The organism is Mesorhizobium sp. BH1-1-4 (assembly GCF_020165665.1).
Lineage (GTDB): Bacteria > Pseudomonadota > Alphaproteobacteria > Rhizobiales > Rhizobiaceae > Mesorhizobium.
The window spans coordinates 1-56,746 of sequence record NZ_JAIUIN010000016.1 but is presented as its reverse complement, the minus strand read 5'-3'; the positions used below and the strand labels follow the sequence as shown (position 1 = coordinate 56,746).

At 63.6% G+C, this 56,746-nt stretch carries 54 protein-coding genes (1 of these 54 cut by a window edge); 26 read left to right on the top strand and 28 right to left on the bottom strand.

Annotated features, from left to right (window positions below; translation table 11 throughout):
• The 8 genes from LB569_RS22915 to LB569_RS22880 form a co-directional block, all read left to right on the top strand.
• Positions 1–584: the 3' portion of a formyl transferase gene (locus LB569_RS22915; protein ID WP_224694202.1), read on the top strand. Its footprint begins 199 nt before the window's first position; only the last 584 of its 783 coding nucleotides appear in the window; its start codon lies off the left edge, out of view; its stop codon occupies positions 582–584.
• A gap of 203 nt (positions 585–787) precedes the next feature.
• Positions 788–1,090, top strand: a complete 303-nt coding sequence (locus LB569_RS22910) for a virulence factor (RefSeq protein ID WP_224694201.1) — start codon at positions 788–790, stop codon at positions 1,088–1,090.
• Positions 1,083–1,679, top strand: a complete 597-nt coding sequence (locus LB569_RS22905) for a methylenetetrahydrofolate reductase C-terminal domain-containing protein (RefSeq protein WP_140701711.1) — start codon at positions 1,083–1,085, stop codon at positions 1,677–1,679. Before LB569_RS22910 ends, LB569_RS22905 begins: the two co-directional genes overlap by 8 nt.
• Complete coding sequence (locus LB569_RS22900; protein ID WP_140701712.1) at positions 1,676–2,767, top strand: methylenetetrahydrofolate reductase; 1,092 nt, start codon at positions 1,676–1,678, stop codon at positions 2,765–2,767. The genes LB569_RS22905 and LB569_RS22900 overlap by 4 nt, the downstream gene beginning before the upstream one ends.
• An 80-nt stretch (positions 2,768–2,847) precedes the next feature.
• The gene (locus LB569_RS22895; protein ID WP_224694200.1) at positions 2,848–3,819 is read left to right on the top strand and encodes a methyltetrahydrofolate cobalamin methyltransferase; all 972 of its coding nucleotides are present in this window, start codon (positions 2,848–2,850) and stop codon (positions 3,817–3,819) included.
• Positions 3,770–5,920, top strand: coding sequence for an ASKHA domain-containing protein (locus LB569_RS22890; protein ID WP_224694199.1), 2,151 nt, complete (start codon positions 3,770–3,772; stop codon positions 5,918–5,920). The genes LB569_RS22895 and LB569_RS22890 overlap by 50 nt, the downstream gene beginning before the upstream one ends.
• 178 nt (positions 5,921–6,098) lie before the next feature.
• Positions 6,099–6,284 (top strand): hypothetical protein, encoded by a 186-nt coding sequence (locus tag LB569_RS22885; protein ID WP_224694198.1) that lies wholly within the window; start codon positions 6,099–6,101, stop codon positions 6,282–6,284.
• A 232-nt stretch (positions 6,285–6,516) separates the two neighbouring features.
• Complete coding sequence (locus tag LB569_RS22880; RefSeq protein WP_224694197.1) at positions 6,517–7,497, top strand: alpha/beta hydrolase fold domain-containing protein; 981 nt, start codon at positions 6,517–6,519, stop codon at positions 7,495–7,497.
• Here the strand turns inward: LB569_RS22880 and LB569_RS22875 are convergent, their stop codons facing one another.
• Complete coding sequence (locus LB569_RS22875) at positions 7,498–8,397, bottom strand: LysR substrate-binding domain-containing protein (RefSeq protein ID WP_224694196.1); 900 nt, start codon at positions 8,395–8,397, stop codon at positions 7,498–7,500.
• 218 nt (positions 8,398–8,615) lie between these two features.
• Here LB569_RS22875 and LB569_RS22870 point away from each other — a divergent pair, with 218 nt between their 5' ends.
• The 3 genes from LB569_RS22870 to LB569_RS22865 all read left to right on the top strand — a co-directional run bounded on the left by LB569_RS22870 (position 8,616) and on the right by LB569_RS22865 (position 10,559).
• Positions 8,616–8,801, top strand: a complete 186-nt coding sequence (locus LB569_RS22870) for a hypothetical protein (protein ID WP_224694195.1) — start codon at positions 8,616–8,618, stop codon at positions 8,799–8,801.
• 350 nt (positions 8,802–9,151) lie between these two features.
• On the top strand, positions 9,152–9,286 hold the full coding sequence (locus LB569_RS31860) for a hypothetical protein (protein WP_013894968.1): 135 nt from the start codon (positions 9,152–9,154) through the stop codon (positions 9,284–9,286).
• Positions 9,287–9,620: 334 nt separating this feature from the next.
• Positions 9,621–10,559: a GlxA family transcriptional regulator gene (locus LB569_RS22865; protein WP_411970246.1), complete on the top strand. Its 939-nt coding sequence runs from the start codon at positions 9,621–9,623 to the stop codon at positions 10,557–10,559.
• A 16-nt stretch (positions 10,560–10,575) separates the two neighbouring features.
• Here LB569_RS22865 and LB569_RS22860 read toward each other — a convergent pair whose 3' ends face one another.
• From LB569_RS22860 to LB569_RS22795, 14 genes are all read right to left on the bottom strand, one after another.
• A complete protein-coding gene (locus LB569_RS22860) occupies positions 10,576–11,373 on the bottom strand; it encodes an ABC transporter ATP-binding protein (RefSeq protein ID WP_224694194.1) in 798 nt (265 codons plus the stop codon).
• Positions 11,370–12,143 (bottom strand): ABC transporter permease, encoded by a 774-nt coding sequence (locus LB569_RS22855; RefSeq protein ID WP_140701718.1) that lies wholly within the window; start codon positions 12,141–12,143, stop codon positions 11,370–11,372. The genes LB569_RS22860 and LB569_RS22855 overlap by 4 nt, the downstream gene beginning before the upstream one ends.
• Before the next feature lie 68 nt (positions 12,144–12,211).
• On the bottom strand, positions 12,212–13,162 hold the full coding sequence (locus LB569_RS22850) for an ABC transporter substrate-binding protein (protein ID WP_224694193.1): 951 nt from the start codon (positions 13,160–13,162) through the stop codon (positions 12,212–12,214).
• 118 nt (positions 13,163–13,280) lie between these two features.
• On the bottom strand, positions 13,281–14,129 hold the full coding sequence (locus tag LB569_RS22845) for a DUF1194 domain-containing protein (protein ID WP_224694192.1): 849 nt from the start codon (positions 14,127–14,129) through the stop codon (positions 13,281–13,283).
• A gap of 93 nt (positions 14,130–14,222) precedes the next feature.
• Positions 14,223–16,784, bottom strand: a complete 2,562-nt coding sequence (locus LB569_RS22840) for an FAD-dependent oxidoreductase (RefSeq protein ID WP_224694191.1) — start codon at positions 16,782–16,784, stop codon at positions 14,223–14,225.
• Positions 16,785–16,934: 150 nt separating this feature from the next.
• Positions 16,935–17,693, bottom strand: coding sequence for an FkbM family methyltransferase (locus tag LB569_RS22835; protein ID WP_224535340.1), 759 nt, complete (start codon positions 17,691–17,693; stop codon positions 16,935–16,937).
• Positions 17,690–18,922, bottom strand: coding sequence for a hypothetical protein (locus LB569_RS22830; RefSeq protein ID WP_224694190.1), 1,233 nt, complete (start codon positions 18,920–18,922; stop codon positions 17,690–17,692). The genes LB569_RS22835 and LB569_RS22830 overlap by 4 nt, the downstream gene beginning before the upstream one ends.
• A 21-nt stretch (positions 18,923–18,943) precedes the next feature.
• Positions 18,944–20,416, bottom strand: a complete 1,473-nt coding sequence (locus tag LB569_RS22825; protein ID WP_411970245.1) for an aspartate aminotransferase family protein — start codon at positions 20,414–20,416, stop codon at positions 18,944–18,946.
• Between the two features lie 58 nt (positions 20,417–20,474).
• Positions 20,475–21,482: an NAD-dependent epimerase/dehydratase family protein gene (locus LB569_RS22820; RefSeq protein ID WP_224694189.1), complete on the bottom strand. Its 1,008-nt coding sequence runs from the start codon at positions 21,480–21,482 to the stop codon at positions 20,475–20,477.
• Positions 21,479–21,913, bottom strand: coding sequence for an EamA family transporter (locus LB569_RS22815; RefSeq protein ID WP_224694188.1), 435 nt, complete (start codon positions 21,911–21,913; stop codon positions 21,479–21,481). Before LB569_RS22815 ends, LB569_RS22820 begins: the two co-directional genes overlap by 4 nt.
• A gap of 125 nt (positions 21,914–22,038) precedes the next feature.
• Positions 22,039–23,388, bottom strand: coding sequence for an FAD-dependent oxidoreductase (locus tag LB569_RS22810; protein ID WP_411970244.1), 1,350 nt, complete (start codon positions 23,386–23,388; stop codon positions 22,039–22,041).
• Between the two features lie 2 nt (positions 23,389–23,390).
• Entirely contained in the window at positions 23,391–24,824 is a 1,434-nt protein-coding gene (locus tag LB569_RS22805) for a UbiA family prenyltransferase (RefSeq protein ID WP_140701728.1), read from the bottom strand.
• Positions 24,825–25,049: 225 nt separating this feature from the next.
• Positions 25,050–25,313, bottom strand: a complete 264-nt coding sequence (locus LB569_RS22800; RefSeq protein ID WP_140701729.1) for a hypothetical protein — start codon at positions 25,311–25,313, stop codon at positions 25,050–25,052.
• A gap of 152 nt (positions 25,314–25,465) precedes the next feature.
• Complete coding sequence (locus tag LB569_RS22795) at positions 25,466–27,955, bottom strand: mechanosensitive ion channel family protein (RefSeq protein WP_224694243.1); 2,490 nt, start codon at positions 27,953–27,955, stop codon at positions 25,466–25,468.
• A gap of 198 nt (positions 27,956–28,153) precedes the next feature.
• Here LB569_RS22795 and LB569_RS22790 point away from each other — a divergent pair, with 198 nt between their 5' ends.
• From LB569_RS22790 to LB569_RS22770, 5 genes are all read left to right on the top strand, one after another.
• A complete protein-coding gene (locus tag LB569_RS22790) occupies positions 28,154–29,413 on the top strand; it encodes a sarcosine oxidase subunit beta (RefSeq protein ID WP_224694187.1) in 1,260 nt (419 codons plus the stop codon).
• 24 nt (positions 29,414–29,437) lie between these two features.
• Complete coding sequence (locus LB569_RS22785) at positions 29,438–29,734, top strand: sarcosine oxidase subunit delta (protein WP_095199768.1); 297 nt, start codon at positions 29,438–29,440, stop codon at positions 29,732–29,734.
• Positions 29,731–32,724, top strand: coding sequence for a sarcosine oxidase subunit alpha (locus tag LB569_RS22780; RefSeq protein WP_224694186.1), 2,994 nt, complete (start codon positions 29,731–29,733; stop codon positions 32,722–32,724). Before LB569_RS22785 ends, LB569_RS22780 begins: the two co-directional genes overlap by 4 nt.
• Positions 32,717–33,304 (top strand): sarcosine oxidase subunit gamma family protein, encoded by a 588-nt coding sequence (gene soxG, locus LB569_RS22775; protein WP_224694185.1) that lies wholly within the window; start codon positions 32,717–32,719, stop codon positions 33,302–33,304. The genes LB569_RS22780 and soxG overlap by 8 nt, the downstream gene beginning before the upstream one ends.
• A gap of 172 nt (positions 33,305–33,476) precedes the next feature.
• Entirely contained in the window at positions 33,477–34,919 is a 1,443-nt protein-coding gene (locus tag LB569_RS22770) for an MFS transporter (protein WP_224694184.1), read from the top strand.
• Between the two features lie 25 nt (positions 34,920–34,944).
• Here the strand turns inward: LB569_RS22770 and LB569_RS22765 are convergent, their stop codons facing one another.
• Entirely contained in the window at positions 34,945–35,649 is a 705-nt protein-coding gene (locus tag LB569_RS22765; protein ID WP_224694183.1) for a nitroreductase, read from the bottom strand.
• Between the two features lie 225 nt (positions 35,650–35,874).
• Between LB569_RS22765 and LB569_RS22760 the strand changes: the two genes are divergently transcribed.
• From LB569_RS22760 to LB569_RS22740, 5 genes are all read left to right on the top strand, one after another.
• Positions 35,875–36,417 carry a helix-turn-helix domain-containing protein gene (locus LB569_RS22760; protein ID WP_224694182.1) on the top strand — a complete coding sequence of 181 codons (543 nt, stop codon included), beginning with the start codon at positions 35,875–35,877 and terminating at the stop codon, positions 36,415–36,417.
• 72 nt (positions 36,418–36,489) lie between these two features.
• Positions 36,490–38,943 carry an FAD-dependent oxidoreductase gene (locus tag LB569_RS22755; protein ID WP_224694181.1) on the top strand — a complete coding sequence of 818 codons (2,454 nt, stop codon included), beginning with the start codon at positions 36,490–36,492 and terminating at the stop codon, positions 38,941–38,943.
• Positions 38,940–39,845, top strand: coding sequence for a homocysteine S-methyltransferase family protein (locus tag LB569_RS22750; RefSeq protein WP_224694180.1), 906 nt, complete (start codon positions 38,940–38,942; stop codon positions 39,843–39,845). The genes LB569_RS22755 and LB569_RS22750 overlap by 4 nt, the downstream gene beginning before the upstream one ends.
• Positions 39,838–41,019, top strand: a complete 1,182-nt coding sequence (locus tag LB569_RS22745) for a pyridoxal phosphate-dependent aminotransferase (protein WP_224694179.1) — start codon at positions 39,838–39,840, stop codon at positions 41,017–41,019. Before LB569_RS22750 ends, LB569_RS22745 begins: the two co-directional genes overlap by 8 nt.
• Positions 41,016–43,481, top strand: coding sequence for an FAD-dependent oxidoreductase (locus tag LB569_RS22740; protein WP_224694178.1), 2,466 nt, complete (start codon positions 41,016–41,018; stop codon positions 43,479–43,481). The genes LB569_RS22745 and LB569_RS22740 overlap by 4 nt, the downstream gene beginning before the upstream one ends.
• A gap of 151 nt (positions 43,482–43,632) precedes the next feature.
• Here the strand turns inward: LB569_RS22740 and LB569_RS22735 are convergent, their stop codons facing one another.
• The 7 genes from LB569_RS22735 to LB569_RS22705 all read right to left on the bottom strand — a co-directional run bounded on the left by LB569_RS22735 (position 43,633) and on the right by LB569_RS22705 (position 50,409).
• Positions 43,633–44,220 (bottom strand): NAD(P)H-dependent oxidoreductase, encoded by a 588-nt coding sequence (locus tag LB569_RS22735; RefSeq protein WP_224694177.1) that lies wholly within the window; start codon positions 44,218–44,220, stop codon positions 43,633–43,635.
• Complete coding sequence (locus LB569_RS22730; RefSeq protein WP_140701740.1) at positions 44,220–44,801, bottom strand: NAD(P)H-dependent oxidoreductase; 582 nt, start codon at positions 44,799–44,801, stop codon at positions 44,220–44,222. Before LB569_RS22730 ends, LB569_RS22735 begins: the two co-directional genes overlap by 1 nt.
• Before the next feature lie 205 nt (positions 44,802–45,006).
• Positions 45,007–46,410 (bottom strand): FAD-binding oxidoreductase, encoded by a 1,404-nt coding sequence (locus tag LB569_RS22725; protein WP_224694242.1) that lies wholly within the window; start codon positions 46,408–46,410, stop codon positions 45,007–45,009.
• Between the two features lie 10 nt (positions 46,411–46,420).
• Positions 46,421–47,725 (bottom strand): cytosine deaminase, encoded by a 1,305-nt coding sequence (locus LB569_RS22720; RefSeq protein ID WP_224694176.1) that lies wholly within the window; start codon positions 47,723–47,725, stop codon positions 46,421–46,423.
• A 4-nt stretch (positions 47,726–47,729) separates the two neighbouring features.
• Entirely contained in the window at positions 47,730–48,581 is an 852-nt protein-coding gene (locus LB569_RS22715) for an ABC transporter permease (protein ID WP_224694175.1), read from the bottom strand.
• Positions 48,568–49,392 carry an ABC transporter ATP-binding protein gene (locus tag LB569_RS22710; protein WP_224694174.1) on the bottom strand — a complete coding sequence of 275 codons (825 nt, stop codon included), beginning with the start codon at positions 49,390–49,392 and terminating at the stop codon, positions 48,568–48,570. The genes LB569_RS22715 and LB569_RS22710 overlap by 14 nt, the downstream gene beginning before the upstream one ends.
• Positions 49,393–49,404: 12 nt before the next feature.
• Positions 49,405–50,409, bottom strand: a complete 1,005-nt coding sequence (locus LB569_RS22705; RefSeq protein ID WP_224694173.1) for an ABC transporter substrate-binding protein — start codon at positions 50,407–50,409, stop codon at positions 49,405–49,407.
• Between the two features lie 263 nt (positions 50,410–50,672).
• Between LB569_RS22705 and LB569_RS22700 the strand changes: the two genes are divergently transcribed.
• The 4 genes from LB569_RS22700 to LB569_RS22685 all read left to right on the top strand — a co-directional run bounded on the left by LB569_RS22700 (position 50,673) and on the right by LB569_RS22685 (position 52,719).
• On the top strand, positions 50,673–51,056 hold the full coding sequence (locus LB569_RS22700) for a RidA family protein (protein WP_224694172.1): 384 nt from the start codon (positions 50,673–50,675) through the stop codon (positions 51,054–51,056).
• A 221-nt stretch (positions 51,057–51,277) separates the two neighbouring features.
• Positions 51,278–52,081: a creatininase family protein gene (locus LB569_RS22695; protein ID WP_224694171.1), complete on the top strand. Its 804-nt coding sequence runs from the start codon at positions 51,278–51,280 to the stop codon at positions 52,079–52,081.
• A gap of 102 nt (positions 52,082–52,183) precedes the next feature.
• The gene (locus LB569_RS22690) at positions 52,184–52,438 is read left to right on the top strand and encodes a type II toxin-antitoxin system ParD family antitoxin (protein ID WP_224694170.1); all 255 of its coding nucleotides are present in this window, start codon (positions 52,184–52,186) and stop codon (positions 52,436–52,438) included.
• Positions 52,438–52,719, top strand: a complete 282-nt coding sequence (locus tag LB569_RS22685; RefSeq protein WP_224694169.1) for a type II toxin-antitoxin system RelE/ParE family toxin — start codon at positions 52,438–52,440, stop codon at positions 52,717–52,719. Before LB569_RS22690 ends, LB569_RS22685 begins: the two co-directional genes overlap by 1 nt.
• Positions 52,720–52,756: 37 nt before the next feature.
• Here the strand turns inward: LB569_RS22685 and LB569_RS22680 are convergent, their stop codons facing one another.
• Positions 52,757–53,266: a tyrosine phosphatase family protein gene (locus LB569_RS22680; protein ID WP_224694168.1), complete on the bottom strand. Its 510-nt coding sequence runs from the start codon at positions 53,264–53,266 to the stop codon at positions 52,757–52,759.
• Positions 53,263–54,309 (bottom strand): threonine-phosphate decarboxylase CobD, encoded by a 1,047-nt coding sequence (cobD, locus tag LB569_RS22675; RefSeq protein ID WP_224694167.1) that lies wholly within the window; start codon positions 54,307–54,309, stop codon positions 53,263–53,265. Before cobD ends, LB569_RS22680 begins: the two co-directional genes overlap by 4 nt.
• On the opposite strand from cobD, the gene cbiB reads away from it, so the two are divergent.
• Positions 54,308–55,279, top strand: a complete 972-nt coding sequence (gene cbiB, locus LB569_RS22670) for an adenosylcobinamide-phosphate synthase CbiB (protein ID WP_224694166.1) — start codon at positions 54,308–54,310, stop codon at positions 55,277–55,279. The genes cobD and cbiB overlap by 2 nt on opposite strands.
• Positions 55,280–55,297: 18 nt before the next feature.
• Here the strand turns inward: cbiB and LB569_RS22665 are convergent, their stop codons facing one another.
• The 3 genes from LB569_RS22665 to cobU are packed head-to-tail and all read right to left on the bottom strand — an operon-like array spanning position 55,298 to position 56,712.
• A complete protein-coding gene (locus LB569_RS22665; RefSeq protein WP_224694165.1) occupies positions 55,298–55,612 on the bottom strand; it encodes a hypothetical protein in 315 nt (104 codons plus the stop codon).
• A 25-nt stretch (positions 55,613–55,637) separates the two neighbouring features.
• Entirely contained in the window at positions 55,638–56,267 is a 630-nt protein-coding gene (cobO, locus tag LB569_RS22660) for a cob(I)yrinic acid a,c-diamide adenosyltransferase (protein WP_224694164.1), read from the bottom strand.
• A 1-nt stretch (position 56,268) separates the two neighbouring features.
• On the bottom strand, positions 56,269–56,712 hold the full coding sequence (gene cobU / locus LB569_RS22655; protein ID WP_224694241.1) for a bifunctional adenosylcobinamide kinase/adenosylcobinamide-phosphate guanylyltransferase: 444 nt from the start codon (positions 56,710–56,712) through the stop codon (positions 56,269–56,271).
• Positions 56,713–56,746 lie beyond the last annotated feature (34 nt).

The window sequence follows — 56,746 nt, the reverse complement described above, 5'->3', positions numbered from 1 at the left end:
CGATGGTGCTGAGCAGGCTTGGCAAACGGCTTAATGTCAAACATGCCGCCCGGTTGATTGCCGAGGAGAAGCTTGAAACGGAGCCACGGCAAGGCCAGGTCATCGTCCATGTGGCGTCCGCCGACGGGCCGGAATGTTTGCGGGCGATCGAGACGATCAAGCCCGGCGTCGTGCTGTTGAATGGCTGCCGGCTGATTTCCAGGGAGATGCTGGCCAAAATGCCATGTCCGGTGCTCAACTATCATGCGGGCATCACGCCGAAATATCGCGGCATGAATGGCGGCTATTGGGCGTTGACGTCGGGCGATCCCGAAAATTTCGGCACCACCGTCCATCTGGTCGATGCGGGCGTCGACACCGGCGGCGTGCTGAAGCAGGTGCGCGGCGAGCCGAAACAAGGCGACACCATCTCTAGCTATGCGCTGCGCCAGGCGGCGTTTTCGCGCGACATCTGCGTCGAGGCGGTCAGCGATGTGCTGGCCGGAAAACTCGCAACGTTCGATCCAGGGCTGCCAACGAAACAATGGTACCACCCAACGATCTGGTTCTATGTCTGGACAGGGCTGAGAACCGGCATCTGGTAGCGCATCCAGCGTCGGAAGCAGCGCAAACTCCGCCGCCATTACCGCTGCATTGACCCCGTCGCGACATCGGTCGCAAACGAATAAACCCACCTTTCATTTTACGACATCCAAATGCGTCGCTTTTGAATGCGCGCGCGTCGTCCCATAACAAGCAGCCTTACGACGCTTGCGGCAATGCTCGGAATATCGAGGAGCGAGAATTCATGGCCGATCTTATCGTCGTCTACTGGCGCGACATTCCTGCCCAGGTCATCGTCAGGAAAGGCCGGCAAAACGCCAAGCGCGAACTGCCGTTGCGCTTCACCGAGGCGATCGACATGTGCGCCATGCGCACCGGCGCCGGCGGCACCGACGACTATCTCGCCGAATGGCGCAAGGCCGATCCGGTTCCGGTCGGTGACGATCTCGAAGCCGAGGTCGAAAAGGCCTTCAACGAGCTCGACGCGAAGTACGACCGCGAGCGGCTGGCCGCTCTGGTCAAGGCGGGCGGAAAAGAAAATGTCTGACGAGAACCCGGCGGTTACACAGGCCACGTTGGTCAAGAAGGCAGCGCCGAAATCCGATTACAAGCCGGCCGACGTGTCGCCGCAGCGGCGCGTGCAGCGCTCGTTTGCCGTGCGGCTGTGGTCGATCCGGCACTCGCGCCTGCTCGAATGGTTCTATGCCCGCTTCGCCGACACGTTCCTGCTGCTGCATCCCTTGTGGAAGGGCATCGGCTATGGCCGCGTCGAGGCCCCGGTCAAATTCGTCGAGAAGCGCGTAAAAGGCTTCATGTTCGACTGCCGCATGTGCGGCCAGTGCATCCTGTCCTCGACCGGCATGTCGTGCCCGATGAACTGCCCCAAGCAATTGCGCAACGGCCCTTGCGGCGGCGTGCGCGCCAACGGCAATTGCGAGGTCGAGCCCAATATGCCCTGTGTCTGGGTCAAGGCCTGGGAAGGCTCGCAGAACATGGTCAATTCCGACAGGATCCTCACCGTGCAGAAGCCGGTCGACCAGTCGCTGCGCGAAACCTCGGCCTGGCTGCGCGTCACCGCGCAGGCGGCGGCAGCCCGCGAGGCCGCTGACGCGCCAAAATCCGGAGCCGCCGCGTGACCGGCCCTCAGCGTGACGAGAATCCGGCCGGCATTCACCTGCCGCTCGATCCCCTGCCCGGCCATTCTTCGCGCGGCCGGCTGGAGCGCGTGCTGCGGCGCGGCGAATTCGCCGTCACCACCGAACTCAACCCGCCCGACAGCGCCGATCCGGAAGACGTCTACAACAGGGCCAAGATTTTCGACGGCTGGGTCGACGCGATCAACGCGGTCGATGCGTCCGGCGCCAATTGCCATATGTCTTCGGTCGGTATCTGCGCCCTTCTGACCCGCATGGGCTATGCGCCGATCATGCAGATCGCCTGCCGCGACAAGAACCGCATCGCCATCCAGGGCGATGTGCTGGGGGGTGCCGCCATGGGCGTCGCCAACATGCTGTGCCTGACGGGCGACGGCGTGCAGGCCGGCGACCAGCCCGGTGCCAAGCCGGTATTCGATCTCGATTCCATGTCGCTGCTCGAAACCGTCCGCATCATGCGCGACAACGGCAAGTTCCTGTCCGGACGCAAGCTGACGACGCCGCCGCAGGTTTTCCTGGGTGCGGCCGTCAATCCATTCGCGCCGCCTTTCGACTTCCGCCCGATCCATCTCGGCAAGAAGATCGCCGCCGGCGCGCAGTTCGTGCAGACGCAGTATTGCTTCGACGTGCCGATGTTCAGGACCTTCATGCAGAAGGCCCGTGATCTCGGTCACACCGAAAAGGTGTTCATCCTGTGCGGCGTCGGCCCCCTGGCGTCGGCCAAGACGGCAAAATGGATCCGCTCCAACGTGCCGGGCATTCACATCCCCGACGCGGTGATCAAGCGGCTGGAAGGCGCTCAGGACCAGAAGAAGGAAGGCAAGCAGCTCTGCACCGACATCATCAACGAGGTGAAGGAAATCCCCGGTGTTTCGGGCATCCATGTGATGGCCTACCGCCAGGAGGAATATGTCGCCGAGATCGTCGATGAATCGGGCGTGCTGAAGGGCCGCCAGCCATGGAAGCGGGAAATCCGCCGCGACGACCAGATGGTCGCCGACCGGCTCGACCGCATCCTGCACGACGAGATTACCGAAACCCAGGTGGACATGGTGAAGACCGCGCATTGAAGGCGCCGACGGTCACCATTCGCTTGATCGACAAGAGATAACGATATAAAGAACTCTTTATATCACGACGGAGAGATTTCATGACCCGGACCATCGTCGCCTCGGCGACACGAGAAATCATCATCGGCTTCGACCAGCCCTTCTGCGTGATCGGCGAACGCATCAACCCGACGGGGCGCAAGAAGCTCGCCGCCGAGATGGTGGTCGGCAATTTCGAGACCGTCATCAAGGACGCGCTGGAACAGGCCGCCTGCGGCGCGACCATGCTCGACGTCAATGCCGGCGTCACTTCGGTCAACCCGAACGAAACCGAACCTGGCCTTTTGGTGCAGACGCTGGAGATCGTGCAGGGCCTGGTCGACCTGCCGCTGTCGATCGACTCGTCCGTCACCGCCGCGATCGAGGCCGCGCTGAAGGTTGCCAAGGGCCGCCCGCTGGTCAACTCCGTCACCGGCGAGGAGGAAAAACTCGAGGCCATCCTGCCGCTGGTCAAGAAATACAACGTGCCTGTCGTCGCCATCTCCAACGACGAGACCGGCATCTCGATGGACCCGGACGTGCGCTTCGCCGTCGCCAAGAAGATCGTCCAGCGCTGCGCCGATTTCGGCATTCCGGCGCACGACGTCGTCGTCGACCCGCTGGTCATGCCGATCGGTGCGCTCGGCGATGCCGGCCGCCAGGTGTTCGCGCTGTTGCGGCGGCTCCGCGAAGAACTCAAGGTCAACACCACGTGCGGCCTGTCCAACATCTCCTTCGGCCTGCCGCACCGCCACGGCATCAACGCCGCCTTCATCCCGATGGTGATCGGCGCCGGCATGACCTCGGCGATCATGAACCCCGTGCGCCCACAGGAAATGGAAGCCGTGCGCGGCGCCAACGTTCTGAACGGCACCGACGAGAATTGCACCAACTGGATTCGCACCTATAAGGATTACAAGCCGGCCGAAGGCGGCCAGGCGGTCGCCGCACCGACGGCGGTCAATGCACCAGGCGAAGGCGGCAATGGCGGTCGCCGTCGTGGCGGCCGTGAAGCCCGCATGGCAAGGGGATAAGCGCGCAATCGTGAATTCGCATACCAACATCACCGATCCGCTCGTGCTGTTCATGCCGTCGGGCAAGCGCGGGCGGTTTCCTGTCGGCACGCCGGTGCTCGACGCCGCGCGCCAGCTCGGCGTCTATGTCGAAAGCGTGTGCGGCGGGCGTGCCACGTGCGGGCGCTGCCAGATCGAGGTGCAGGAAGGCAATTTCGCCAAGCACAAGATCACCTCCTCAAACGACCACATCTCGCCCAAGGGGCCCAAGGAAGAGCGCTACGAGCGCGTGCGCGGCTTGCCCGAACGGCGCCGCCTCTCCTGCTCGGCGCAGATCCTCGGCGATCTCGTCATCGACGTGCCGCAGGATACGGTCATCAACGCGCAGACCATCCGCAAGGATGCCGACACCAGGGTGATCGCCCGCGATACGGCGATCCGCATGTGCTATGTCGAGATCGAAGAGCCCGACATGCACAAACCGCTCGGCGACCTCGATCGGCTCAAGATCGCGCTGATGAAGGATTGGGGCTTTAAAAACCTCGAATTCGACTTCTACCTGCTGCCGCAGGTGCAGGGCATATTGCGCAAGGGCAACTGGACCGCGACCGCCGCCATCCACAAGGATGCCGACAGCGACATAGCGCGCGTCATCGCGCTGTGGCCGGGTCTCAAGAACGAGGCCTATGGTCTGGCTTGCGACATCGGCTCGACCACCATCGCCATGCATCTGGTTTCGCTGCTGTCGGGCCGTGTCGCGGCTTCGTCCGGCACGTCGAACCCGCAGATCCGCTTCGGCGAGGATCTGATGAGCCGCGTCTCCTATGTGATGATGAACCCGGACGGCCGCGAAGGCATGACGGTTGCCGTGCGCGAGGCGATCTCCAGCCTGGTCGACAAGGTCTGCGCCGAAGGCAACGTCCAGCGCAATGACATCCTGGACAGCGTCTTCGTCGGCAATCCGATCATGCATCACCTGTTCCTCGGTATCGATCCGACCGAGCTCGGCGGAGCCCCCTTCGCGCTTGCCGTCTCGGGCGCCGTTCGCATCAAGGCCTCCGACATCGGCCTCAAGCTCAACCAGGGCGCGCGCCTCTACATGCTGCCTTGCATCGCCGGCCATGTCGGCGCGGACGCGGCGGCGGTCACGCTGTCGGAAGGCCCGCACCGCCAGGACGAGATGATGTTGATCGTCGACGTCGGCACCAATGCCGAAATCGTGCTCGGCAATCGTACACGGGTCGTCGCGGCCTCCTCGCCCACAGGCCCGGCCTTCGAGGGCGCCGAAATCTCCGGCGGCCAGCGCGCCGCGCCCGGCGCCATCGAGCGCGTGCGCATCGATCCCGAGACGCTGGAGCCGAAATACCGCGTCATCGGCTCGGAACTGTGGTCAGACGAACCCGGTTTCCTCGACAGCGTGCGGGCGACCGGCGTCACCGGCATTTGCGGTTCCGGCATCATCGAGATCGTCGCTGAAATGTATCTCGCCGGCATCATCTCCGAGGATGGTGTCGTCGACGGTTCGCTCGCCCTGCGCTCGCCGCGCGTCGTCGCCAACGGCCGCACCTTCTCCTATGTGCTGAAGGAAGGCTCCGACTCACTGCAGGAAGATGGGCCCAAGATCACCATCACCCAGACCGACGTGCGCGCCATCCAGCTCGCCAAGGCGGCGCTCTACGCCGGTACCAAGCTGTTGATGGAAAAGCAGAACACCGAGCATGTCGACCGCATCCATTTCGCCGGCGCCTTCGGCTCCTTCATCGATCCGAAATACGCCATGGTGCTGGGCCTGATCCCCGATTGCGACCTCGACAAGGTCTCGGCCGTCGGCAACGCTGCCGGCGCCGGTGCCCGCATGGCGCTGCTCAACCGCGGCTATCGGCGTGAGATCGAGGAGACGGTGAGCCAGATCGAAAAGATCGAGACCGCGCTGGAGCCGAAATTCCAGGAGCATTTCGTCTACGCCATGGCGCTGCCCAACAAGGTCGATCCGTTCCCGAAACTGTCGGCGGCGGTGAAGCTGCCGCCACGCAAGACGGTCAGCGAGGATGGCGTCGCCGGAGACGCCACCCCACGCCGGCGCTCGCGCGAAGGCCACGCGGCAAGACGCGGGCGGGAATAGGCCCGCCGGCCCCTCCCTCGATTTCATTTGTATGCAAATGTTTCCGGATCGAACCGATCAGGAAACCGAAACGCTGTTTTCGCGAAATCCATCCGATACATGGCAGGCGCATTTACCCCGCATCGAACGGCGACCGAGGATAGTCCTTGGCCACCGCCGTTCTTCAAGGGAGATGAAAATGTCGATGTTCGAAAATCTCGGCCGCTTCGGTGTGACCATCAGGCAGGCCCATGCCAGGAACAAGGCGATCAGCGCGCTGAACAGCTTGCCGGCGCATGTCCAGAAGGATATCGGCTGGCCGGCATCGCCGCCGAACGATCCGCAGGTGACGCTCGCCTCGCTGCTTCTGGGTACGACGCGCTGATGACGTTCGCCGACAAATGCAAATTGCTCGGCATCCGCCGGGGATCGCGCACATCCCCGGTGGCCACCAGCAACCGATTGCGCGCGGCACTTTTGCCGCGGCGCCGACGACAGCGCGCGGATCACACCAGCGTGTGGGCACAGCGTAAATCTTGACATTTTCGGCCAAGGCACGATCTTCGCTTGGAGGGGGAATTCTCTTAGTCGGCTGCCGCCGAAGTTCGTGTATCCGCATGCCAAGTTTGAAAAGCCACGTCGTATCCTTCGTGCTCAGGCACAGCCGCAAGCAGGCCTTTTCCAGCCCGGAAAACCTGCGGCGCTGGATCGCGGCCGCGCGCAAGACGGAAGATCACCATCCACCGGCCGCGCTGCAGCAGCGTTACGACATCCAGACGCGCAGCGTGGACGGTTTTCCGGTCTACGAAATCGCTCCCAAGGCCGGAGAGCACAAGCGGATTCTCTATCTGCATGGCGGCGCCTATGTCTTCGAGATCACGCCCTATCATTGGTATCTGATCGCCGATATGGCCGACCGGCTGGGCTACGGCATCACCGTGCCGATCTATCCCATCGCCCCGGAACACGATTTCCACGCCATGTTCGGCATGGTCGGCAATGTCTATCGCCAGATGATCGAGGAGACGGAGGCGGAAGAGATCATCTTCATGGGCGATTCCGCGGGTGGCAACATGGCCGTGGTACTGACCATGATGGCGGCGGAAGAGGGCCTGCCCCTACCGTCGCGCCATGTGCTGATTTCACCCGGACTCGACGTCTCGCTCGCAAACCCCGAAGTGTTCGAGGCGGAGCGAAACGATCCATGGTTGGGCATCGCCGGCGGGCGGGAGGCTATCCGGCTCTATAGTGCCGGCATGGATCCGACAGATTGGCGCATCAGCCCGGTCTATGGCGATCTGTCGGTGTTGCCGAAGACATTGCTCCTGACGGGCTCCCGCGAGCTTCTCACGCCCGACAATCTGATCTTCGCGCAAAAAGCCCGCGCCGCCGGTGTCGAGGTGGAGCTGGTTTACGAGGAAGGCATGTTCCACGTCTGGCCGCTGATCGACATGCCTGAAGCGCGGCGCGCGCGCCAACACATCGTTGCTTTCCTTAGCGAGAGCCCTTCGCCGATCGTCCAAGGCACGGCGGCAAGGTTCAAGGCGCCCTCCGCGGAGGCCGCGGAGCAGCGCCTCCAGTCCGGGTATCCCGGATAATCAGAACTTGCCGGTTTCTCGGAACACTTCGAAGGTCGCGCGGATATGGTCGGCGACGGCCTTGACCGGCGCGCTGGCGTCCGGCGCCACCACCATGGCCAGATTGTAGGTACCGATATCGGGCATACCGTCCTTCGGGCAGAGTTCGACCATTTCGTTGCCGAGGAACGATCGCGGCAGCGGCGCCACCGCGAGGTCGGCCATGATGGCGGCGCGCTGGCCGGCCGTATGCGCGCTCATATAGGCGACGCGGTAGTTGCGGCCCTCGCGGCCCAATGCCTCGAGCGCACCGGCCCGCCAGGCGCAGCCCTCTTCCCACAATGACACCGGCAGCGGTTCGCGCAGATGCGCGCAGCCGCCCTTGGCGCCGGCCCACACGATCGGTTCGGTCAAAAGCACCTCGGCGCCGAGCGCGCTGGTCTTGTAGGAGTTCGTCAATAGCGTGATGTCGAGCGCGCGGTCATCCATGCGGCGGCGCAGATTGCTGCTCTGGTCGATGGTGACGTCGACGGCGATCGAGGGATGCGACTGCGCGAAGCGCTTCAGCACATGCGGCAGCACACGCTCGCCATAGTCGTCCGGCGACCCCAGCCGCACCACGCCGACAATGTCGGGAATGATGAACTTCGACACCACCTCGCGGTTGATCGACAAAAGCCGGCGGGCATAGCCGAGCAGCATTTCGCCGTCCGTGGTCAGCGTCACCGAACGCGCGTCGCGCGCGAACACCGAGCGGCCGAGAATGTCCTCCAACTTCTTGATCTGCATGGAGACAGCCGACGGCGTGCGGAACACCGCATTGGCCGCCGTGGTGAAACTGCCGGTCTCGGCAATCGCCACGAAGGTGCGCAAAACGTCGAGGTCGAGCAGCGGCAGCGGATGATTAAGCGGGGCGTTCATGGCGATTAGCCTTCAATTTTTCTGATACAAAGCATCATTCCATTTCGTTTGATTGAACATCAGATCAGGAGCATAGTCAACTCCATCGAAGCAGCATGCTGCCAAAGCGGTCACCAAACGACCATGACGCGGACCTGCATTCGACGTGAAATGAAGCTGTAACAGACCTGACGTAACGCATTGCCGGCGCCTCCCGCGCCGCAGCAAAGGAGATCGATATGTCTATCCTCTCGTCCCTCGGCCGCATCGCGACCGAATTCAACGCGGCCCGCGCCCGCTACCAGACCGAACGCGCCATCCGTTCCCTGCCGATCGAGCTGCAGAAGGATATCGGCTGGCCGGAAGCTTCCGACACCAAGGCCGGCATTCGCAATGGCGTCGGATCCTGGGCTGGAGCAAAGTAGATCGTGTGTACCCCGTGCTGAAGGCCTGCCGCGCAAACCGCCCGGCAGGCCTTCTCTACTTTATTTGTATTCAAACGAATTCAGGAGCCATGCTGCCGCTGCATGGCGCATATGAGCAAGCCGCATAGCAGCTCGTTTTTGAAGCTAACTAGCTGAAAATATTCGTAAATACTGGGCACAACAGCTATACCCTGCCCAAATTTGTCGCATTCGGTGTCGCTTTTCATATCAAGCACTTCGCTTTTGCGATTTAGTTTCCGCTCACACAAGCCTATATCACCGTCAGCAAACGAGCTGCCCCACTCCATCAAGCGAAGGCGACCCGTCTGAGCAACCGATTGGAGATGATCATGAAGCTTTTTGCCCGCCTCTTCGCCCGCCGCGAAATGAACCTGACGACCGCTCTCGAGCGCCAGCGCCTCGCCAACACCATGCCCGGCCAGACCGGCGCGATGGCAGCGGCCCGTCTTGGCTTCGTCGCCTGACCATTTTTCGAGGCAGCGCGTCCCTGCCGCTGCTTAAGACTGTAGCGCCGCCTGGCTCCGGCCAAGGCGGCGTTTTTGTTGCCTTTTGCCCGCCGCCTGAACAGTTGGCGCTGCTTCCCGGGGCATCGCGCACAGCAATTGCCCATTTGCGACCCATGTCGCAAATATAATCCCGCTCAGCCAGCGTAGCCAATTGACAAGCATGGTTTTTCCTGATGTCGCTATGCTATTCGCGACATCCTGTTCGCGTCATGGCCAGATGAGGTTCCCCGTGAACGCCGTCAAGCATCCGATCAAGCGATCGTTTGTGTTCTTCCTTGTTCCCGACTTTACCATGATCGCTTTTGCGACCGCGCTCGACCCGCTACGCTCCGCCAATCGGATGCTCGGCTATGAGGCCTATCGCTGGCGCCTTGCCAGCATTGACGGCAAGCCGGTGCGCGCCTCCAACGGCGTCGAATGCGCCGTCAACACCTCGCTGGAGGAGGAACGCAAGAAGATGGCGGGGCCGGATCGCCCCAACATGGCCATCGTCTGCAGCGGCATCAATGTCGAGCGCTACCAGAACAAGTCGGCCTTTGCCTGGCTGCGTGAGGAATACAATCGCGGCGTCGCGGTCGGTGGCCTGTGCACGGGTGCGCATATCCTCGCCGCTGCCGGGCTGTTGTCGAACAAGCGCTGCGCCATCCATTGGGAAAACCTGCCGGGCTTTTCCGAGGCCTTCCCGAAAGCCAATGTCTTTGCCGACCTGTTCGAGATCGACCAGAACATCTACACCTGCGCCGGCGGCACCGCCGCGCTCGACATGATGCTGAAGCTGATTGGCGACGATTTCGACGAGAGCCTCGTCAACCGGGTCTGCGAGCAGGTGCTGACCGACCGCGTGCGCAGCCCGACCGACCGCCAGCGCCTGCCGCTGCGCGCCCGGCTCGGCGTGCAAAACTCCAAAGTGCTGACCATCATCGAGCTGATGGAGGCCAATCTCTCCGAGCCGCTGTCGCTGATCGAGATCGCCGACCATGTCGACCTGTCGCGCCGCCAGATCGAGCGCCTGTTCCGCACCGAGATGGGACGCTCGCCGGCCCGCTACTATCTGGAAATCCGCCTCGACCGCGCACGGCATCTCTTGATCCAGTCGTCGATGCCGGTGGTCGAGGTAGCGGTCGCCTGCGGCTTCGTCTCGGCCTCGCATTTCTCCAAATGCTACCGCGAGCTCTATGCCCGCTCGCCGCAGCAGGAACGCGTCGACCGCAAGCAGCTGCTGGCGGCCTGATCGGACAGGGTCCTGATCAACCCTCGGCCGGCTGCACTTGCGCCGTCCGCATCGCCTCGACACGGATGTCCTCGGTCAGCCGCGCCTTCAGCGCCGAGAATTCGGGACTGGTCTTCAACGTGTAATGGCGCGGATGCGGCAGGTGGATGGCGACATCCGACTTGATGCGGCCGGGCCTCGCCGTCATCACGATCACGCGCGAGGCCATGAAGATCGCTTCCTCAATGTCGTGGGTGACGAACAGCACCGTCTTCTTGCGCCTTTCCCAGATGCCGAGCAGCAACTCCTGCATCAGTCCGCGCGTCTGGTTGTCCAGCGCCCCGAACGGCTCATCCAGCAACAGGATCTCCGGATCGTTGGCCAAGGCGCGGGCGATCGCGGTGCGCTGCTGCATGCCGCCGGAAAGCTGCTTCGGCCAATGGTTCTCGAACCCTTTCAGCCCGACGAGGTCGACATAGGACGCGACGATGCCGTCCCGCTCCTTCTCGGCCGTGCCGCGTTCGCGCAGGCCGAAGGCGATGTTTTCCGCCACTGTCAGCCAGGGAAACAGCGTGTAGGACTGGAAGACCATGCCGCGGTCCGGCCCGGGCCTCGTCACCGCCTTGCCGTCGAGCAGCACGCGGCCTTCGCTTGGCGCCTCCAGACCGGCGACGATCCTCAGCAGCGTCGACTTTCCGCAACCCGACGGCCCCAGGATGGTGATGAAGTCGTTGGCGGCGACCGCCAGGTCGATCGGCATCAGCGCCCTGACGGGCTCTCCGCCCCGCACGCCGGCGAAGGTTCGCGAGACGCCCTCGATGAGGAGCTTGCTCACGCCAGGCTCCACGGAAAGAGCCAGCGGTTGAAGGCCTTGAAAGCGAAGTCGGAGAGCAGCCCGATCAGACCGATGACGATGATGCCGAAGATGATCTGCCCGGTCGCCAGCCGCGATTGGCTGTTGATGATCATGTAGCCGATGCCCGACGACGAGCCGATCAGTTCGGCGACGATGACGTAGGTCCAGGCCCAGCCGAGCACCAGCCGCAGCGTCTCGGCGATCTCGGGCGCGTTGGCCGGCATGATCACCCGTCTGACGATGCCATTGTTGGTCGAGCCCAGCGTATAGGCGGCCTCGACAAGGTCACGCCGCGTCGACCCGACCTTGACCGCGACGATCAGGATGATCTGGAACACCGAGCCGACGAAAATGACCAGCAGCTTCTCCAGTTCGCCGATACCCGCCCACAGGATGAGCAGCGGAATGAAGGCCGACGCCGGGAGATAGCGGGCAAAGGAGACGAACGGCTCCAGAAAGGCTTCCACCGGCTTCCAGGCGCCCATGGCGATGCCGAGCGGCACCGCGACGACCGAGGCCAGCACGAAGCCGCCGAAGACCCGCCAGATGGTGATCAGTATGTCGAGCCAGAAACGATCCTCGACCAGCAGCCGCCAGCCATCCCGCAGCATCGACAGCGGATCGGCGAGGAAGATGCGGTTGACGTGGCCGCCAAGCGTGATCCAGGCCCAGAAGGCCACGAACAGCACGAAGAAGGAAATGCCGAGCACGGTTCGCAGGCCCGGGGAGACAGGATGCAAGGGGCGCATCTTCGTCCTTTGTCAGCGGCAAGGCGGCGGCGCTCGGCGCCACCGCAAAGTGTCCAAGGGTTGAACCGTCAATTCGCCACGGCGCTGATGTCGGCCAGCGTGGCGACGTCGGGCGCCTCCTTGATCAGACCCATCTGCAGCAGCAACTCGCCGGCGGTCTTGGAAAAGTCCTGGAACTCCTTGGTGAAGAACGTCTTGTTCTCGGCCTTGTCGGCCCATTTCAGATACTTCGCCGAATCCTCGAATTCCTTGGCCGACTGCTTCACGTCGGCGCCCATGATCTCGTAGGATTTCTGCGGATCCTTCTTGATCAGGTCGAGCGCGTCGAAATAGCTGTCGGCCAGCGCCTTGGCGGCGTCGGGATTGGCCTTGAGGAATTCGGGCGTGCAGCCGACCGTGTCGAGAACCATGGGATAGTCGAGCGTGGTCGCCAGGATATGGCCCTGGTCGGCCTTGTCGCGCACGGCCGAGATGAAGGGCTCGTAGGTGACCGCCGCATCGTTCTGGCCGGCGAGGAAGGCTTGCGCCGCCGCGTCGGGCTCGAGATTGACGACCGTCACGTCCTTGGTCGACATGCCGTTCTTGTTCAGCACCCAGGCCAGCATGAAATAGGGCGACGTTCCCGGGGCGGAGGACGCCACGTTCTTGCCCTTGAGATCGGCGACGGTCTTGATGTCGTTGCGCACCACGATGCCGTCGGCGCCATAGGATTTGTCGAGCTGGAAAATCTGCTTGGTGGTCACCCCGCTGGCGTTCCAGACCAGCCATGTCTCGACCGTGGTGGCGGCGCATTGCAAGTCGCCGCTGGCTATGGCGAGCGGACGACTGGCCTGCGGCACCTTCTTCAAGGTTACGTCGAGGCCATGCTTCTCGAACAGCCCCGCCTGCTTGGCAAGCGTCAGCGGCGCGAAGCCGGTCCAGCCGCTGATGCCGATGGTGAGTGATGTGGCGGCCATGGCCGGCGCGGACAGACCGGCGGCAAGTGTCAATGTCGCGGCAAGGACGGCGATCCTGTTCATGTCGGTTCCCCTTTTGTTTCTCTGGGGCAAATTGTTCACAGACGCTAATCGGCTTGTCAATCAACAGGAACGTGTTCGGCGACACCGGCAGCACGCGGTAACCTGGTTTGGAATTGCTCTAGCGGCTGTCGGGCATCCAGTTGCGGTTGCGCCACATTTTCTCGCCGATCTCGCAGTCGGTGGCCGGCTTGTCCTGCGCCAGCACCACTGGTGGATGATTCGCCTCCTCCGCCGCCCATAGCGGTGACGCCGGGCCGGCAAGCTCCAGCACCAGCTTGCGGCGGATGGCCTCGGGAAATTGCGTCCAGTCGTTGACCGGGATCATGAAGGCGCCGGCGCCACCGATAACGCAGTCGCTGTAGTAGCGGTCGAGATCGTTGACATCATAGACGCCGGAAAAACCGCCTCGCGTCATCAGCGGCAGGCCGTTGATGACGATGCCTTGCCTGACCACCGCGTCGCGGGTGAGATTGACCGGCGCGCCCTGGTTGTTTGGCCCGTCGCCCGAAATGTCGATGACGCGCTTGGTTCCCTGGTAGCCGCTTTCGGCGAAAAGGTCGCTGCCGAACTCCAGCGCGCCGGAGATCGAGGTGCGCCGCGCGCTGTTGGGTGGCTGGGCCGACAATTGCGCCACCACCCGCTCCGCGTCGGCCCGCGTCGCGATCATCGTCCACGGCACGATGACGCGTTGCCAGCTGGTGCCAGCCCATTCGACATAGGTGACGGCGATCTTGCCATAGGCGCCGTCGGCGATCGCCTGCAGCACATTGTCATGCGTCAGCGCTGCCGCGTAGCCGTGACGCTGGATCTCGAGCTCGTCCGGCGACATCGACAGCGAAACGTCGACCGCCAGCACCAGCTCGACGTCGACCGGCTCGTCCGCGCGGGATTCCGGCACCAGCCAGAGCGTCAGCGCCAGGGCAGCGCAGCCGGAAAGCAGATGTCTTGCGCGGGGGAAAGCAGACATTCCGCAAGGGTAAGCGAAAACAGCCCGGTTAAAAAGACAAAAGCCCGGCTCCAAATCAGGCTTTTGCGATCAGTCCATTACTCCTCCGGCAAATCAGCTCCGCGGCTTCAGATTCTCCGGATCGTAGAGCGGCTTGTAGCCGACACCGGCGACTTCAACCGGATAGGTCTCGCCGAAATACTCGACATTGAGCTTGCGGCCCTCCTGCGCATAGGCCCAGGGCAGATAGGCGAGCGCGATGTTCTTGCCGATCGTGGGGCCATAGGCGACCGATGTGGTGAAGGAACGGCGTCCGAGCTCGTCGACCAGCGTTTCTCCGCTCTCGGGGTCGATCACCGGCATGATGCCGACGGGATAACGGGCAACACCCTTGGAATCCGTATTCTCGGTCATCACCAGCGTGCACAGCATGGCCGGCTGATTTGCGCGTTCGCGGTATTCGACATGCTTGGCCTTGCCGCAGAAATCATTCTCCTTGACCTTCGGCCGGGCAAGATCGGCTTCCAGCAGATTGTACTCGGTCAACAGGTCGGCATTCTGCAGCCGCAGGCTCTTCTCCATGCGGCGCGTGTTGGCGTAGGTCTCGACGCCGAAGGGCATGACGCCGGTTGAGCGCAGCGCGTCCCAGACGGCCAGGCCATCCTCGTAGCGCATATGCAGCTCCCAGCCCTGCTCGCCGACATAGGAGATACGGAAGGCGGTGACATCCTTGCCGCCGATGCGGACCGGCTTGATAGCCGCGAATGGAAAATTCTCCGGCGAAAGTCCATCCGGGTTCTCGACCACCTTCTGCAAGGTGGTGCGGGCATTCGGACCCCAGATGCCGATGGTAACGTATTTCTCGGTCACATCGGTGATGGTGACGTCGAACCCTTTGTCCTGCGCGGTGCGCTGCATGTAGCGGAAGTCGCGCGGCCCGGCGTCGGCGCCGTCGATCAGCCGGCAGCGATCGGCCATGCGGATCACGGTGAAGTCGGCGCGCACCATGCCTTCCTCGTCGAGGAAGTGGGTGTAGATGCCCTTGCCGATATTGTTGTCGCCGCCGATCTTGGCCGCGCACAGCCATTCCAGCAGCGCGACGTGGTCGGGTCCCTCGATGTCATACATCGAGAAATGCGAGAGGTTGACGATGCCGCAATCCTCGCTCATCGCCAGATGCTCGGCATTGGACACCCGCCAGAAATGGCGGTTGTCCCACTCGTTCTCGCGCACCGGTACCCGGTTGCCGTACTTCTCGAGCAGATGCTCGTTGGCGGCGTAGCCGTGGGCGCGCTCCCAGCCGCCGAGTTCCATGAAATAGCCGCCGAGTTCCTTCTCGCGCTCCCAGAAGGGCGAGCGCCTGATGTTGCGGCCCTTGGAGAAAGGTTCGCGCGGATGCACCGCCGGATTGTAGACCTTCATCGCCGTTTCGGTGCAGCGATCCCAGATGAACTGTTCCTTGGTCTGGTGCGAATAGAAACGCGCATAATCGATTGCGTGGTGGTCGATCGCGGTGCGGCCGTCGGTCATCCAGTCGGCGATCAGCTTGCCCATGCCAGGGCCGTCCTTGACCCAGATGGCGACGGCGTACCAGAGACCCCTCACCTTCTGGCTCTCGCCCATCGACGGCCCGCCATCGGCGGTCACCTGCAGCAAGCCGTTGAAGGAATGGCCTTCATTGTAGCCGAGTTCGCCCAGGATCGGCGTCAGCTCCATGGCGCGTTCGAGTGGTGCCAGGATCTGCTCCATGTCGAGATCGCGCTGCGACGGCGACAGCCGCGCCTGGTCCTTCTCAAGGAGATCGCGCGGGTGGCAGAGACGCGGATTGGTCTCTTCGTAATAGCCCCACTCGATCTGGCCGCCCTCGGCGGTCTTGGGGTCGCCGGTGTCGCGCATATAGGCCGAGTTGCCCTGGTCGCGCAGCAGCGGCCAGCCGATCTCCTTGCCGGTGCCGGCGAACTCGGTGTACGGGCCGAAGAATGTCAACGGATGGTCGATCGGCATGACCGGCAGGTCCTCGCCGACCATCTCGGCGATCAGCCGGCCCCAGATGCCGGCGCAGACAATGACGTAATCGGCCTCGATCGTGCCGCGGTCGGTCACCACGGCGCTGATGCGGCCGTCCTTGGCGACAAGCGACTTCGCAGGCGTGTTGGCGAAGGATTTGAGCTTGCCCGAGGCTTCCGCCTGATCGATCAGCTTGCCGGCAACCGTCTGCGATCGCGGGATGACGAGGCCGGCGTCCGGATCCCAGAGGCCGCCCTGCACCAGATCCTCTTCGATGAGCGGGAATTTTTCCTTGATCTCGGCGGGCTCGATCAGGCGCGCGCGGGTGCCGAAGGCCTTGGCCGAAGCGATCTTGCGCTTGATCTCGTCCATGCGCCCGTCGTCGCCGACGCGGGCGACCTCGAGGCCGCCGACACGCGCGTAATGGCCCATCTTCTCGTAGAAATCGATGGAGTAGAGCGTGGTCCAGCAGGACAGGAAATCGTGGCTGGTGGTGTAGCAGAAGTCCGACGCATGCGCGGTCGAGCCGATATCGGTCGGGATGCCCGACTTGTCGATGCCGACAATGTCGGTCCAGCCGCGTTCGATCAGATGATGGGCGATCGACGCGCCCACGATGCCGCCGAGGCCAATGATGACGACCTTCGCCTTTTTCGGAAACTCTGCCATTGCCCGCGACTCCAAGTGCTGTTGCGGGCGGCGTCGGCGCCCGTTTGATCGGCGCACAATATGCAGGCGGCGGGCACGGCGCTACCGCCTGTTTGCGACACGCCGCAGGTGCGGCGCGACCCGTCATAAATCAGGGAAAACGGCTGCCTGTCAGGCGAACGCCCAGACATCCTCGGCCTGGAAACCGACCTGGTAGCCCGCCGTCTTCAGCTTGACAACGACCTGGCCGATTTCTGCCGCTGGCAAAGCGCCGACCTCGACCTTGATCATGCCGGGACGGTAACGCTTCAGGTCGAGCTGTTCGAAGACGATCCAGTCGGCGCCTTCGCAATCGACGAGGAAGGCGTCGATGTGGCTGATGCCGTTGCGGTCAAGCAATGTCTGCAACGTCTCCGACGGCACCTCGATGTCTTTCAGATGCGGCGCGAACTTGTTGAAGTTGGCGTCGGCCTCGCCCCAGGCATTCTTGCCGGACATCAAATTGGTGTCGGTCACCGATGAGCAGCCAATGAATTCGATCGGCAGCGTGCCGGCCTCCAGCGCCGCGGCATCGAAAGTATGGACGGTGATCGTACCCCTGGTTTTCGTCACCGCCACCGGCTCGATGATGAAACGCCCGGTATCGGGATAGTTGGCGCGCAGCCGCTTCTGATTGTAGGGGATCGGCTCGACCAGCATGGCGCGGGCTTTTGGAATGCGGTGCAGCCAGGGCGTCACGTCATCGAACAGCGCGCCATCGCAGGCGCCGACATTGACCATCTGGAATGGCCGGCCGCCGCCGCCGAAGCGTGCCTTAAGCGCCGCCTTGGCCAGGAACTTGGTGCCGCGCAGCGACGGCCCGCGATCGAGCAAGCCGGCTGGAAGGCCAAGCGACAGGGCAATGCGCGCCAGATTGGAAACCGAACTCATGATTTGTCTCCTGATAGGACGTGCAAGGCGGCGCGGTGCTGGCTGCGGGTGACCGCTGCCCACAACGCCATGAAGGGTGGTGCCAGCAGCAGGAATGGCGGAATCAGATGCGGGAAATAGATGCGCGTATCGTGGATCGGGAAGACGGTGAATTTCGCCAGCGCGCCGAGCACCAGCGCCGCGAACAGGATGCCGGCGCGGCCGTCGAGGCGGAAGCCGGCGCGGCCGGCCGCGTACAAGCCGGCCAGCGCCAGCACCGAAACCCCGACCCAGCTGTTCAGGTTGACGGCGCGCAGCAGCGATGCGGCGAACGCCTTGAGATAGGCGATAAGCGAAAACGCCGGCTCGAACCCATCCATGTCGTAGTGTTGCTCGATGCTGGAGAACCACAGATGTGGCCACCAGCCAGGATGATGAGCCCAGTGCGAAATGGCGAAATACGCGACGAAAGACGCGGCGAAACCGGCCAGCGCGCCCCAGGCCTTCTGCCGGAAGGCGACCAGCAATATCGCGAAAATCGCAAGGAAAACAATATTGTCCGGCCGCACCATGAAGGCCAGGAAGAGCAGGATGGCCGTTGCCGCTTCGCGGCCTCGGACATAGGCATAGAGACCACCCAGCAAGAGAGCTGACGTGAGCAGGTCCGGTGTCGAAGCGCGCGCGGCGTCGCCGAAATCGGCCATGATCAGAACCGCGCCGATCACTGGCGCCAAGGCCAAGGCCTTTTCCCCGCGCAGCCAGAGCAATGTGATGGCACCAAACAGGAGCACCGAGAACACCTGCACCAGGCGCATCGCCGCGACCGGCGCCATCACCGCGCTTAGCGTCGACAGGATCTCGGCGTAGAGAAACTTGATCCGGTACATGCCGAGCAGCGAATGGAAGTCGGCCGCATTCTCAGCCATATGGCTGCGGAAGCCGCCGCCATCGTCGGTCAGCGCCTTGTAATCGCCGGCCGAGACACCCGATTTGACGGTGTCGTAGGCATAGTCATGCAGCGCCTGGGCATTGGGGTAGGTGCCCTCCTCCGATATGGCGAGATAGGGCAGCATGTCCCAGTTGGCGTCGGGCATCACCCAGGCCGTGAACGCCGTCAAAAGGATATAGAGCGCGAAGGCCGCCGCGCCGATCGGAGCCGCCAGCCGCGCATAGGTCCCCTCGCCCCACGCCAGACCGGTCTCGACGAGCCGGTCGAGTGGATTTTGCGGAGCGGGCGACTTGGTCAGCATGACAGTGTTCCGCAAACCTCGTTAACGGACCTGGCTTTTGACGAAGTCCTTCACGATCGACACGATGCCGCGCGACAACAGGCTGTCGAAGGCATCGACGAAGCGGTCGACATGTTCGCGCTGGCAGATCAGCGGCGGCTCGAGCCGGATGACGTTACGATTGTATTCGGTGAAGGCGACGAGCACGTCATAGTCGCGCAACAACAGCGCGCCGACGAAGCCGGACAGCGAGCCCTTGAGCTTGTCGTCGAGCACGCTGACGACCGGGCGCAGCACCATCGGCAAGGTCTGCGAGAAGTCGTGGAACTCCAGGCCGATCATGAAGCCCTTGCCGCGCACGTCCTTGATGATCTTGGGATATCTTTCCCTGAGCGCCTGCAGGCGCTGCAGCAGATAGTCACCGGTGACGGCGGCGTTGTCGATCAGCCCCTCATCGTAGAGCACGTTGATGCCCTCGATCGCGGTGGCGCACGCCTCGCCCATGCCGCCGAAAGTGGCCATGGCATGGATCATCGCCGTCTTCGGCGTGCCGTAGGCCTTCATGTAGATTTCGCGGCGCGCGATCATCGCACCGACCGCGGCCTTGCCGGCGCCAAGCGATTTGGCCAGTGCCGTCACGTCAGGCACGACGCCGTAATGCTCGAAGGCATAGAAGCGGCCCGAGCGGCCATAGCCGCACTGGACTTCGTCGGCGACCCACAGCACGCCATACTGGTCGCACAGCGCCCGCAGCTTTTGCCAATACTCAGTCGGCGCCTGGATGATGCCGCCGCCGCCCTGGATGGTTTCGAGCACGATGACGCCGATCTCCGGATCGGTACGGAACAGGCGTTCGACCGCCTCGATGTCGGCAAAGGGAATCCGCACGGTATTGTCCGCCATCTTGAAGTCGGCGCGGTAGAGCTGGCCGTCGGTGATGCCCAGCACACCCTTGGTCTTGCCGTGGAAGGAGTTCTCGGCATAGACGATCTTTGGCCGCTTCGGCCCGGCGGCACGCTCGGCGAGCTTCACCGCCGCTTCCATCGCTTCCGAGCCGGACGAGCCCAAAAACACCATGTCGAGATCGCCAGGCGAGCACTTCGCGAGATTGTGCGCCAATGCCGCTGCATATTGCGACATGAAGGCGATGGCGATTTCCTGCCGCTTCTCCTCCTGGAACTGCTTCCGCGCCTCTAGGATGCGCGGATGGTTGTGGCCGAAGGCCAGCGAACCGAAACCGCCGAAGAAGTCGAGGATCTTGCGGCCGTTCTGGTCGATGTAGAACATGCCCTCGGCACGCTCGATCTTGATCTTGTGGAAGCCGAGCAGCTTCATGAAATGCAGCTGGCCGGGGTTGAGATGTGCTTTGAACAGATCCGTCATGCGCGCGACGTCCATCGCCTTGGCCTGCTCGACGCTGATCAGGTCGGGCTTGGCGATGGTGGCGGGCGACAGCGCCGGCGCGCTGACCAGGGTGCGCGCATTCGTCTGCTCGGGTTTGGCCATCACGGTCATTTCAATCTCCTGTCCGCGCTACGACCAGCGTCGTGCGCCATAACTGTTTGGCGGGCCGCTATTCGGCGGGCACATGTTTGGCGGCGACGGCGGGACCCGCCTTCTTGGCGCGGTATTCGCTATAAGCGGCGATCAGCATGTCCTCGTCGCGATAGTGCGGCACCCAGCCGAGCTGGCGCTCGGCCTTGGACACGTCGAGCACGCAGTCCTCGTCGGCGATCAGATATTGCTCCGGATCCATGATCGGCATGTTCATGAGATCGAGCAGGTCCAGCGTGCGCTTGACCGCCCAGCCTGGCGTCGGCAACAGGATCGACTTCGAACCGGCATGCCGGATCAGGTCGCCAAGCAATTTCTTCACCGGCGGCGGATTGAGCGAGCCGAGATTATAGGCCTCGTTGGGCACACCGGCCTTCCAGGCGGCGCGGGCGGCCTCGGCGCAGTCGAACACCGAGATGAACTGATAGGGGTTCTTGCCCGAACCGATCATCGGCACCGGAAGGTTCCAGTCGATGAGCTTGAACAGCTTTTCCAATATGCCGAGCCGGCCAGGCCCGATGATCAGGCGCGGCCTGAACAGCGAGATCGACATGCCGCGCTTGCGCCATTCGGCGGCCAGTTCCTCGGTCTTCTGCTTCGACCAGCCATATTCGCCGAGCGGCGCGACCGGATGTTCCTCGGTCATCGGCTGGGTGACAGTGTGGCCGTAGATCATGTCGGTCGTGTAGTGGACAAGTTTTGGCGCGCCGGCCTTGTCCATGGCTTGCATGATGTGCTCGGTGCCATGGAAGTTGACCGGGAAGAAGAAGTCATGCCGCTTGGCCCGCACCTGGATCGGCGACAGCATCTTGGCCGACAGATTGTAGACCATGTCGTCCGCCTTCAGCCCGACGGCGGCGACCGACGCGGAATCCGTGACATCGCACTTGATGAAGCGGGCATTGCGGTAATGCGCAAGGTCGCTCTTGATGATATCGGCGACGACGACCTCTTCACCATCCGCCACAAGCTTCGGGGCAAGGTGGCGGCCGACGAAGCCGTCACCGCCGAAAATCACATGTCTCATCGAACGGTCTCGTTTGCAGGGATCTTGTCTGATGTGATGGAAGCGGTCTGGTCCTCATGCCCTCGCCCACTTTGCGCGATCAGCACCGTACCGACGCAGATGAAGGCGATGCCGGCGATGCGCCAGCCATTGAGATCCTCGCGGAAGACGAAATAGGCGAAGATGGCGACGACGACGTAAGCCAGGCTGAGGAAGGGATAGGCAAAGGAGAGTTCGACCTTGGACAGCACATAGAGGTGCGAGGCCATCGAAATCACGAAGGTGCACAAGCCAAGGAAGACCCAGGGGCTGAAGACGATCTGCAGCAGCTTGATCAACGGATTGGTGCCCTCGAACGAAATGGGGCCAAGCGACATCATGCCCTGCTTCAGCATGAGCTGCGCAGCGGCATTGGTCATGACCGTAAAGAGAATGAAGACGATATATTTCATTTCAACCCGCCAACCCCGTAATCTCAAGTAATACAAACTTGAAAAGATTTCGTGAACTCACAAGACAATTTTGAGTAAAACCTCGACGTTAACCGTTCATAAACCATGATCTATTCAACTTTTATCTATTCGGCGGCTTCCGAACCGCGCCGCCCCAGCTCGATGCTCCCGGCGGTGCGCGCCCAGAAATCGGACATGAAGGCGGGGTCGCGCAGGGCTTCCAGCCTCGGCCAGTCCGGGAACGAAGCGGTGAAGGTCGCGGCAGCCATGCGCGCGTCCTTGTAGGGGTTGACCGCCCCCCCGGCCGCGATCGTCATGCGGTCGAGCTCGCCCAGCAGGGCAATCGTCGCCGCGCCCCTGTTGGGGAAATCGAGCGTCAGCGTGTAACCCGGCCTGGGGAACGACAGCAGTGCCGGCGAGCGGGTCGAACCGAAGCGCTTCAGGACGGTGAGGAACGACCCCTGCCCGGCCCGCCGGGCGGCCGCGAGCAGCGCCGGCACGATCGTGCGCGCAGCCTCTTCCGGCACCACGCTCTGGTGCTGGAACAGCCCCTTCGGGCCGTAAAGCCTGTTCCAGTCGCGCACACCGTCGAGCGGAAAGAAGAAGCCCTGGTATTCGACCTGACGCGGCCCGGTGGCCCTGCCCTTTTTCCACCTGTAGGCGGCATTGAAAGCGGTCAGGAACGGCCGGTTGAGAACGTTGAATGCCGGCTGGAGCGGCACGGAGAATTTCGCGCTGGCACGCGCGGCCGCGTGCGAGCCGTGCTCGGCGTGGTTGCCGGTAAACAGCAGGCCCCGTCCGCTGTGGGGGCCGCCGGCGAGCTGGTCGATCCAGGCGACGGCATATTCATTGGCTTGGTCCGCCGCTTCGGCCAGATCGAAATATTCGCCGAGGTCGCGAAACCGCGTCGTCTTTTCCACGATGTCGAGCGACGGAACCCGCATCAGCCGGATCGAGGCCGACAGGATGAGGCCGGTGAGGCCCATGCCGCCGATGGTCGCCCGGAACAGGCGCGCATTGTCGGTCGCCGAGCAACGATAGGTCCGTCCATCCGACCGCAGCAGCGTGAAGCTCTCCACATGGCACCCGAACGTGCCGCGCCGGTGATGGTTCTTGCCGTGGACATCGTTGGCAATGGCGCCGCCGAGCGTGACGAATTGTGTGCCGGGGACCACGGCCGGGAAGAAGCCATGAGGCGCGGCATAGGCGATGACATCCGCGAGCAGCACACCGGCATCCGCTTCGAGGAGGCCGGTCTCGGCGTTGAAGCCGCGAATGCGGTTCAGGGGCCGCATGTCGATGACCGTGCCGGCCTGGTTCTGGCAGGAATCGCCATAGGACCGGCCATTGCCATAGGCAAGCAGCGACGCTTGTCTCGCCTGACCGCCCTTCAGCAATGCAATGGCGTCATCGGCATGCATCGATCTTGCCGCTGGCGGCGTGGCAAGGCCAAAGCTCTGAAAGCGTTCGGCCATGGCTACCAGCCCCCGATGACCAGCAGCACGGCGCCAATCGCCACCACGATCTGGCTGCGCCAGTCGCGGATGATGAAGACGACCGGGTCGTCGTGCATTTCGTCGCGCCGCGCCAGGATCCAGACGCGCATGGTGAGATAGAGCACGATCGGCGCCAGCGGCCAGATCAGCCAGGGATGCGGATAGAGTTCGCGCACCGCGACGCTGTCCATGTAGAGCGCCAGCACCAGCGCCGAGGAGAAGGCCGAAGCCATGCCGGCCTGGGCAACGATCTCCTGGTCCTCGGTTCGATAGCCGCGGCCGGCAATACGCTCGCCCGGCGGAATGGCGGTGGTGCGCAGTTCGACGAAGCGCTTCACCAGCGCCAGCGACAGGAAAAAGAAGATCGAGAAGGCGAGCAGCCAGAATGAAACGTCGACACCGGTCGCGGCCGCGCCCGCCAGCACACGGACCGTATAGAGACCGGCAAGCGTCAGCACGTCGACCAGAAGCATGCGCTTGAACGAAAGCGAGTAAGCCGTGGTGACGACCATGTAGCCGCCGAGCACAGCCAGGAATTCAAGCGACAGGAACAGCCCGGTGCCGATGCCGATCGTCAGCAGCACCGCGATCGCGCCAAGGCCGAACGGGATCGACAGAGCACCACTGGCGAATGGCCTGTTGCGTTTGGTGAGATGCTTGCGGTCGAGCGCGAGATCAAAGAAATCATTGAGGATATAGATCGCCGACGCCACCGCGCTGAACGAGATGAACGCCAGCAGGCATTCCCAGATCATGCTGGAATTGAAATATTCGTGCGACAGCATCATCGGCACGCCGATCAGCGAGTTCTTCAGCCACTGATGCACCCGCAGCATCTTGACGATGGTCCGCAATGTCGGCTTCGGCGCAGGCATCGTTTCGGCACCATGCGCCGCCTGCCAACGCGCGGCGTGACGGTCGGGTGCGACGACGATCGCGCTGCGCGCCGCGTCGAAGACCTGGAGGTCATGACGGCTGTTGCCGGCATAGTCGAAACCGGCATCGCCATAGGCCGCGACGAGCGAGGCTCGCTTCTTGTCCGAAGTGAGATTGTCGAGGCCGTCAGTGGCCAGCACCCGGTCGAAAATGCCGAGATGGACAGCAATGGCATCGGCGAACTTGCGCGGCGTGCCGGTCGCCAGCACGAGCTTGCGGCCTTCGGCGTGCTCGCCGCGGAGCCGGTCGAGCAATGACGCCCGGTAGGGCAGCGTGGCCGGGTCGATGTCGATTCGCTTGGCGATCGCCTGCTTCAGCCGAGCCGGTCCGCCGGCCGCCCAGAACGGCACAAGGAAGAGATAGAGCGGGTTCTTCTTGAGGAGGATGAACAATCCTTCCCACAAAAGGTCGGTCGCGATCAGCGTGCCGTCGAGATCGACCGCAAGCGGTATTGCGTTCCTGTCCGACCGCGCATCCATGCCCGTCCTGCCCTGCCCGCGTATGATCCCGAAACCGGAACCCCGTTGAGCGCCGTGTTTCGGCGTCATGGATAGCGGTATAGCGGGGTACGGCCTAGCGAACGTTAAAACGTGCGGTTGCAGACGGCTGCCGCCGGGTATTTCCGGCTTCACTGTTAAGCAACCGCTACCGGAAACGATAAAAGGCCGGACAAATGCCCGGCCTTTCCAACCATGCGACGGAGACTACTTGATGCGGGCGACGCCGCCGGAAATCTCGATGGTTTCCGAACCGGTCAGGGCTTCGAGGTCACCGTTCGGCAAGGTGACGAAGCAGCCATTCTGGCAGAACTCGACGGTTTCACCGCCGGCCAGCGCCAGCTCGGTCTTGCTGCCGCCCTCGGTCACGACCAGCGTGCGGGTCTGGGCGTCCTTGTTGACCGCGCTGGCGGCATGGGCCGAGCCGCTCACGGCGAGCAGGGCCACGGCAGCGACGAGAGACTTCCACATTGCAATATCGGTGTTCCCACCGCCTCTGTTGCATTTCACAAGGCATTCTCGCCTTTGCATGGGAGCTTATATGAGATGGAAGCTGAACCGCAACTGAATGCCGCATTCATGCCGCAATTGGCTTTGGCGGCATGCAACCGGCAATGTCCAGCCTAATCCGGATCGGGCTTGCGCGTCTTGCGGCCTGACTTGGCCTGGCGTTTCGCCTCGGCCTCGGCTTGCGCCTTGGCCTCTGCCTGTTCGGCGAAATCGGCCTCGATCTTGTCGTCATCGGTCGGCCATGCCACGTGCGTCCTGGCCTCGACGGCCGCGCGCGGCGTGGACGGGATTTCGATGTGCTGGTCATCGAATCTTTCCAGCACGGCGAAGCGGACATCGTTCTGTACGACGTTGCCGTTCATCACATCGGCCAGGAACACGCGGATCTCGAATTCGAGCGCCGCGGCGCCGAAATTGGAAAACAGCACGAAGGGCTCGGGGTTCTTAAGCACCAGCGGATGGCTGCGCGCGATATCGAGCAGGACGGCGTGGACCTGCTTGACGTCGCTGCCGTAGGCGACGCCGACCTTGATGTCGATGCGGCCGAGCTTGTTGCGGTGCGTCCAGTTGCCGACGGCATTGTTGATCAGGTTGGAATTGGGCAGGATCACCGACTGCCGCTGGAAGGTCTCGATCTCGGTGGCGCGCACGCTGATCTTCTTGACCGTGCCGCTGACGTCGCCGGCCACGATCCAGTCGCCGACCTTGAACGGCCGCTCGGCCAGCAGGATCAGGCCCGAGACGAAATTCGACACCACGTTCTGCAGGCCAAAGCCGATACCGAGCGAGAGCGCGCCGGCGACCAGCGCCAGGCTGGAGAGATCGATGCCGGCGGCCGAGATGCCGACCAGTGCCGCAAGCGCCACGCCGGCATAGCCGACCGCCAGCCGGATCGAGTTGCGCACCCCGGTATCGACCTTGCCGCGCGCCATGACCGAGCCGTCGAGCCAGCCCTGGAACCAGCGCGTCAGGAAATAGCCGATGACGAAGACGACGATGCCCGACAGGATGCCGGTGACCGAGATCGTCACCGAACCGATATTGATCCCGGTGGCGAGCTTGTACGCCCACGCCTCGATATCGCCGGGCTGAAAACCCCACATCAAGAGGATCAGTGGCAGGAACACCAGCACGATCATGACGTTGATGGCGATGCTGACGACAAGACCGAGCTGGTCGAGCGCGGTATCCTCGTAGCTGGAATTGGCCGACAGCCAGCGCCCGACCGAGGTGTTGGCGAACGCGCCCTCCTCGCCGATCGCCTGCGCCGACAGGAAGCCGATATAGGCTGTTATCAGCGCGGTGCCGGTGACCACGACCTGCAGTGAGACGAACAGCGCGAGGCCGATATACCCCAGCAGCGCCGCGATGATGGTGAAAAGCCCGAGCCCGAGCGAGGTATAGCGCAGCCATGCCGGCCATGGGCGCCAGCTTCCGTCACGAGCCTTGAAAGGCCTCAGCATCGCCATCAGGATCAGGATGACGCCGACGATGATGGTGGCGACGAAACTGCGCGCGATGGTCAGCGACAGCGGCGACCCCATCTTGTCGTTCACGACCGACAAGAAGGTGTTGAAGCTGATGACCACGGCCATGGCCGTGGTCAGGCGGACCAACCAGCGCGCCGGCCCGGTCTCGACGGGGATGAGACGCCAGTTGGGCAAACGCGGCTCGAGTGCCGCGTTGGTCAGCCGGTTGACGCAGAACACCACGCCGATGACGGTGGCCAAGGCATTGAGGAAGAGGCCAATGTCGCCACGCAAAACGTTGTAATAATTGAAAAAGAAGATGGTTGAACCGAGAAAGGCGGCGACCGCCAGCGTCGGCAGCAGGGTTGACCAGAAGGCCACCGACAGGCGGCTGAGATAGGACGGGTCCTCGTTCGTGGAGTCGGCCTCGAACACGCGCCCAAACAGGCGCCTCCCGCCGACCAGCAGCACCAGCGCCAGGCCGAGCGCCACGAAGGTTGCCGCCAGGATGGCCTGGAACTTGAACTTGATGGCGAAGCTCAGCCAGGACGACACCGCCTTGTAGAAATTGTCGAACTCGTCGCGCGCGTCGGAAAAGACCTGCGGGCTCAAGGCATCCGAGAGCACATAGCGCTTGGTCAAAAGATTGCGGAAAAGCGCGCTGCGCATGTTGCCGATCTGGTCGATCAGTCCGCTGATGCGGATCGACAGGGTCTGGGCCTGCGCGATGACCGCGTTGATCTCCGCCTTTTCCGACGTCAGCCCCTCGCGCTCGGCGCTGACGATGTCGGGCTCCGCCGGCTGGCCGGCCGCAGGCGGCGGCCCGAGCTGTTCGAGCCGGCTGTTGATTTCGCCCAGGCGCGTGCGGAAGGCCAATGCACTGTTCAACGATTGCCGTGAAAGTTCCTCCAGTTGCAGCCGGATGTCGACGAGACTGCCGTCGTCCACGCCATCCTGCTGGATCTGCTTCTCGAAATTGTCGGTCTTCGTCGTCAGGCCCTGGATGATCTTCTGCTGGTCGGCGACCAGTCCGGCGGGCGCCTGGCCAACGCCTTGCGCCGCCGCCTCGAACGACAGCGGCGCCGAAACGACAAGCGCCAGGACCAGGATGAGGCGAAGCAATCGGAAAAACATGTGGATCGGCGACTCGCGGGCGGCAAAGGCATTCAAAAACCCTGTCCTTGATAAAGACGGCCATATCATGGGGCAAGTCACCGCGACCGATCGCGCACATCAGGCGTCGGCCAGTCGAAAGGCGATGGCGCAATATTGGCTTTGTGTCAGCCCCCTGCTCTATAGTCTGCCGCATCGCCCGCAACGGACACCATACACATGGCAGAGTACTCGGCCCTTTCGCTGCTCGCGAACGCGCTCAAGGGAAACAAGGACTGGAAGCCGGCCTGGCGCAAGCCGGATCCGAAGGCGTCCTACGACGTCATCATCATCGGCGGCGGCGGACATGGGCTGGCGACCGCCTACTATCTTGCCAAGGAGCACGGCATCACCAATGTCGCGGTGCTGGAAAAGGGCTGGCTCGGCTCCGGCAATGTCGGCCGCAACACCACCGCCGTGCGCTCGAACTACCTTCTGCCGGCCAACACCCGCTTCTACGAACATTCGATGAAGCTGTGGGAGAACCTGTCGCACGAGCTCAATTACAACGTCATGTTCTCGCAGCGTGGCTGCCTGAACCTGGCGCATACGCCTGCCCAGTTCGATGACTATGCGAGGCGCGGCAATGCCATGCGCCATCTCGGCGTCGACGCCGAACTGATGATGCCTGCCGAGATCAAGCGCCTGATTCCGGCGCTCGATATCTCCAGCGAGGCACGCTTCCCCGTCGTCGGCGGCCTGATGCAGCGGCGCGCCGGCACCGCCCGGCACGATGCGGTCGCCTGGGGCTATGCGCGCGGCGCCGACCGGCGTGGCGTCGACATCATCGAGAATTGCGAGGTCACCGGCTTCCTGCGTGACGGCGACCGCGTCACCGGCGTCACCACCTCGCGCGGCGATATCAGGGCCAAGAAGGTGGCGGTCGCGGTGGCCGGCAGCACCGGCCGCGTCATGCGACTGGCCGGCGTCGAGACGATGCCGATCGAGAGCCACGTGCTGCAGGCCTTCGTCACCGAATCGCTCAAACCCTTCATCGACACCGTGGTGACCTTCGGCATGGGCCATTTCTATATGTCGCAGTCCGACAAGGGCGGCCTTGTCTATGGCGGCGACATCGACGGCTACAACAGCTACGCCCAGCGCGGCAACCTGCCCATCGTCGACGAGGTGATGAGCGAGATGCTGGCGCTTTTCCCGGGCCTTGCGCGTGTGCGCATGCTGCGCTCCTGGGGCGGCGTCTGCGATATGTCGATGGACGGCTCGCCGATTATCACCATGGGGCCGCTGCCCGGCATGTATCTCAACTGCGGCTGGTGCTATGGCGGCTTCAAGGCGACGCCTGCCTCCGGCTGGTGCTTCGCCTGGACCATCGCCAAGGACCAGCCGCACGATTTCAACGCCCCTTTCACGCTCGACCGCTTTCATCGCGGCCTAATGATCGACGACAAGGGACAGGGCGCGAACCCGAGGCTTCACTAAACAAGCCTTCATTAGGAACATTCCGTGCTGATCACTTGCCCCTATTGCGGCCCGCGCGACGTCATCGAGTTCACCTACCAGGGTGACGGCAACCGCGAGCGTCCCGACCCCGCCTCGCAGAATTTCGAGGCCTGGAATGCCTATGTCTACGACCGGCTGAACCCGGCCGGCGACCACAACGAGATCTGGCAGCATTCCGGCGGCTGCCGGGCTCACCTGAGGGTCGTGCGCAACACGCTGACGCATGAGATTTCCAGCGTCGCCTTCGTGCGCGGCGATCACGGCTCGGCGGCGCGCCGCAAGGCGGAGGACAAGCCATGAGCCCGCGCCGCACCGACACTGGCGGCCGCATCGACCGGCTGAAGACCATCCGCTTCACCTTCGACGGCATTGCCTATACCGGGCATGGCGGCGACACGCTGGCGTCGGCGCTGCTGGCCAACGGCGTCACCCTTTTCGGCCGCTCTTTCAAATACCATCGCCCGCGCGGCCTGTTGACCGCGGGCGTCGAGGAGCCCAACGCGCTGGTGACGGTGCTGAAGGGCGAGGTGCGCGAGCCCAACATCCCGGCAACCATGGTCGAAATCCATGACGGGCTGATTGCCGTCAGCCAGAACCGTTTCCCCTCGCTCAGCTGGGACATCCATTCCGTCAACCAGCTCGGCGGCAAGCTGCTGTCGGCCGGCTTCTACTACAAGACCTTCATGGGTCCGGTTGTCGGCCCGCTGAAAGGCACGCGCTTCTGGATGTTCTGCGAGCATTTCATCCGCCGCGCCGCCGGCCTCGGCAGCGCCGGATCGGCAAAGGACCCCGCCCGCTACGAACGCATGAACGCCTTTTGCGACGTGCTTGTGGTCGGCTCCGGCCCGGCCGGCCTGATGGCCGCCAAGGCCGCCGCCGATCAGGGCGCCCGCGTCATCCTGGCCGATCTCGAGCCGCGTTTCGGCGGTTCGGCCAACTGGTCCGGCGAAACCATCGACGGCGCGCCGGCGACCGATTGGGTGCGGCGCACGGTCGCCCAGCTCGCGGCCCGCGACAATGTCCGGCTCCTGCCGCGCACCACGGTCTGGGGTTACTACGACAACAACACGCTTGCGGCCCTCGAACGGGTCAGCGACCACAAGGAGCAGCCCGCCAAGGGTGAGCCGCGCCATCGCTACTGGGCGATCCGCGCCGGATCCGTGGTGCTGGCCACCGGTGCGTTCGAAAGGCCTCTGGTGTTTCCCGGCAATGACAGGCCCGGCGTGATGCTGGCGCATGCTGCGGAGCGCTACGCCAACGAATTCGGCGTGCTGCCGGGCCAGCGGGTCGTGCTGTTCACCAACAATGACAGCGCCTACCGGTCGGCGCTGGCGCTGAAGCAGGCGGGTGCCGCGATCGTTGCCATCGTCGACGTGCGCCCGCAGCCGTCCGCCGAGATGAGCGCCCTGGCCGGCGAAGCCGAGGCGGAATTGCTGTCCGGCCATGCGGTGGTTGCCACGGAAGGCGGCAAGGCCTTGTCCGGCCTCAAGGTTCAGCGGTTCGATATGGTCGCCGGTGCGCTGAGCGGTGATGCGCGCAGCGTCCATGCCGATTGCCTGCTGATGTCGGGCGGCTGGTCACCGACCATCCATCTGGCCAGCCAGGCCGGCGCCAAGGCGGAATGGAACGCCGCCCGGCAGGCCTTCCTGCCGCCCAAGCCTATACAGAAATGGATCGGCGCCGGCGCCTTCACCGGCAGCTTTTCGACGGTCGAGGCCATCGCCGAAGGCCGCGCCGCGGGCCTTGCCGCGGCTGGCGGAACCGCCGCTCCGGCGGCGCTGCCCTACGTCGAGGCAATTCCTGGAGATCCCGATCCGGCGCCGGTCTTCGAGATCAGGGCCAGCGGCAAGAGCTTTGTCGATTTCCAGCACGATGTCACGGCCGAGGATGTCCGCCTGGCGCATCGCGAAGGCTTCGTCTCGGTCGAGCACTTGAAGCGCTACACCACGCTCGGCATGGCGACCGACCAGGGCAAGAGCTCCAACGTCGCCGGCCTCGCCATCATGGCGGAAGCGCTGGGCAAGCCGATCCCGGACGTCGGCACGACCCGTTTCCGGCCACCCTTCGCGCCGGTTTCGATCGGCTCACTGGCCGCCGAACGCTTCGGCGACTTGAAGCCGGAACGGCTGACGCCGATGCATGACTGGCACCTCGCCAATGGCGCGACCATGTATTCGGCCGGCCTCTGGTACCGGCCCATGATCTACGGGCTTTCAGGCGAAACGGTCGAACAGGCCTATGTGCGCGAGGCCAAAGCGACGCGCGAGAGCGCCGGCATCGTCGATGTCTCGACGCTGGGCAAGATCGCCGTGCAGGGTCCCGACGCCGCCGCGTTCCTCGACCGTGTCTACACCAACATGTTCACGACGCTGGCCGTCGGCAAGGCCCGCTACGGGCTGATGCTGCGCGAGGACGGTTTTGCCTTCGACGACGGCACCACCTGGCGGCTGGGCGAACAGGATTTCCTGATGACCACCACCACGGCCAATGCCGGCAAGGTGATGCAGCATCTGGAATATTTCCTCGATGTGATCTGGCCGGAGCTGAAGGTCCACGTCATCTCGGTGACCGACGAATGGGCGGGCGCCGCGATAGGCGGCCCGAAAGCGCGGCAAATCCTCGCCGCCTGCGTCACCGGCACTGCTGTCGACAATGCGACGCTGCCCTTCATGGGCATCGTGCACGGCGAGATAGCGGGCGTTCCCGTAATGGTTTGCCGGCTGTCTTTCTCCGGCGAAATGGCTTTCGAGGTCTATTCCGGCGCCGGCCATGGCACGCATGTCTGGGAGGCATTGATCGAGGCCGGCAAGCCTTTCGGGCTGGTCACCTACGGGCTTGAGGCGCTGGGCACGATGCGCATCGAGAAGGGCCATGTCACCGGCGCCGAAATCGACGGCCGCACCACGGCGCGCGACCTGCATCTCGACTGGATGCTGTCGAAGAAAAAGCCGTTCATCGGCTCGGCGATGATGGACCGGGAAGGTCTCGTCGCGTCCGAGCGGTTGGAGCTGGTCGGCCTGATCGCGCTTGACAACCGGCCGCTCAATGGCGGCTCGCACATTGTCGAGGAAATCGACGAAGCCAATCCGCACGGCTCGATCGGGCATATCACCGCCTGCTGCTATTCGCCGGCGCTCGGCAAGCATATCGCGCTGGCCCTGGTCAAGGGCGGCAAGGCCAGGCACGGCACGCGTGCCCATGTCTCCGACCCCTTGCGCGGCCGCTTCGGGCCGGTCGAGATCGTCTCCAACCATTTCTACGATCCGGAAGGGACCCGCATGCATGGTTGAGCGTCAATCGCCCCTCGAGCCGGAGTACCATGTCGGCTCGCACGGCAATTTCGAACGTGGGGTCGAGATCCTGCTAACCGAAACCAGGCCAGGCTCGATCGTGCAGCTCGCGGCATGGCCCGGCGAGGAGAAGAAATTGATCGCGGCCATCCGTGCTGTCGCCGGCCTTGCGCTGCCCGATGGCGCCGGCGGCGGCTTGAGCGACGGCGCGAAGTCGGCGTTCGGTTTCGCGCCGGGAAAATTCACCGTCGCGGACGACGCCGAAGGACTGGCCGCGGCCTTCGCCAGGGTGGTGACGCCGGCCATCGGCACGGTGACGGACCTGTCGCATGGCCGCACCGCCATCCGCATTGCCGGGCCGAAAGCCGAATGGGTGCTGGCGAAGTTCTTCGCCATCGACTTCGCCCTGCCCGCCTTCCCCGTCGGCGCCGGCCGCTCGACGACGCATCACGATGTCTTCGCCCAGATCCAGCGCACCGGGACCGATCAGTTCGACATCTATGTCTTCCGCTCTTTCGCCCGCTCGTTCTGGAAGGCGCTCTGTCATGCCAGCGAGGAAGTCGGCTACGAGGTGCAGTAGGCGATGCGGCCGGATGTGCCCATTGCCGCTGCTTCTGGCCTCAATGCCGACCGGTTCTGCCGCTAGAGAATCCTGCCGCGGGCGCCCATGATGGAGAGACATGGCCGCCCAACCGGTCCAAGGGATGCGAAAATCCCGTCTCAGAGTCGACATATTTGGTTCGAACATCCCCATGACCGCTGAACTATCCGCCGGCGCCACCGATCGCGCCGATATGCCGGCCAGAGCCTTGCTCCTGCTGCCGCTGACGGTCGCCTGCGGCGTGTTCATGACCAGCCTCGACCAGAATGTCGTGGTGACGGCGCTGCCGGGCATCAGCGAAAGCCTTGGCCGTCCGCCGAGCCAGCTCGGCCTGCTGATCACCGTCTACGTCGCCAGCCTGATCATCTCGATGCCGCTCGGCGGCTGGGCGGCCGACCGTTTCGGCCTGCGCAACGTCTATTGCTTTGCCTTGCTGGTGTTCGCCGCTTCATCGGCGCTCTGCGGGCTGTCCGACAACATCTGGATGCTGGTCGGCGCCCGCGCGCTGCAGGGCTTCGGCGGCGCGCTGATGGGCACGCTCGGCCAGGTCGTCATCCTGTCGAGCTTTCCGCGCAACCGAACGCTGAAGATCAACATGTATATCTCGGTGGCCAGCCAAACCGGGCCGCTGGTTGGCCCGCTCGTCGGCGGCGCGCTGACCACCTACATTTCCTGGCGCTGGATTTTCTTTATCAATGTGCCGTTCGCGCTGGCGGCGGCGATCCTTGCCGCCTCATTGTTTCCAACGGTGACCAAGCCCGTTCGCACGCGGTTCGACTTTCCCGGCTTTCTGCTTGTCGGCAGCGGCATGATCCTGCTGGTCTTCGGCATGGACTCGCTTGCGGCCAAGGACACCGCCGGAAGCATGATCGTGGCTGAACTCGTGCTGGCGGTCGTCATCCTGTCGATTGCCTCGCTCTACTGCCTGCGCGTGCCCAATCCCCTGCTCGACCTCAAGCTCCTGCGCATCCGGACCTTTCGTGTCTCCTTCCTTACCGGCGGCGGCCTGGACACGATCGGCCTCAGCTCCGTCGCCTTCCTGCTGCCGCTGATGTTCCAGCTCGGCTTTGGCATGAGCGCGGTGCAGGCGGGATCGCTGACCTTCGTTGCCGCGCTGGGTTCGGTTGCGATGCGCTTCTTCATGCCGCGTGTCCTCAACCGCTTCGGTTTCCGCCGCGTGTTGGTCTTCAACACACCGATCGTTGCCGCCATGGTTGCGGGCTTTGCCCTGATGCAGGCGACGACGCCGGCCTGGATCGTGCTCGCCTACATCTTCGTCTTCGGCATCTTCCGCTCGGTGCAATGGGCCTCGACCGGCAATCTCGCCTATTCCGACATCGCCCCCGAACAGCTCGCCCGCTTCAGCGCGCTCTATTACATATTGTGGCAGCTTGCGGTCGCCATCAGCGTCGGCCTGGCGGCGGCGATGCTGTCGTTCCTGGCCGGCGGCGGGCCTGCGATGAGCAACGATTTCCGAATCCTGTTCGCGATCGAGGGCGTCATCACGCTCTGCGCGCTATTCGCCTATCTCAAGCTGACGCCGCAGGACGGCGCCCATGTCAGCGGCCACGGCGCGCACATGAATACGGAATAGCGGCCGCGCGGCTTTCGCACGCCGCCTATTCGCTGAACGTCACCCATTCCTCGAGCGGCACACGGTCGGTGCGGAAGGCGTTCTCGGGCTTGGAAACGTCCTCATAGCCGAGCGCCATGCCGCAGACGACGATCTCCTCGTCGGGAATGTCGAGCACCGGCCTGATCTGCCGGTGATAGGGCGCGAAGGCCGCTTGCGGACAGGTATGCAACCCCCTGCCCCGTGCCGCGACCATGATGTTCTGAAGGAACATGCCATAGTCGATCCACGAACCCTGGTTGAGCCGGCGGTCGATGGTGAAGATCATGCCGACCGGCGCGTCGAAGAAGACGAAGTTGCGGTCGTGCTGGGCCCGCATCTTGTCGACTTCCCGGCGGCCTATGCCGAGTGCGCCATAGAGGCCGAACCCGTTGGCACGGCGGCGGGTGAGATACGGCTCGAAGAACTGGGTCGGATAATAGCGATATTCGTCCCAGTCGGCTTTTTCGGCGCGGATGCCGGAATTCATGATCGCATCGGTGATCCGCTGCTTGGTCCCGCCCTTGGTAACGTAAACCCGCCACGGCTGCATGTTGGTGCCGGAGGGAGCGCGCGCCGCGACAGTCAGTATGTCACGGATCATCTCGTCATCGATCATGTCAGGCAAAAACGCGCGCACCGAACGGCGCGACATGATCGCGTCGTCGACGATCTCGGCGTCGCCCGCGATTCGAGCCTTCTTTTCCAGCATGGGCCGTCCCTTAGCCATTGTGTCGATCGGACGTCCCCACTCGCCGCTCGCGGCGGAGCCTTTGCATGAACCGTCAAAATCCTGCAAGCAAATCTTGAGCATTGGTGAAAATCTACTTGATTTTTTCATGAGCATGATTTCTCATGAAATTCGATTGAAAATTTTCATGAAGTGAGCGATTTGGCCTCCCCTACCGCACGAACATTACAGGGACCTGACGAGCGAGTGCTGGCCGGCGATATCCGGGCCTTGCGCCGGGTGCGCGGGATGACGCTGGCCGAGATCGCGCTGAAACTCGGCCGCTCGGTTGGCTGGGTCAGCCAGGTCGAGCGCGGCCTGTCGACGCCATCGCTCAGCGATCTCCGGGCCTTCGCCGATCTGTTCGGAGTGCCGATCAGCCTGTTCTTCAGCCATGACGTGCCCTTGGAGAGCGAGCGCGGCGTGGTGGTGCGCGCCGGCAAGCGCCGCACGCTTGGCACCAGCGAATCCGGCCTGGTGGAGGAGCTTCTGTCACCGGATCTCGGTGGTAGCTTCGAGATGGTGCGATCGATCTTCGCGCCGGGCGCGGAAATGAAGACCGAACAACTGCGGCCGACCGAGGAGGCCGGCTATATCGCCTCGGGTGTTTTCGAGATCGAGATAGCGGGCGCGTGGCACCGGCTTGCCGAGGGCGACTCCTTCCGCTTCGAGGGCAAGCCATACCGCTGGCGCAATCCGGGCAGCGAGCCGGCGGTTGTCATCTGGGTGGTTTCGCCACCGGTCTATTGAATGCATGTCGCCAGACGACATGCCCGCATAGAACAAAAAGAAGCGCGGCGCGCTTGAGGATGGGAGAAGAACATGGCGGGTTTGCCAAGCACGGCGCGCGTGGTGATCATCGGAGGCGGCGTGGTCGGCACCTCCTCGCTCTATCACCTGGCCAAGGCCGGCTGGACCGACTGCGTGCTCCTGGAAAAGAACGAGTTGACCTCGGGCTCGACCTGGCATGCCGCCGGCAATGTGCCGACCTTCTCCTCTTCCTGGTCGCTGATGAACATGCAGCGTTATTCCACCGAACTCTATCGGGGCCTCGCCGACGAAGTCGACTACCCCATGAACTACCATGTTACCGGCTCACTCAGGCTCGCTCATACAAAGGAGCGCATGCAGGAATTCCAGCGCGCCAAGGGGATGGGCCGCTACCAGGGCATGGACATCGACGTGGTCGGGCTCGACGAGATCAAGCGCCGCTACCCCTTCATCGAAACGCACGAGTTGAAGGGCGCGCTCTATGACCCGAGCGACGGCGACATCGATCCGGCGCAGTTGACCCAGGCGCTGGCCAAGGGCGCGCGCGACATGGGCGCGAAGATCATCCGCTTCTGCCCGGTGTCAGGCGTGCGCCGCGAGAAGGACGAATGGGTGGTCGAAACCCCACAAGGCGAAATCCGCTGCGAGATCGTCGTCAACGCCGCCGGCTATCGTGCCGCCGAAGTCGGCAAAATGTTCGGCCGGGAAGTGCCGATGATGGTGATGAGCCATCAGTACATATTGTTCGAGGAAATCCCCGAACTCGCCGCCTGGTCGAAGGAACAGGGCAAGAAACTGCCGCTGCTGCGCGACGTCGACACGTCCTACTATCTGCGCCAGGAAAAGTCCGGCATGAACCTCGGCCCCTACGAGCGCAATTGCCGCGCCCATTGGGCCACCCCTGGCGATCCGATGCCGGAGGATTTTTCGTTCCAGCTATTCCCCGACGATCTCGACCGGCTGGAGCATTACCTGGCCGACGCCGTCGCCCGCGTGCCGATCCTGGGTACCGCCGGCCTGTCCAAGGTCATCAACGGACCGATCCCTTATGCGCCTGACGGCAATCCGCTGATCGGGCCGATGCCTGGCGTTCCCAACGCCTTCGAGGCTTGCGTCTTCACCTTCGGCATCGCCCAGGGCGGCGGTGCCGGCAAGGTGTTGGCCGAATGGGTGACGCAAGGCCAGACCGAATGGGACATGTGGTCGTGCGACCCGCGACGCTTCACCTCCTTTGCCGCCGCCCCGGACTATTGCGTCGCAAAGGGCAAGGAGATCTACGGCAACGAATACGCCATCCAGTTCCCGCGCCATGCCTGGCCGGAAGGCCGCGACCGGAAACTGTCGCCGATCCACGACCGCATCAAGGCGCTCGGCGCCCGCTTCGACGCCTATAATGGCTGGGAACGCGCCACCTGGTACGCGCAGGACGGCGACGACGTCTCCGAGGAGGCCACGCTGACCTTCCGCCGTGACGGGCCCTGGCAACAGCGTGTCCGCGAAGAGTGCCTGGCGGTCCGCGACGCCGCCGGCATCCTCGACCTGCCCGGCTTCTCGCGCTTCAACCTCGAGGGCCCTGGTGCGGCCGAATGGCTGAGCCGGCAGGTGACCGGCCTGGTGCCGAAGCCCGGCCGCATCGGCCTCGTCTATTTCTCCGACGACAAGGGCCGCATCGTCACCGAAATGTCGGTGGTGCGCCATGGCGAGGACTCCATGACGCTGATCACCGCGGCGGTGGCGCAGTTGCATGATTTCGAATGGCTGAAGTCGCACATGCCTGACGATGCGGCGTTCAAGCTGATCGACCGCACGGAGGAATTCTCCACGCAGATCCTCGCCGGCCCGAACTCGCGAAAAATCCTTGCCGATGTCTGTGAGGCCGACCTGACCTTGCCATGGCTGACGCATCAGGAGACCAGGATCGCCGGCCGCTGGGCCAAGCTGGTCCGCGTCTCCTTCGCCGGCGAACTCGGCTGGGAGATCCACACCAGGGTCGACGACACCGCGGCGATCTTCGACGCGATCCGCGCCGCCGGGCAAAATCACGGGCTGAAGCCGTTCGGCATGTACGCGCTGGATTCGCTGCGCCTGGAAAAGGGCTACCGCACCTGGAAGGGCGACCTGTCGACCGATTATTCGATCCTGCAGGGCGGGCTCGAGCGCTTCGTCAAATGGGAAAAGCCCGACTTCCGCGGCAAGGCGGCGCTGCAGAACGAAAAGCAGCAAGGCGTAAAGAAGCGCTTCGTCACGCTGGTGGTCGAAAATCCCGGCGACTGCGACGCGCCCTACATGTCGACGCTCTGGCATGGCGGCCAGATCGTCGGCGAGACGACATCGGGCGGCTGGGGCCATCGCATCGACAAGTCGATCGCGCTTGGCATGCTGCGCGCCGACCTGAGCGACCCCGGCACATCGGTCGAGGTCGAGATCTTCGGCGACCGCTTCAAGGCGATCGTGCAGCAGGACGAGCCCTTGTGGGACCCGAAGAACGAAAGGCTGCGCGCATGAAGAACATTGTACTGACCGATGGCGGCATGGGCCAGGAACTGGTGCGGCGCAGCCAGTCCGAGCCGACGCCGCTGTGGTCGGCCCGGGTGCTGATCGACGAGCCCGATCTGGTGCGCGGCCTGCATGCCGAATTCATCCGCGCCGGCGCCCGCGTCATCACCATCAACACCTATTCGGCGACGCCCGAACGCCTGGCGCGCGAGGGGGCGGAAGACCTGTTCAAGTCGTTGCAGAAGCGTGGCATCGACCTGGCCAGGCAGGCGCGCGACGAGGCTGGCGACGCGGCGATCGCCGGCTGCCTGTCACCGCTTTTCGGCAGCTACGCGCCGGCGCTGACCATCTCCTACCAGGGTACGCTCGACATCTACCGCCGCATCGTCGCCGAGCAGGCCGATGGCGTCGACCTGTTCCTGTGCGAGACCATGGCCTCGGCCGAGGAGGCGCGCGCGGCGGTCACCGCGGCATCGGAAAGCGGCAAGCCTGTCTGGGTCTCATGGACGCTGGCCGATCACGGCACGCCACGCTTGCGCAGTGGCGAGACGATTGCGTCGGCTGCGGATGTGCTCGGGGACCTGCCGGTGGCGGCGCGGCTGCTCAACTGCTGCCGCCCGGAAGCCATCGCGGCGGCGTTGCCGGAGCTAATCGAACTGGGCGGCCCGGTGGGCGCCTATGCCAATGGCTTTACCTCCACCGAAGCGCTCAAGCATGGTGGCACGGTGGATGTGCTGCACGCCCGCCACGACCTCGGTCCGGACGCTTACGCCGAACAGGCTGTCGGCTGGGTGGAGGCCGGGGCGGACATCGTCGGCGGTTGCTGCGAGGTTGGCCCTGCCCACATCGCCGCCTTGCGCGACCGGCTGCAACAGGGCGGCTACGCGATCTCGGGAGTCTCGCATGCCTAGACCATCGTCGCGCATCACCGGCATCGTGCCTTCGGGCAAGGATGGCTGGGAGGTTCATTTCGCCGCCTGGGCCCGCAAGGAAGCCGGCGAGGACATCATCATGCTGTCGGTCGGCGATCATGATTTCGACACGCCTTCGGAAACGATCGAGGCTTGCGTGGCGGCCGTCCGCGGCAGCAACCATCACTACACCCCGCTGCCCGGCCTGCCGCGCCTGCGCAAGGCCATGGCAGCGGCCTCCAGCGCCTGCACCGGCGTCGAGACGATGCCGGAAGAGGTCATCGCCACGCCAGGCGGCCAGGCCGCCCTCTACGCCGCCGTGCAGGCAGTGCTCGACCAGGGCGACCACGCCATCGTGGTGGCGCCCTACTATGCCACCTACCCCAACACCTTCAGTGCGGCGGGTGCCAGTTTCACCGTCGTCGAGACACCGGCCGAGGATGGGTTCCAACCCCGCGCCGATATGATCCGTGCCGCGATCAAACCCAACACCCGCGCCATCCTGATCAACACGCCGAACAATCCGACCGGTGCGGTCTATTCGCGCGAGCGGCTGGAAGAGCTGGCCGAGCTCTGCAAGGAGCATGACCTCTGGCTACTGTCCGACGAGGTCTATTGGACGCTGGGCGGCGGCGAACATGTCTCGCCGCGCTCGCTGCCCGGCATGGCCGATCGCACGCTGGTCATCAATTCCATGTCCAAGAGCCACGGCATGACCGGCTGGCGCATGGGCTGGCTGACCGGTCCCGAGGCGATGATTTCGCTGCTGATCAACCTCAATCTGGTGACCACCTACGGCCTGCCGGCCTTCATCTCCATCGCTTGCGCCGAGGCCTTGGAGCAGCACTATGGCGTCAAGGACATCGCCGAACGCTACGCGGCACGCCGCACCGTCCTGCTCGATGCGGTGCGCGGCATGAATGATGTCACCGTGCGCGGTTCCGAAGGCGGCATGTATGTCATGCTCGACATATCCGATGTCGAACCCAACGACGAGAAATTCGCCTTCGCCTTCCTCGACAAGGAGAAGGTCGGCGTCATGCCCGGCTCCAGCTTCGGCGAAGCCGCGGCCGGCCATATCCGCATCAGCCTCTGCCAGCCCGAACCGGTATTGCGGGAAGCAGCCGCGCGGCTGCGCCGTTTTGTTTCCAACTACCGTCGTGAGGCCGCATGACCGCCAAGACCCTTCCCAGCAAGGCCATCCCTACCAAGGCAAGGGCCGTCATCATCGGCGGCGGCGTCTCCGGCTGCTCGGTTGCCTATCACTTGGCCGAGCTCGGCTGGACCGACATCGTGCTTCTGGAGCGCAAGCAGCTGACCTCGGGCACGACATGGCATGCCGCCGGGCTGATCGGCCAGTTGCGCGGCTCGCAGAACATGACTCGTCTGGCGAAATATTCGGCCGATCTCTACGTCAAACTGGAAGCCGAGACCGAGGTCGGCACCGGCATGCGCCAGGTCGGCTCGATCACCGTGGCGCTGACCGAGGAGCGCAAGCACGAGATCTACCGCCAGGCATCGCTCGCCCGTGCCTTCGACGTTGACGTGCGCGAGATTTCTCCCAAGGAAGTCAGTGAGATGTATCCGCATCTCAACGTCTCCGACGTCGTCGGCGCCGTGCACCTGCCGCTCGACGGCCAATGCGACCCGGCCAACATCGCCATGGCATTGGCCAAGGGCGCGCGCCAGCGCGGCGCCACCATCGCCGAGAATGTGAAGGTGACGAAGGTCCACACGAAAAATGGCCGCGTCTCCGGCGTGTCCTGGGCGCAGGGCGAAGAGCAAGGCACGATCGAGGCCGACATCGTCGTCAACTGCGCCGGCATGTGGGCGCGCGAACTCGGCGCCCGGAACGGCGTCAACATCCCGCTGCATGCCTGCGAGCATTTTTATCTCGTCACCGAGCCGATCCCCGGCCTCGGCCGCCTGCCGGTGCTGCGCGTGCCGGACGAGTGCGCCTATTACAAGGAAGACGCCGGCAAGATGATGCTCGGCGCCTTCGAGCCGGTGGCCAAGCCATGGGGCATGGACGGCATCCGCGAGGATTTCTGCTTCGATCAATTGCCCGAGGATATGGACCATTTCGAGCCGATCCTCGAAATGGGCGTCAACCGCATGCCGATGCTGGCCACCGCCGGCATCCACACCTTCTTCAACGGCCCCGAAAGCTTCACCCCGGACGACCGCTACTATCTCGGCGAGGCGCCGGAGCTGCGCGGCTACTGGATGGCGACCGGCTACAATTCGATCGGCATCGTCTCCTCCGGCGGCGCCGGCATGGCGCTGGCGCAGTGGATCAACGATGGCGAGGCCCCATTCGACCTCTGGGAAGTCGACATCCGCCGCACCCAGCCGTTCCAGAAGAACCGCCGCTATCTCAAGGAACGCGTTTCCGAAACGCTCGGCCTGCTCTACGCCGACCATTTTCCCTATCGGCAGATGGCGACTTCGAGGAATATCAGGCGCTCGCCCCTGCACGAGCATCTGAAGGCGCGTGGCGCCGTGTTCGGCGAGGTCGCCGGCTGGGAGCGCGCCAACTGGTTCGCCCGCGAAGGCCAGGAGCGCGAATACCGCTATTCCTGGAAGCGGCAGAACTGGTTCGACAACCAGCGCGAGGAGCATCTGGCGGTCCGCAACAAGGTCGGCCTGTTCGACATGACCTCGTTCGGCAAGATCCGTGTCGAGGGCCGCGATGCCCGCGCGTTTCTGCAAAGGCTCTGCGCCAACGACATGGACGTGGCGCCGGGCAAGATCGTCTACACCCAGATGCTCAACCAGCGCGGCGGCATCGAAAGCGACCTCACCGTGTCGCGGCTGTCGGAGACGGCCTACTTCCTCGTCGTGCCGGGCGCGACGCTGCAGCGTGACCTCGCCTGGCTGCGCCGGCATGTCGCCGAGGCGTTCGTCGTCATCACGGACGTAACCGCCGCCGAAAGCGTGCTCTGCCTGATGGGTCCGGATGCGCGAAAACTGATCCAGAAGGTCAGCCCCAACGACTTCTCCAACGAGAACAATCCGTTCGGCACCTTCCAGGAGATCGAAATCGGCATGGGCCTGGCCCGTGCCCACCGCGTCACCTATGTCGGCGAACTCGGCTGGGAACTCTACGTCTCGACAGATCAGGCGGCTCATGTCTTCGAGGCGATCGAGGAGGCCGGCGCGGAGGTCGGCCTGAAACTCTGCGGTCTGCACACGCTGGATTCCTGCCGCATCGAAAAGGCTTTCCGCCATTTCGGCCACGACATCACCGACGAGGACAATGTGCTGGAGGCGGGCCTCGGCTTCGCGGTGAAGATGGCGAAGGGCGATTTCATCGGCCGCGATGCCGTGCTGAAGAAGAAGGAAGCCGGGCTGAGCCGGCGGCTGGTCCAGTTCCGGCTGAAGGACCCGCAGCCGCTGCTCTTCCACAACGAGGCGATCCTGCGCGACGGCAAGATCGTCGGCCCAATCACCTCGGGCAATTACGGCCATCATCTCGGCGGCGCCGTCGGGCTTGGCTATGTGCCTTGCCAGGGCGAAAGCGAGGCGGATGTGCTGGCCTCATCCTACGAAATCGAGATCGCCGGTGAACGGTTTGCGGCCGAGGCATCGCTGAAACCGATGTATGATCCGAAGGCTGAGCGGGTGAAGATGTAGCGCGGTTCTTTTCGCTTCTCCCCGCTCTACGGGGAGAAGGTGGCCCCAAGGGCCGGATGAGGGGCGGCGCCGAGGTTGGCAAGGCCAGCGCCGCCCCTCATCTGCCTGCCGGCATCTTCTCCCCGTGAAACGGGAGAAGGACGCTACCCCCTTAAAACCGCTCCAATCTCGCCCGCACCTTCACCAAAAACGCGGCCCTCGTCGCCGGCGTCGAGGCATCCATCAAATAATGCGCCAGGAAAAACGTCTTGCAGCGTCTGGCGCACAGCGCCCGCATGCCGCGCAGCAGGGTCTTGCGGCCGGGCTGGCCGACGACGACGCTCCACCAGGTCGGCGCGCCGCAGGTGGTGATGACGCCGACCTTGGTGACATGCGTCATCAGTGACTTGATCCCGCCCTTGCCCGCCGGCAGCTTGAAGGCGATGTCGGTCGCCCAAACGCGGTCGAGCCAGCCCTTGAGCATGGCCGGCAGGCCGTACCACCAGGTCGGGTAGACAAACAGGACCGCTTCGGCCCAGGCGAGCAGCTCGAAATGCGGTTTCAGTGCCGGATCCTGTGGCGCCTGGTTGTTGTAGCTGCGCCGCTCCTCGCAGCCCATCACCGGATCGAACTTTTCCGCATAGAGGTCCAGCAGCCGCACCTCCCAGCCTCGCCGCGTCAGCACATCCACGGCGGTGTCGCGAATCCCTGCGCAAAAGCTCTCTGGCACCGGATGGCAATAGACGACAAGCACACGCATCAGAACGCATCCATGCTGGCCGCGACCTTCGTCATGAAAGCCTTGCGCGTTTCGTCGGTCGACAGGTTCATCGCGTAGTGGGCGAGGTAAGTCACCGACGCGCCGGGTTTTACGGTTGCGCGCAGCATGCGCTTGATCAGTTTGCGCGGCGGGTCACCCATCAGCACGGCGCGGAACCGGCTGCCGCCATAGGTGGTGATCGCCGCGACCTTCCTGATGTTGTGCAGCGACGGCTGCACCTTGCCTTCGACCAGCTTGAACGAAACGCCGGGCAGGAAAACGCGGTCGAAAAACCCTTTCAGGATCGCCGGAAAGCCGTAGTTCCAGACCGGATAGGCAAGCACCAGCGCATCGGCGCGCAGCAGGCGCTCGACATAAGGCGCCGCCGGATCCTCGGGGCCACGCTGGTTGTGATAGTCCAGCCTCTCCCCGCGCGTCAGCCGCGGATCGAAATCCTCGGCGTAGAGATCGCAATCATCGATCGTATGCCCCGCCGCCGTCAGCCGCTCGACGATCAACCGGTGCAGACCGGCATTGAAGCTGGTCTCGACCGGATGGGCGTAGAGGACGAGGATGTTCACGGGAGAACATTCCGAAGGTCAGCGCGAGACGCCCCCCTCTGCCCTGCCGGGCATCTCCCCCTCAAGTGGGGAGATTGGCAGCTTCTGGGCCGCACCTGTCTTTCCAGAGTTGGAGATTGGCGAAAGCGGCGAAGCAAATAATCTCCCCCCTTGAGGGGGAGATGGCCGGCAGGCCAGAGAGGGGTGCAGCGCCATACGCTGGTCATCAGCTCGCCTTTTGCAGCCCCTTGAACAAAAAAGTCCGGCCGGATCGGTAGTCGTAGTCCGGGTTTTCCCAGGCGATCATCTTGCCGGGGTTGAGCAGGCCTTGCGGATCGGTCTCGCGCTTGAAGGCGAGCTGCACGGCGTCGGTCTGCTTCATGCCGCCCTCTTCCAGCGTGTAGCGGTGCGGGTTGAAGATCGGACAGCCATTGTCCTCGTGCAGGCGGATGATCTCGTCGAGCCGCGCCTCGGTGGTGAACTTGACCAGCGGCAGGCCAAAGCAGGTGATGTTGCCATCCAGCCGCACGAATTCGAGATGCGAGAACACCTCGCCAGGGAACATCGCATCCATCTTCTCGACCAGCGCCAGCTGGTTCGGGAAAGGATAGAGCGATTGCAGATAGGTGATCGTCGGATCGACCCGCAGCGCCCTCAGCGTCGTGTGGTTCCAGGCCAGCTCATAGGCCGGCGGCAGGCCCTTTTTCTCCTCCGGCGTCGCCGTGGTGGCGTCGTAGATCACCTCGCCGCCGGCCCGGCGCGTAAAGGCCAGAAAAGCGTCCAGCCCATGCCGCGCCACCATGACGACACAGATGCTTTGCCCTTCCCTGAAAAACTTCTGGTGCCGCTTGAAATAGAGTTGCGGCACGGGTGCCGCGATCGGCGTGATCAGCTTGGTCAGAATGCCGTCCTGGCAGGCCAGCGCATTGCCATAGCGCGCCGCATCCATGAATTGGTTGAAGCCGACGATGACGTCGATCCAGTCATAGGCCGCTGTCAGCGGCATCTCGACCTCGGATATGATGCCGTTGGTGCCATAGGCATGGGTCACCTTGTGCAGGTCCTCGCCGGTGAGTTCGAGCACTTTCGGCTCGACTTCCATCGTCACCACGCGCAGCCGCAGCACATTGCCGAAATCGCGCAACCCGCCGAAGTTGATTGAGCCGACACCGCCCGAACCACCGGCGATGAAGCCGCCGATCGAGGCTGTGTTGTAGGTCGAGGGCGACAGCCTGAGCTCCTGGCCGGAATGCGCCCGCGTCGCCTTGTCGATGTCGGCCAGGATCGCGCCCGGCCCGGTCACCACGCGCCCCGGCGCGATCGACTTGATCTCGTTCATCTCGGCGAGGTTGAGCACGACCCCACCCGACAGCGGCATTGCCTGGCCGTAATTGCCGGTGCCACTGCCGCGCGGCGTCACCGGCACGCCATGACGGTGACAGACGGCCAGCACGCGGATCAGCTCGGCCTCGCTTTTCGGCGTCACGATCAAATCGCCGGTGACATGGTCGAGCTGCCGTTTCAGCACCGGGCTGTACCAGTAGAAGTCGCGGCTCTTCTGCTGGACGATGGCCGGATTGTCGTCGAGTTTTATCCCGTCGAGATCGCGTTTGAGTGCCGAAACATCCATCATTCCACCATCAGCTCGCCACCATCAGCTCGTCGAGTTCGGCATAGTCGGGCAATTGCCGGTCGATCGCGCGTCCGGCGCGCACGACGATGCGATCCGATTCGGGCCGCGACAGCAATTCCGTCCAGCTTCGACCTTTGAACAGGATGAAGTCGGCATCGCCGCCGGCGGCAAGCGTGCCGAAGCCATCGAGCCGCATCACCTTGGCCGGCGTCGCGGCGACCGCCTGCGGCCAGTCGGCGACCGGATGGTCGAAATGCAGGATGCGCGTCGCCATGCGGTAGACCTCCAGCATGTCGAGGTCGCCATAGGCATAGAAGGGATCGCGCGTGTTATCTGAGGCGACTGCGACCGGAATACACCGCGCCTTCATCTCGTGCAGCAACGTCACGCCGCGCCAGCGCGGCGTGGTGCCGTCGCTCCGTCGATCCTGCAGATAGAGATTGCACATCGGCAGCGACACGATTGCCAGCCCGGCCTTCGCCACCTTGTCCAGCGTGTCCAGCACTTCGAGATCTGGCTGCCGCGCCAGCGAGCAGCAATGGCCGACGAGGATCTTGCCCTCGAAGCCGTTCCACAGAGCTGCCTCGGCGATCTTCTTCAGCGAGATCGCGGCGACGTCGTCGGTCTCGTCGGCGTGGAAATCGAGGTCGAGCCCGTGCTTGATCGCTTGCGCGAAGACGTGGTCGAGCAGTTCCTCCAGGTCCGGCACCATATAGGTGACCACGCCCAGCACGCCCTTGGCGGCGGCCACCCGTTTGGCCAGCCTGTCGAACCATTTCCTGTCGCGCACGCCCTCGATGCCGAGCAGGCAGGCGCCCTGCAACTCGATGCGGCCGCGCCATGCCTCGCGCATCGCCTCGAACACCGGCCAGGAGATCTCCTCCTGCGGGGCGACGCTGTCGATATGCGTCCTGAGCGCCCTGGTGCCATGCGCGTAGGCCGAGCGCAGCGAGAAATCCATGCGCTTGGCGAGATCCTCGGCGCTCCAGCGGGCCACGCGGTCGGCGCCGGTGGCGTTCAAAGCGCCCATGAAAGTGCCATCGGGATTGGGCTTTCGCGGCCAGATATGGCCCTTGTCGATATGCGTGTGGCAATCGACAAAACACGGCAGCACGATACGGCCGCCAAGGTCGATGGCGCCGGCTGGTACCTTCGATGCGGCATGCGCGCCGATGCTGGAAATCTTGCTGTCGGCGACCGATATATCGGCGAGCGCAAAGCCATCGCCATCGAACGGCGCGTCAAAGCCTGACGTCAGCGAACGGTGAACGTGGGCGTTGGCGAAGTGGTATGAACCTGTGTTCGGAATCAAGGGCCTACCGCTCCTGCTTCAGCGCGCTTTCGTGCCAGCGCCGCAGAATGAGATGCGAAATCAACGACAGCACGAGGAAGATCAGGATGCCGGTGAGCGAGATCAAAAACAGCGCCGCGAAAAGCCTGGGCGCGTTCAGCCGGTAGCCGGCTTCGATGATGCGCGAGGCGAGCCCCGACGACTGGCCGGTGGCGCCGGCGACGAACTCCGCCACCACGGCGCCGATCAGCGACAGGCCGCCGGCGATCTTCAGCCCGCCGAGAAAATACGGCATCGCCGCCGGCAGCCTGAGATAGCGCAGCTGCTGCCAGCGCGTCGCGCCATTGAGCTTGAACAGGTCGCGCAGATTGCGGTCGACGGAGTTGAGGCCAAGCGTGGTGTTGGACAGGATCGGAAAGAAGGCGACGATCCAGGCGCACAGCAGGAGCTTGGTCGTCTGATTGTCGACATAGATGTTGATCAGCGGAAAGATCGCCACGATCGGCGTCACCTGCAACACGATGGCGAAAGGGAAGAACGACATCTCTACCCATTTCGACTGCGCGAACAACACCGCCAGGCCGACGCCGCCGACGACCGCGAGGAGCAGGCTGAGGAAGGTGATGCGCAAGGTGACCAGCAGCGCCGAGAACAGCAGGCCGGCATCGTTGTAGAGCGTCGACAGCACCACACCAGGGCGCGGCAGTATGTATTGGGGAATTTCGTTCCAGACGCAGATGCGGTCCCACAGCCAGATTGCCAGGATCATGATCGCCAGCGGCAGCACCCAGCGGCCGATGCGCTCGAACCGCTCCTGACGCACCCGCCGCGCTTCCTCCGGGTCAAGCTTGAGCACCCCTTCGTCAATGACCGTCATGATGCGCGCCCGCGGTTGAATTGATGGCATTGACCAGCACATCGGAGGCCTGCCGGCAAAGCGCCGCATAATCGGGCGAGGTGCGAAACACCTCATCGCGCGGATAGGCGGCCTCGATGGCAAGTTCGTCGAACACCCTGCCCGGCCGTGCCGCCATGACGACGACGCGGTTGGAGAGAAACACGCTTTCGAACACGCTGTGGGTGACGAAGACGACGGTGAAGCGCTCGTCCTGCCACAGTTCAAGCAAGTCGTTGTTGAGCTTGAAGCGGGTGATTTCATCAAGTGCGGCGAACGGCTCGTCCATCAACAGCACCCGCGGCTTGGTCACCATGGCCCGCGCGATCGACACCCGCATCTTCATGCCGCCCGACAGTTCGCGCGGCACGGCATCCTCGAAGCCGGTGAGGTGCACCCTTTCCAGCATTTCCTTCACCGCCGGCGCGGCCTTGGTGCGGGAAACGCCTTTCAGCCTGAGTGGCAGCCAGACATTGTCGAAGACGCTGGCCCAGGGCAGCAATGTCGGCTCCTGGAAGACGAAGCCGATATTGGCCCGGTCGAGCGAGCCGCCGCCGCGCCAGTCGAGCACACCTGACGTCGGCGTCGACAGGCCGGCGATCAGCCGCAGCGCCGTCGACTTGCCGCAACCGGACGGTCCGAGCAGGCTGAGGAAATCGCCTTCCCGGATCGTCAGGTCGACGTCGCTCAGCGCCGTGACGCCGTTGGAAAACACCTTGCCGACGCCACGCAACGCCAGCAAGGTCGGAGCAACATCCGAGGCTGGCGCTTGCGCCATCTTTTCCCTGGTCATGCCGGGGCCGGCCTATTTCTTCAGGTCGAGCCCGACACCCTTGTTGATGAAGGCCAGCGTGTAGGCCTTCGTGATGTCGATGCCTGCTGGCGTGACCTTGGCCTTGACCATCTTGTCGTAGAAGCTCTTGATACGTTCTTCCTTCATGGCGCCGATGCCGAGCTTCTCGGTGTCGCCGGAATCGGCAAGGCCGAACTTCTTCATCTGCTCGATCGAGAAGGCGATCTGCTCGTCGCTCATGTCAGGATTGTCTTTCTTGATCATGTCGTTGGCGGCCTTGTTGTCGCCGTAGAGATATTTGTACCAGCCCTTGGCCGAGCCATCGACGAAGCACTGGACCATCTCGGGCTTCTTGTCGATCGTGTCCTGCATCACCTCGATCGTCGTTGAATAGGTATCCCAACCGTAGTCGGCGAGCAGGAACTGGTTCGGCACGAAGCCGCCTTCCTTCTTGACCGCGAACGGCTCCGAGGTGACGTAGCCCTGCTGGATCGACTTCTTGTTGGCGAGGAAAGGAGCGGTGTTGTAGGTGTAGGGCACGCGCTTTGAAGCGTCGAAACCGAGCTCGATGACCATCCACTGGAAGAAGGTCTGCGCGCCTTCGTCACCCAATATGTACTGCTCGGCGTTCTTCAGGTCTTCCCATTTGTCGAGCCCCTCGCCCGGGTGGGACATGATGACCTGCGGATCCTTCTGGAAGTCGGCGGCCACCACGCGCATCGGAATGCCTTGCTGGACGGCATCGAAGGCCGACAGCAGATTGCCGCCCATGTAGAAATCGATCTTGCCGGCGAGCAGCATCGGCCGGCCGCTGACCTGCGGGCCGCCTGGCATGATGGTGACGTCGAGGCCGCAGGCGGCATAGGTGCCGTCCGCCACGGCCTGGTAATAGCCGCCATGTTCCGGCTCGGCGAGCCAGTTGGTGCCGAAGGTGGCTTTCTCATTCGCCGCCGCGCCCAGCGTGCTGGCCGCAAGCAGGGCCACCACCGCCACCGAAATCTTCTGTTTCAAGTACATTGACACCACCCTTTTTCGCTCCGGCGCGTCGTGCGCCGTGCTGGACACCAAAGATTCAAGAAGCAAGACACATGCCACCGGCGTCGCGCGCCGGGACCCGCCCGCCTGCACCACAGCCATCTGCAAAAGCCGGAAAGGTCGTGCTGCACCGGAGGCATCGTGCCTATTTTTTGAACGCCTGTCCACAATCGCTCCGGCAACATGCACCGCCATCTTGAGGGTGTGGCGGATCCGGTCTTAAGTGACGGTATCAGGAGATTGCCATGTTCAAGTTTCTCACCCCGAAGTCGATCAAGCCGCCCTTTGCCCGCTACAGCCACGGCGTCGAGGTGCCTGCCGGCAAGCGGCTGGTGCTGTGCTCGGGTCAGGTCGCCATCACGGCGGACGACCAGATCCCTGAAGACGCCGGCGCGCAGGCCGAACTCTGCTTCCAGAACATCGCCGCCATCCTCGGTGAGGCCGCGCTGGGGCTTGGTGATATCGTGCGCATTAACGCCTATGTCACCGACCGCGCGCATCTGCGTCCCTATATGGATGTCCGCGACCGGCTGTTTTCCAGCCCGGCGCCTGCCTCGACGCTGATGATCGTTTCCGGCTTCGCCCGGCCCGAATTCAAGGTCGAGGTCGAAGCCATCGCGGCCGGGTGAGAAGCGCCGGCTTAGCGCTACGATTCGACGGGCCGATGGTCTAAGGTCAAACTATCGGGGTTGGCGCCGCCCCTCATCCGCCTGCCGGCACCTTCTCCCCGTATAGTGACGGGGAGAAGGGTCTGCTCCAACGCTGGCGATCCCCTCTCCCCGTTCTTCACGGGGAGAGGGTAAGGGTGAGGGGCAGCGCCGACGCCAAATCAGTTCCGTCGAGGCACAAAATGAACGAGACAAAAAGACGCGTGTGGTGGGGCGATTACCGGACATCGGAATACGCCTCGATCGATCCCGAGGCGACGATAGCGGTGCTGCCGCTGGCGGCGATCGAGCAGCACGGGCCGCATCTGCCTGTGTCGACCGACACCTCGATCATGAACGGCATGCTCGACACGGTGATCGCCCGCCTGCCCGACGATCTCGACATCCGCATCCTGCCGGTCCAGGCGGTGGGCAAGTCGAACGAACACCTGCACGCGCCGGGTACATTGACCCTGCCGGCAACGACGCTGGTCGAGGCGTGGACGGAGCTTGGCCTTTCGATCGCGCGCGCCGGCGTGCGCAAGCTCATCGTCGTCAACTCGCATGGCGGCAATGAGGAGATCATGGGCATCGTCACGCGCGAATTGCGCGTGCGCGAGAATATGCTGGCGGTGAAGACCAGCTGGCAGCGCTTCGGCCGCCCGGCCGGCATGTACACCGAACTCGAGGATCGTCATGGCATTCATGGCGGCGATGTCGAGACGTCGCTGATGCTGCATTTCCGGCCCGATCTCGTCGACATGGGCAAGGCCGACAATTTCGTTTCCAATGTCGCCAAGGCCGAGCAGGAATTCTCGCTGTTGCGCCAGACAGGCACCCACGCCTTCGCCTGGATCGCTGGGGATCTCAACCCGAACGGCGTGGTCGGTGACGCCAGCATTGCAACGGCAGAGAAAGGCCGATTGACCGCGGAGCATCAGGCCGATGGGTTCATCAGCCTGCTGCGGGACGTGCGCAAGGCAAAGCTCGCGGAGTGGCTGAAGTAGCCGCCTAGCCACCATTGCGCCTTCACAAGAAGGACTCCCGCATATGAGATTTTGACAAACTTTGCCTAAATAACTCATACTAAACGGGATATGGAGGCCAATATGGCAACAATGAACGTATCATTGCCCGATCCGATGAAGGATTGGGTTGAGGCGCAAACCGAAACAGGTCGCTACGCCAACGCGAGCGACTATGTGCGCGATCTGATACGTCGGGATCAGCAGCGCAACGACAATATTGCCGCCATGCAGCGCTTTGTCGATGACGGCTTGAAGAGCGGCATCGGCAATCGATCCAGGGACACCCTTTTTACCGAGGCGGTCAAACGCGCTGAAAAGTCCCCTGGCAACGGTTAATGGGATTTCGCCTTTCTTTAGCCGCGGAAGAGGACATCATCGGTATTGCCGAGCAAGGGGTGCGCCAGTTCGGCGCTGTGCAGGCCAGACAGTATCATGACGAGTTATTCGCGATCTTCGACCTTATCGCTGCCAGTCCCCGAATGGCACGGGAGCGGCTTGAATTGTCGCCAACAATGCGTATCCATCCTTTCAAGGCCCATCTTGTCGTGTACCGGATCGAAGCCGACGGCGACGTGTTCATTGTGCGGGTACGCCACGGGCATGAAGATTGGGCATGAAGACCCTCAATAGTCATGCAACGATGTATGGGTACAGCTAGCTGTCGATCTTCAGCCCAAATGGTGTGCCTTCAAACGCATCCGCCCCGCGCCCGATCGACTGGATCGCCTCGATCATGCGGCCATTGCGCTCGAGCAACGTATCGGCCACCGCGATCAGCCGTGGATTGGGCGTTGCCGAAGGCGACAGCGCCCGCAATGTCCGGGCCAGTTCCACCTCGTCGCGTTTCGGCGCCAAAGCCGCGGTGATGATATACGCCGAAGCCGTCGAACGGCTGATGCCGGCATAACAGTGCACCACCATTGGCCTTGCCCTGTCCCAGCGGCGCGCGAAATCGAGCAGGCTGCGCACATGCTCCTCGCCCGGCATGGTCATGCCGTCCTGCGCCACCGCGATGTCGTGCATGACCAGGTGCAGGTGGTTTTCCCGGGCAATCGACGCCGGGCGTGCCACCTCGGTTCCGACGGAGAGCAGCGACAACATATGGACGGCACCAGTCCGTGCCACCGTTTCCTCGATCTTCGCCAGCGAGCAGACATGGATCATGGTTTGGACCCCTTCGATCGATCCTCGCGCCGCGCCGCCCATTCGGCAAGGGCGGATTCGAGCCTGCGCCATTCCTCCTCGCTTCCCGGCAAGCCGGCGCGCAGGACATGCGGCCGGTCGGAAAAATGCCGAAGCAGGATGCCGCTCTCGCCAAGCGCGGAAAACAGGCCGTCGGCATCGGGCAGGCTGAGATAGCGGAACAATGTGGTGCCACCCACAACAGGCGCGCCAAAGCGGCCGAACAGCGCGTCGAGCCGCGCCGCCGTATCCGCCAGCGACGCCCGCATCGCATCCTGCCAGTCGATATCGGCAAGCGCGCGGATGCCGTATTCCAACGCCGGGCCGGGGACGGCCCACGGCCCGAATTGTGTCTCCAGCCGCTCGACAGTCGGCGCATCGGCAAGCGCGAACCCAAGCCGCAACCCCGCCAGGCCAAAGAACTTTCCGAATGAACGCAACACGACGATGCCGCCCTGGGCGACGTCGCCGGCGAGACTGTGCTCGCGCGGGCCGACATCCATGAACGCCTCGTCGACGACCAGCAGCGCGCCCTTGGCGCGAAGTCCGGCGGCCAGCGTCAGCAGCCGGTCACGTTCGATGACGCGCCCATCCGGATTGTTCGGATTGACGATGATGGCGAGATCGGCGTCGACAAGCGTCGCGAAATCGCCGACCTCGGCCACCTCGTGCCCGGCAATCGCCGCGGCTCGCGCATGTTCGGCATAGGTCGGCCCCAGCACCAATGCCTTGCCGGGCCGCACCAGCGATGCCACGCGCGGCAGCAGAATCTGCGTGCCTGGCGCCGCCACGACGTTGTCTGGGGAAGGCGCGCCATAGGTGCTGGCCGCGATCTCTATTAGCTCAACGCTGCGCGCGGCCTCCGGCAATCGCCACAGGGAGGTGGCGGGCAGGTCGAAAAGCGGGTAGGAGTGCGGATTGATACCGGTCGAGAGGTCGACGAAAGGCAGCACGGCATTGGGGAAAAGCGCCCTTGCCCGGCCAAGACTTCCCCCATGGTCCACCGCTCCTTCAAGAAGCTTCATGTCAGTCCTGATCGCTTTCCTGTCATTGGCCGTCGAACTCGTCCTGGGTTATCCAGACTGGCTGTTTCGCGCCATCGGCCATCCCGTAACATGGTTCGGCAGGCTGATATCCTTTCTCGATGCGAGGCTCAACCGCGCCACTGATCCCGACGCGCTGCGTCGCCAACGTGGTGTCCAGGCGCTTCTGGTCATCGTGCTGGTGCCGGCGGTGATTGGTCTTTGCCTACAGCTTGTCCTGCTCTGGTTTGTCCCCCTGGGATTGATCATTGCCGTCCTTCTGGCGACATCGCTTCTGTCGCAGAAGAGCCTCTATGAACATGTCGAAGCCGTCGCCGACGCGCTCGACAGTGGCGGCCTCGACATGGGCCGGGCCGCCGTGTCGCGGATCGTTGGCCGCGATCCCGAAACGCTGGACCGCGCCGGCGTCTGCCGCGCGGCGATCGAGAGCCTGGCGGAGAATTTCTCCGACGGCATCGTCGCCCCTGCCTTCTGGACCGGTGTCGGTGGCCTTGCTGGCGGTGCTGCCTACAAAGCCGCCAACACCGCCGATTCGATGATCGGCCACCGCACCCCGCGCCATGAGGCGTTCGGCTGGGCCGCCGCGCGCTTCGACGATTGGATCAACCTGCCCGCCTCGCGGCTGACGGCGCTGCTGATCGTGCTGGCGGCTTTCCTTGTCAAGGGAGCCGATCCCCGTGGCGCCCAGCAAGCGGTGTGGCGCGACGCGAGAAAGCACCGGTCGCCCAATGCCGGCTGGCCGGAAGCCGCCATGGCCGGCGCGCTCGGTCTGGCACTGGCCGGACCGCGCAGCTACGGGGGCATCGTGGTTGACGACGTTTTCATGGGTGAAGGTGGCCGCCGCGACGTCGACAGCGGCGACATCAGGCAGGCACTGAAACTCTACCGCGTCGCCGATTATCTGCTGATTGCGCTGTTCGCAGTGATCTCGGGGATCGTCCTCGTCGCATAAACGACCGAGAAACCCGACCTACCAAGTGACACGAACTTCTTTCGCGGTTGGATCGGCTGCCCCGCCAAACCTCTTGATCGCGTACCCACCAACGGCTGCAAGAGTAGATTTCAATACGGGTTCGATCACAACAAAAAGTCGTTCAGCATCCGGTCCGTACATGTAGAGCACGCACTTGCCCCCGCCAAATTCATCCCCATCGAACTCGCCGACCGAAGCACTCCCGACGACTTGCTCCAGCCGATTCTCCAACTCGAGAATCGATGCGCGTTCATGCGGCGTTCCAAATTCACCGTCATTGAGAAGAAGATAGACAATTACCGCTTGTTCCAAAGACAACCCTCAACTTGCCAATTGATCAGAACTCGATCCCTTGCTGCGCTTTCACGCCTGCCGAAAAATGGTGTTTTGTTACACCCATCTCGGTGACAAGATCAGCGGCCTCGACCAAGGCCGGCTTGGCGTTGCGGCCGGTGACGACAACATGCAGGCCCTCGCGGCGGGCCTTGAGCGCACCCACCACCTTGTCGAGATCGAGATAGTCGTAGCGCAGCGCGATGTTGAGTTCATCGAGCACGACGAGGCTGATCGAGGGATCGTCGATCAATTCCAGCGCCTTGGCCCAGGCGGCCTCGGCGGCCGCGATGTCGCGCTTCAGATCCTGCGTCTCCCAGGTAAAACCCTCGCCCATCGCATGCCAGACGACGCGGTCGCCGAAGGCGGCGAAAGCGTCCTTCTCGCCGGTGTGCCATTTGCCCTTGATGAACTGGACGACGCCGACCCGCTTGCCGTAGCCGAGCATGCGCAGCGCGAGACCGAAGGCAGCCGTGGTCTTGCCCTTGCCGGGGCCGGTGTTGACGATGAGCAGACCTTTCTCGATCGTCTTGCCCGCCACCTCGGCGTCCTGCACGGCCTTGCGCTTGGCCATCTTGGCGCGATGGCGTTCTTCATCCCGATCTTTCGCGTCCTTGTCGTCGATTTCAGTCATTTCATTTCACCTTGAGCGGCAGCCCCGCCACCATCAGCAGCACCGTATCGGCGACCGCGGCGACCCGCTGGTTGAGCCGGCCGGCGTCGTCGCGAAACCGCCGCGCCAGCGCATTGTCGGGCACGATGCCTTGGCCGACCTCGTTCGACACCACGAACCACGGCCCGCGCGGCCGTGACAGCACGTCCGCCAACCGTCGGCAAACCGCGTCGACGTCGTGATCGGCCAGCATGTGATTGGTCAGCCACAGCGTCAGGCAGTCGACAAGCACCGGCTGACCGTCCGGCAACGCCTCCAGCGCTTCGGCAAGCTCGAGCGGCGCGTCGATGGTCTGCCAGCCCTCGCCGCGCCGCGAGCGGTGCAGCGCGATGCGCTCATGCATCTCGTCATCGTAAGCTTGCGCGGTGGCGATATAGGCCCATGGCGAGGACAATGCCGCCACCAGGGTTTCGGCGTGGGGGGGGGGGGGGGGGGGGGGG

Excerpts from the sequence above, each read along its gene's own strand:
- LB569_RS22910 (WP_224694201.1), top strand. The coding sequence starts at position 788 with ATGGCCGATCTTATCGTCGTCTACTGGCGCGACATTCCTGCCCAGGTC.
- LB569_RS22905 (WP_140701711.1), top strand. The coding sequence starts at position 1,083 with ATGTCTGACGAGAACCCGGCGGTTACACAGGCCACGTTGGTCAAGAAG.
- LB569_RS22895 (WP_224694200.1), top strand. The coding sequence starts at position 2,848 with ATGACCCGGACCATCGTCGCCTCGGCGACACGAGAAATCATCATCGGC.
- LB569_RS22890 (WP_224694199.1), top strand. The coding sequence starts at position 3,770 with ATGGCGGTCGCCGTCGTGGCGGCCGTGAAGCCCGCATGGCAAGGGGAT.
- LB569_RS22885 (WP_224694198.1), top strand. The coding sequence starts at position 6,099 with ATGTCGATGTTCGAAAATCTCGGCCGCTTCGGTGTGACCATCAGGCAG.
- LB569_RS22880 (WP_224694197.1), top strand. The coding sequence starts at position 6,517 with ATGCCAAGTTTGAAAAGCCACGTCGTATCCTTCGTGCTCAGGCACAGC.
- LB569_RS22875 (WP_224694196.1), bottom strand. The coding sequence starts at position 8,397 with ATGAACGCCCCGCTTAATCATCCGCTGCCGCTGCTCGACCTCGACGTT.
- LB569_RS22870 (WP_224694195.1), top strand. The coding sequence starts at position 8,616 with ATGTCTATCCTCTCGTCCCTCGGCCGCATCGCGACCGAATTCAACGCG.
- LB569_RS31860 (WP_013894968.1), top strand. The coding sequence starts at position 9,152 with ATGAAGCTTTTTGCCCGCCTCTTCGCCCGCCGCGAAATGAACCTGACG.
- LB569_RS22865 (WP_411970246.1), top strand. The coding sequence starts at position 9,621 with ATGATCGCTTTTGCGACCGCGCTCGACCCGCTACGCTCCGCCAATCGG.
- LB569_RS22855 (WP_140701718.1), bottom strand. The coding sequence starts at position 12,143 with ATGCGCCCCTTGCATCCTGTCTCCCCGGGCCTGCGAACCGTGCTCGGC.
- LB569_RS22850 (WP_224694193.1), bottom strand. The coding sequence starts at position 13,162 with ATGAACAGGATCGCCGTCCTTGCCGCGACATTGACACTTGCCGCCGGT.
- LB569_RS22845 (WP_224694192.1), bottom strand. The coding sequence starts at position 14,129 with ATGTCTGCTTTCCCCCGCGCAAGACATCTGCTTTCCGGCTGCGCTGCC.
- LB569_RS22840 (WP_224694191.1), bottom strand. The coding sequence starts at position 16,784 with ATGGCAGAGTTTCCGAAAAAGGCGAAGGTCGTCATCATTGGCCTCGGC.
- LB569_RS22835 (WP_224535340.1), bottom strand. The coding sequence starts at position 17,693 with ATGAGTTCGGTTTCCAATCTGGCGCGCATTGCCCTGTCGCTTGGCCTT.
- LB569_RS22830 (WP_224694190.1), bottom strand. The coding sequence starts at position 18,922 with ATGCTGACCAAGTCGCCCGCTCCGCAAAATCCACTCGACCGGCTCGTC.
- LB569_RS22825 (WP_411970245.1), bottom strand. The coding sequence starts at position 20,416 with ATGACCGTGATGGCCAAACCCGAGCAGACGAATGCGCGCACCCTGGTC.
- LB569_RS22820 (WP_224694189.1), bottom strand. The coding sequence starts at position 21,482 with ATGAGACATGTGATTTTCGGCGGTGACGGCTTCGTCGGCCGCCACCTT.
- LB569_RS22815 (WP_224694188.1), bottom strand. The coding sequence starts at position 21,913 with ATGAAATATATCGTCTTCATTCTCTTTACGGTCATGACCAATGCCGCT.
- LB569_RS22810 (WP_411970244.1), bottom strand. The coding sequence starts at position 23,388 with ATGGCCGAACGCTTTCAGAGCTTTGGCCTTGCCACGCCGCCAGCGGCA.
- LB569_RS22805 (WP_140701728.1), bottom strand. The coding sequence starts at position 24,824 with ATGGATGCGCGGTCGGACAGGAACGCAATACCGCTTGCGGTCGATCTC.
- LB569_RS22800 (WP_140701729.1), bottom strand. The coding sequence starts at position 25,313 with ATGTGGAAGTCTCTCGTCGCTGCCGTGGCCCTGCTCGCCGTGAGCGGC.
- LB569_RS22795 (WP_224694243.1), bottom strand. The coding sequence starts at position 27,955 with ATGTTTTTCCGATTGCTTCGCCTCATCCTGGTCCTGGCGCTTGTCGTT.
- LB569_RS22790 (WP_224694187.1), top strand. The coding sequence starts at position 28,154 with ATGGCAGAGTACTCGGCCCTTTCGCTGCTCGCGAACGCGCTCAAGGGA.
- LB569_RS22780 (WP_224694186.1), top strand. The coding sequence starts at position 29,731 with ATGAGCCCGCGCCGCACCGACACTGGCGGCCGCATCGACCGGCTGAAG.
- soxG (WP_224694185.1), top strand. The coding sequence starts at position 32,717 with ATGGTTGAGCGTCAATCGCCCCTCGAGCCGGAGTACCATGTCGGCTCG.
- LB569_RS22770 (WP_224694184.1), top strand. The coding sequence starts at position 33,477 with ATGACCGCTGAACTATCCGCCGGCGCCACCGATCGCGCCGATATGCCG.
- LB569_RS22765 (WP_224694183.1), bottom strand. The coding sequence starts at position 35,649 with ATGCTGGAAAAGAAGGCTCGAATCGCGGGCGACGCCGAGATCGTCGAC.
- LB569_RS22755 (WP_224694181.1), top strand. The coding sequence starts at position 36,490 with ATGGCGGGTTTGCCAAGCACGGCGCGCGTGGTGATCATCGGAGGCGGC.
- LB569_RS22750 (WP_224694180.1), top strand. The coding sequence starts at position 38,940 with ATGAAGAACATTGTACTGACCGATGGCGGCATGGGCCAGGAACTGGTG.
- LB569_RS22745 (WP_224694179.1), top strand. The coding sequence starts at position 39,838 with ATGCCTAGACCATCGTCGCGCATCACCGGCATCGTGCCTTCGGGCAAG.
- LB569_RS22740 (WP_224694178.1), top strand. The coding sequence starts at position 41,016 with ATGACCGCCAAGACCCTTCCCAGCAAGGCCATCCCTACCAAGGCAAGG.
- LB569_RS22735 (WP_224694177.1), bottom strand. The coding sequence starts at position 44,220 with ATGCGTGTGCTTGTCGTCTATTGCCATCCGGTGCCAGAGAGCTTTTGC.
- LB569_RS22725 (WP_224694242.1), bottom strand. The coding sequence starts at position 46,410 with ATGGATGTTTCGGCACTCAAACGCGATCTCGACGGGATAAAACTCGAC.
- LB569_RS22715 (WP_224694175.1), bottom strand. The coding sequence starts at position 48,581 with ATGACGGTCATTGACGAAGGGGTGCTCAAGCTTGACCCGGAGGAAGCG.
- LB569_RS22710 (WP_224694174.1), bottom strand. The coding sequence starts at position 49,392 with ATGACCAGGGAAAAGATGGCGCAAGCGCCAGCCTCGGATGTTGCTCCG.
- LB569_RS22705 (WP_224694173.1), bottom strand. The coding sequence starts at position 50,409 with ATGTACTTGAAACAGAAGATTTCGGTGGCGGTGGTGGCCCTGCTTGCG.
- LB569_RS22700 (WP_224694172.1), top strand. The coding sequence starts at position 50,673 with ATGTTCAAGTTTCTCACCCCGAAGTCGATCAAGCCGCCCTTTGCCCGC.
- LB569_RS22695 (WP_224694171.1), top strand. The coding sequence starts at position 51,278 with ATGAACGAGACAAAAAGACGCGTGTGGTGGGGCGATTACCGGACATCG.
- LB569_RS22690 (WP_224694170.1), top strand. The coding sequence starts at position 52,184 with ATGGCAACAATGAACGTATCATTGCCCGATCCGATGAAGGATTGGGTT.
- LB569_RS22685 (WP_224694169.1), top strand. The coding sequence starts at position 52,438 with ATGGGATTTCGCCTTTCTTTAGCCGCGGAAGAGGACATCATCGGTATT.
- LB569_RS22680 (WP_224694168.1), bottom strand. The coding sequence starts at position 53,266 with ATGATCCATGTCTGCTCGCTGGCGAAGATCGAGGAAACGGTGGCACGG.
- cbiB (WP_224694166.1), top strand. The coding sequence starts at position 54,308 with ATGTCAGTCCTGATCGCTTTCCTGTCATTGGCCGTCGAACTCGTCCTG.
- cobD (WP_224694167.1), bottom strand. The coding sequence starts at position 54,309 with ATGAAGCTTCTTGAAGGAGCGGTGGACCATGGGGGAAGTCTTGGCCGG.
- cobO (WP_224694164.1), bottom strand. The coding sequence starts at position 56,267 with ATGACTGAAATCGACGACAAGGACGCGAAAGATCGGGATGAAGAACGC.